At 64.2% G+C, this 56438-nt stretch carries 53 protein-coding genes (1 of these 53 cut by a window edge); 27 read left to right on the top strand and 26 right to left on the bottom strand.

Annotation, left to right across the window (positions count from 1 at the left end):
* Window positions 1–49 precede the first annotated feature (49 nt).
* From AWB75_RS10020 to AWB75_RS09995, 6 genes are all read left to right on the top strand, one after another.
* Entirely contained in the window at window positions 50–1105 is a 1056-nt protein-coding gene (locus tag AWB75_RS10020; RefSeq protein WP_061124059.1) for a threonine aldolase family protein, read from the top strand.
* A gap of 66 nt (window positions 1106–1171) precedes the next feature.
* Window positions 1172–1606 carry an acyl-CoA thioesterase gene (locus AWB75_RS10015; RefSeq protein WP_061123936.1) on the top strand — a complete coding sequence of 145 codons (435 nt, stop codon included), beginning with the start codon at window positions 1172–1174 and terminating at the stop codon, window positions 1604–1606.
* A 13-nt stretch (window positions 1607–1619) separates the two neighbouring features.
* A complete protein-coding gene (locus AWB75_RS10010) occupies window positions 1620–2558 on the top strand; it encodes a branched-chain amino acid ABC transporter permease (RefSeq protein ID WP_061124057.1) in 939 nt (312 codons plus the stop codon).
* Window positions 2551–3627 (top strand): branched-chain amino acid ABC transporter permease, encoded by a 1077-nt coding sequence (locus tag AWB75_RS10005; protein ID WP_061123935.1) that lies wholly within the window; start codon window positions 2551–2553, stop codon window positions 3625–3627. Before AWB75_RS10010 ends, AWB75_RS10005 begins: the two co-directional genes overlap by 8 nt.
* Entirely contained in the window at window positions 3624–4364 is a 741-nt protein-coding gene (locus AWB75_RS10000) for an ABC transporter ATP-binding protein (protein WP_061124058.1), read from the top strand. Before AWB75_RS10005 ends, AWB75_RS10000 begins: the two co-directional genes overlap by 4 nt.
* Window positions 4361–5059, top strand: coding sequence for an ABC transporter ATP-binding protein (locus AWB75_RS09995; protein WP_061123934.1), 699 nt, complete (start codon window positions 4361–4363; stop codon window positions 5057–5059). Before AWB75_RS10000 ends, AWB75_RS09995 begins: the two co-directional genes overlap by 4 nt.
* Here the strand turns inward: AWB75_RS09995 and iolB are convergent.
* From iolB to AWB75_RS09950, 7 genes are all read right to left on the bottom strand, one after another.
* Window positions 5056–5868: a 5-deoxy-glucuronate isomerase gene (iolB, locus tag AWB75_RS09990; protein ID WP_061123933.1), complete on the bottom strand. Its 813-nt coding sequence runs from the start codon at window positions 5866–5868 to the stop codon at window positions 5056–5058. The two genes, AWB75_RS09995 and iolB, sit on opposite strands and share 4 nt — an antisense overlap.
* On the bottom strand, window positions 5865–6767 hold the full coding sequence (iolE, locus tag AWB75_RS09985; protein WP_061123932.1) for a myo-inosose-2 dehydratase: 903 nt from the start codon (window positions 6765–6767) through the stop codon (window positions 5865–5867). The genes iolB and iolE overlap by 4 nt, the downstream gene beginning before the upstream one ends.
* Before the next feature lie 697 nt (window positions 6768–7464).
* The gene (gene iolD, locus AWB75_RS09970; RefSeq protein ID WP_061123931.1) at window positions 7465–9348 is read right to left on the bottom strand and encodes a 3D-(3,5/4)-trihydroxycyclohexane-1,2-dione acylhydrolase (decyclizing); all 1884 of its coding nucleotides are present in this window, start codon (window positions 9346–9348) and stop codon (window positions 7465–7467) included.
* A complete protein-coding gene (locus AWB75_RS09965; protein ID WP_061123930.1) occupies window positions 9345–11327 on the bottom strand; it encodes a bifunctional 5-dehydro-2-deoxygluconokinase/5-dehydro-2-deoxyphosphogluconate aldolase in 1983 nt (660 codons plus the stop codon). Before AWB75_RS09965 ends, iolD begins: the two co-directional genes overlap by 4 nt.
* 12 nt (window positions 11328–11339) lie before the next feature.
* On the bottom strand, window positions 11340–12125 hold the full coding sequence (locus AWB75_RS09960) for an ATP-binding cassette domain-containing protein (protein ID WP_061123929.1): 786 nt from the start codon (window positions 12123–12125) through the stop codon (window positions 11340–11342).
* Between the two features lie 14 nt (window positions 12126–12139).
* Complete coding sequence (locus AWB75_RS09955) at window positions 12140–13306, bottom strand: ABC transporter permease (RefSeq protein WP_061123928.1); 1167 nt, start codon at window positions 13304–13306, stop codon at window positions 12140–12142.
* Between the two features lie 143 nt (window positions 13307–13449).
* On the bottom strand, window positions 13450–14502 hold the full coding sequence (locus tag AWB75_RS09950; RefSeq protein WP_061123927.1) for a sugar ABC transporter substrate-binding protein: 1053 nt from the start codon (window positions 14500–14502) through the stop codon (window positions 13450–13452).
* Window positions 14503–14703: 201 nt separating this feature from the next.
* On the opposite strand from AWB75_RS09950, the gene AWB75_RS09945 reads away from it, so the two are divergent.
* The 4 genes from AWB75_RS09945 to AWB75_RS09930 all read left to right on the top strand — a co-directional run bounded on the left by AWB75_RS09945 (window position 14704) and on the right by AWB75_RS09930 (window position 17879).
* Complete coding sequence (locus AWB75_RS09945; RefSeq protein ID WP_061123926.1) at window positions 14704–15579, top strand: MurR/RpiR family transcriptional regulator; 876 nt, start codon at window positions 14704–14706, stop codon at window positions 15577–15579.
* Window positions 15569–16573 (top strand): inositol 2-dehydrogenase, encoded by a 1005-nt coding sequence (gene iolG, locus AWB75_RS09940; protein ID WP_087086560.1) that lies wholly within the window; start codon window positions 15569–15571, stop codon window positions 16571–16573. Before AWB75_RS09945 ends, iolG begins: the two co-directional genes overlap by 11 nt.
* Complete coding sequence (locus AWB75_RS09935) at window positions 16570–17586, top strand: Gfo/Idh/MocA family oxidoreductase (RefSeq protein WP_061123924.1); 1017 nt, start codon at window positions 16570–16572, stop codon at window positions 17584–17586. Before iolG ends, AWB75_RS09935 begins: the two co-directional genes overlap by 4 nt.
* 65 nt (window positions 17587–17651) lie before the next feature.
* Window positions 17652–17879, top strand: a complete 228-nt coding sequence (locus AWB75_RS09930; RefSeq protein ID WP_061123923.1) for a sulfurtransferase TusA family protein — start codon at window positions 17652–17654, stop codon at window positions 17877–17879.
* Between the two features lie 77 nt (window positions 17880–17956).
* Here the strand turns inward: AWB75_RS09930 and galU are convergent, their stop codons facing one another.
* Both galU and AWB75_RS09920 read right to left on the bottom strand, forming a co-directional pair.
* Window positions 17957–18838: a UTP--glucose-1-phosphate uridylyltransferase GalU gene (gene galU / locus AWB75_RS09925; RefSeq protein WP_061123922.1), complete on the bottom strand. Its 882-nt coding sequence runs from the start codon at window positions 18836–18838 to the stop codon at window positions 17957–17959.
* A gap of 74 nt (window positions 18839–18912) precedes the next feature.
* A complete protein-coding gene (locus tag AWB75_RS09920; protein WP_061123921.1) occupies window positions 18913–21780 on the bottom strand; it encodes a valine--tRNA ligase in 2868 nt (955 codons plus the stop codon).
* Window positions 21781–21964: 184 nt separating this feature from the next.
* On the opposite strand from AWB75_RS09920, the gene AWB75_RS09915 reads away from it, so the two are divergent.
* The 5 genes from AWB75_RS09915 (at window position 21965) to AWB75_RS09895 (ending at window position 27907) form a co-directional block, all read left to right on the top strand.
* Window positions 21965–24337, top strand: coding sequence for a UvrD-helicase domain-containing protein (locus tag AWB75_RS09915; protein WP_061123920.1), 2373 nt, complete (start codon window positions 21965–21967; stop codon window positions 24335–24337).
* On the top strand, window positions 24334–25086 hold the full coding sequence (locus AWB75_RS09910) for a 5'-methylthioadenosine/adenosylhomocysteine nucleosidase (protein WP_061123919.1): 753 nt from the start codon (window positions 24334–24336) through the stop codon (window positions 25084–25086). Before AWB75_RS09915 ends, AWB75_RS09910 begins: the two co-directional genes overlap by 4 nt.
* A 112-nt stretch (window positions 25087–25198) precedes the next feature.
* Window positions 25199–25441: a hypothetical protein gene (locus tag AWB75_RS09905; RefSeq protein WP_061123918.1), complete on the top strand. Its 243-nt coding sequence runs from the start codon at window positions 25199–25201 to the stop codon at window positions 25439–25441.
* Window positions 25438–25914, top strand: a complete 477-nt coding sequence (locus tag AWB75_RS09900; protein WP_061123917.1) for a hypothetical protein — start codon at window positions 25438–25440, stop codon at window positions 25912–25914. The genes AWB75_RS09905 and AWB75_RS09900 overlap by 4 nt, the downstream gene beginning before the upstream one ends.
* Before the next feature lie 100 nt (window positions 25915–26014).
* Window positions 26015–27907 (top strand): propionate--CoA ligase, encoded by a 1893-nt coding sequence (locus AWB75_RS09895; protein WP_061123916.1) that lies wholly within the window; start codon window positions 26015–26017, stop codon window positions 27905–27907.
* A 73-nt stretch (window positions 27908–27980) separates the two neighbouring features.
* Here AWB75_RS09895 and AWB75_RS09890 read toward each other — a convergent pair whose 3' ends face one another.
* Window positions 27981–29240, bottom strand: a complete 1260-nt coding sequence (locus AWB75_RS09890; protein ID WP_061123915.1) for an MFS transporter — start codon at window positions 29238–29240, stop codon at window positions 27981–27983.
* A 342-nt stretch (window positions 29241–29582) separates the two neighbouring features.
* Here AWB75_RS09890 and AWB75_RS09885 point away from each other — a divergent pair, with 342 nt between their 5' ends.
* Together AWB75_RS09885 and AWB75_RS09880 are read left to right on the top strand one after the other, a co-directional pair.
* A complete protein-coding gene (locus AWB75_RS09885; protein ID WP_061123914.1) occupies window positions 29583–31256 on the top strand; it encodes a methyl-accepting chemotaxis protein in 1674 nt (557 codons plus the stop codon).
* 158 nt (window positions 31257–31414) lie between these two features.
* On the top strand, window positions 31415–31867 hold the full coding sequence (locus AWB75_RS09880; protein ID WP_061123913.1) for a hypothetical protein: 453 nt from the start codon (window positions 31415–31417) through the stop codon (window positions 31865–31867).
* A gap of 27 nt (window positions 31868–31894) precedes the next feature.
* On the opposite strand, the gene AWB75_RS09875 is transcribed toward AWB75_RS09880, so the two are convergent.
* From AWB75_RS09875 to AWB75_RS37670, 3 genes are all read right to left on the bottom strand, one after another.
* The gene (locus AWB75_RS09875; protein ID WP_061123912.1) at window positions 31895–33367 is read right to left on the bottom strand and encodes an HDOD domain-containing protein; all 1473 of its coding nucleotides are present in this window, start codon (window positions 33365–33367) and stop codon (window positions 31895–31897) included.
* Window positions 33368–33510: 143 nt separating this feature from the next.
* Window positions 33511–35397 (bottom strand): putative bifunctional diguanylate cyclase/phosphodiesterase, encoded by a 1887-nt coding sequence (locus AWB75_RS09870; protein WP_061123911.1) that lies wholly within the window; start codon window positions 35395–35397, stop codon window positions 33511–33513.
* Between the two features lie 143 nt (window positions 35398–35540).
* Entirely contained in the window at window positions 35541–35711 is a 171-nt protein-coding gene (locus AWB75_RS37670) for a hypothetical protein (RefSeq protein ID WP_159462776.1), read from the bottom strand.
* Between the two features lie 139 nt (window positions 35712–35850).
* Between AWB75_RS37670 and AWB75_RS09865 the strand changes: the two genes are divergently transcribed.
* Genes AWB75_RS09865 through AWB75_RS09855 form a run of 3 tightly spaced genes read left to right on the top strand, consistent with a single transcriptional unit; the run spans window position 35851 to window position 38248 of the window.
* Window positions 35851–37149 (top strand): EAL and HDOD domain-containing protein, encoded by a 1299-nt coding sequence (locus tag AWB75_RS09865; protein ID WP_061123910.1) that lies wholly within the window; start codon window positions 35851–35853, stop codon window positions 37147–37149.
* A 25-nt stretch (window positions 37150–37174) separates the two neighbouring features.
* A complete protein-coding gene (locus AWB75_RS09860; protein WP_061123909.1) occupies window positions 37175–37735 on the top strand; it encodes a peroxiredoxin in 561 nt (186 codons plus the stop codon).
* 39 nt (window positions 37736–37774) lie between these two features.
* The gene (locus AWB75_RS09855) at window positions 37775–38248 is read left to right on the top strand and encodes a hypothetical protein (RefSeq protein WP_061123908.1); all 474 of its coding nucleotides are present in this window, start codon (window positions 37775–37777) and stop codon (window positions 38246–38248) included.
* 2 nt (window positions 38249–38250) lie between these two features.
* Here AWB75_RS09855 and cydB read toward each other — a convergent pair whose 3' ends face one another.
* The gene (gene cydB / locus AWB75_RS09850; protein ID WP_061123907.1) at window positions 38251–39258 is read right to left on the bottom strand and encodes a cytochrome d ubiquinol oxidase subunit II; all 1008 of its coding nucleotides are present in this window, start codon (window positions 39256–39258) and stop codon (window positions 38251–38253) included.
* Window positions 39259–39279: 21 nt separating this feature from the next.
* Window positions 39280–40737, bottom strand: a complete 1458-nt coding sequence (locus AWB75_RS09845; RefSeq protein WP_061123906.1) for a cytochrome ubiquinol oxidase subunit I — start codon at window positions 40735–40737, stop codon at window positions 39280–39282.
* A 241-nt stretch (window positions 40738–40978) separates the two neighbouring features.
* Between AWB75_RS09845 and sugE the strand changes: the two genes are divergently transcribed.
* The 6 genes from sugE to AWB75_RS09815 all read left to right on the top strand — a co-directional run bounded on the left by sugE (window position 40979) and on the right by AWB75_RS09815 (window position 46615).
* Complete coding sequence (sugE, locus tag AWB75_RS09840) at window positions 40979–41299, top strand: quaternary ammonium compound efflux SMR transporter SugE (RefSeq protein WP_061123905.1); 321 nt, start codon at window positions 40979–40981, stop codon at window positions 41297–41299.
* 269 nt (window positions 41300–41568) lie between these two features.
* Window positions 41569–42195 carry a DUF4126 domain-containing protein gene (locus AWB75_RS09835; RefSeq protein WP_061123904.1) on the top strand — a complete coding sequence of 209 codons (627 nt, stop codon included), beginning with the start codon at window positions 41569–41571 and terminating at the stop codon, window positions 42193–42195.
* 98 nt (window positions 42196–42293) lie between these two features.
* Window positions 42294–44783: an ABC transporter permease gene (locus AWB75_RS09830; protein ID WP_235012057.1), complete on the top strand. Its 2490-nt coding sequence runs from the start codon at window positions 42294–42296 to the stop codon at window positions 44781–44783.
* Between the two features lie 15 nt (window positions 44784–44798).
* A complete protein-coding gene (locus AWB75_RS09825) occupies window positions 44799–45206 on the top strand; it encodes a group II truncated hemoglobin (protein WP_061123902.1) in 408 nt (135 codons plus the stop codon).
* A gap of 93 nt (window positions 45207–45299) precedes the next feature.
* Entirely contained in the window at window positions 45300–46031 is a 732-nt protein-coding gene (locus AWB75_RS09820; protein ID WP_061123901.1) for an alanyl-tRNA editing protein, read from the top strand.
* A gap of 5 nt (window positions 46032–46036) precedes the next feature.
* Window positions 46037–46615 (top strand): DUF924 family protein, encoded by a 579-nt coding sequence (locus AWB75_RS09815; RefSeq protein ID WP_087086571.1) that lies wholly within the window; start codon window positions 46037–46039, stop codon window positions 46613–46615.
* A gap of 86 nt (window positions 46616–46701) precedes the next feature.
* Here AWB75_RS09815 and AWB75_RS09810 read toward each other — a convergent pair whose 3' ends face one another.
* From AWB75_RS09810 to AWB75_RS09760, 11 genes are all read right to left on the bottom strand, one after another.
* Window positions 46702–46956, bottom strand: coding sequence for a hypothetical protein (locus AWB75_RS09810; protein WP_143746417.1), 255 nt, complete (start codon window positions 46954–46956; stop codon window positions 46702–46704).
* A 119-nt stretch (window positions 46957–47075) separates the two neighbouring features.
* On the bottom strand, window positions 47076–47822 hold the full coding sequence (locus AWB75_RS09805) for an SDR family oxidoreductase (RefSeq protein WP_061123898.1): 747 nt from the start codon (window positions 47820–47822) through the stop codon (window positions 47076–47078).
* Window positions 47823–47835: 13 nt separating this feature from the next.
* A complete protein-coding gene (locus AWB75_RS09800; RefSeq protein WP_061123897.1) occupies window positions 47836–48420 on the bottom strand; it encodes an LOG family protein in 585 nt (194 codons plus the stop codon).
* Between the two features lie 2 nt (window positions 48421–48422).
* Window positions 48423–49142: a TetR/AcrR family transcriptional regulator gene (locus AWB75_RS09795; protein WP_061123896.1), complete on the bottom strand. Its 720-nt coding sequence runs from the start codon at window positions 49140–49142 to the stop codon at window positions 48423–48425.
* Window positions 49143–49286: 144 nt separating this feature from the next.
* Entirely contained in the window at window positions 49287–49838 is a 552-nt protein-coding gene (locus AWB75_RS09790) for a diacylglycerol kinase (RefSeq protein WP_087086559.1), read from the bottom strand.
* A complete protein-coding gene (locus AWB75_RS09785) occupies window positions 49835–50863 on the bottom strand; it encodes a glycosyltransferase family 4 protein (protein ID WP_061123895.1) in 1029 nt (342 codons plus the stop codon). Before AWB75_RS09785 ends, AWB75_RS09790 begins: the two co-directional genes overlap by 4 nt.
* Window positions 50864–50912: 49 nt before the next feature.
* A complete protein-coding gene (locus AWB75_RS09780) occupies window positions 50913–51908 on the bottom strand; it encodes a UDP-2,3-diacylglucosamine diphosphatase (protein ID WP_235012052.1) in 996 nt (331 codons plus the stop codon).
* 70 nt (window positions 51909–51978) lie between these two features.
* Window positions 51979–52464 carry an RDD family protein gene (locus AWB75_RS09775; RefSeq protein WP_061124054.1) on the bottom strand — a complete coding sequence of 162 codons (486 nt, stop codon included), beginning with the start codon at window positions 52462–52464 and terminating at the stop codon, window positions 51979–51981.
* A 32-nt stretch (window positions 52465–52496) separates the two neighbouring features.
* Window positions 52497–53264, bottom strand: a complete 768-nt coding sequence (locus tag AWB75_RS09770; protein ID WP_061123894.1) for a DUF3106 domain-containing protein — start codon at window positions 53262–53264, stop codon at window positions 52497–52499.
* A 60-nt stretch (window positions 53265–53324) separates the two neighbouring features.
* Window positions 53325–53777, bottom strand: a complete 453-nt coding sequence (locus AWB75_RS09765; protein ID WP_061123893.1) for a DUF3619 family protein — start codon at window positions 53775–53777, stop codon at window positions 53325–53327.
* The gene (locus AWB75_RS09760) at window positions 53774–54337 is read right to left on the bottom strand and encodes an RNA polymerase sigma factor (RefSeq protein WP_061123892.1); all 564 of its coding nucleotides are present in this window, start codon (window positions 54335–54337) and stop codon (window positions 53774–53776) included. Before AWB75_RS09760 ends, AWB75_RS09765 begins: the two co-directional genes overlap by 4 nt.
* A 426-nt stretch (window positions 54338–54763) precedes the next feature.
* On the opposite strand from AWB75_RS09760, the gene AWB75_RS09755 reads away from it, so the two are divergent.
* Window positions 54764–56438: the 5' portion of an acetolactate synthase 3 catalytic subunit gene (locus AWB75_RS09755; protein WP_061123891.1), read on the top strand. Its footprint extends 89 nt past the window's final position; 1675 of the gene's 1764 nt are visible here — the first part of the coding sequence; its start codon is at window positions 54764–54766; the stop codon falls past the right edge of the window.

Below are 56438 nucleotides of genomic sequence, written 5' to 3'. Positions count from 1 at the left end.
GCTTTCCGCTCGCGCGCGCCGCATTCAAATCCGCCATCCAAGCGATCTCATGACAGCGCCCACGGACCCGACCCAACACTTCGCCTCCGACAACTACGCAGGTATCTGCCCCGAAGCGCTCCAGGCGCTGATCCAGGCCAACACGAGCGGCCACGAACCCGCCTACGGCGACGATTCGTGGACAGCCCAGGTCTGCGACCGCATCCGCGATCTCTTCCAGACCGACTGCGAAGTCTTCTTCGTGTTCAACGGCACGGCGGCGAATTCGCTCGCGCTCGCTTCGCTGTGCCAGTCGTATCACTCGGTCATTTGCCACGAGCTCGCCCATATCGAAACCGATGAATGCGGCGGGCCCGAGTTCTTCTCCGGCGGCTCGAAACTGCTCACGGCGAAGGGCGAGAACGGCAAGCTCACGCCCGATGCGATCGAGGAACTCGTCACGAAGCGCGCGGACATCCACTATCCGAAGCCGAAGGTCGTCGCGCTCACGCAGGCGACGGAAATCGGCACCGTCTATACCGTCGAGGAGATTCGCGCGATCGCGGCCATCGCCAAGCGCCGGCATCTGAAAGTGCATATGGACGGCGCGCGTTTCGCGAATGCGGTCGCGACGCTCGGCGTGCATCCGTCGGAGATCACGTGGCGCGCGGGCGTCGATGTGCTGTGCTTCGGCGGCACCAAGAACGGCTTGCCGGTCGGCGAGGCGGTCGTGTTCTTCGACAAGGCGCTCGCCGCCGATTTCGCATATCGGCTCAAGCAGGCGGGCCAGCTCGCGTCGAAGATGCGCTTCATCTCCGCGCCGTGGCTAGGTTTGCTCGATGACGACGTCTGGCTGCGCAACGCCCGCCATGCCAATGCGATGGCGCAACTGATGGCCGAGCGCCTCGTCGATATTCCCGGCGTCAGTCTGCTCTTCAAGCCCGAATCGAACGCGGTGTTCGCGGAATTGCCGGCGCAGGTCGCATCGAAGCTGCGCGCGAAGGGCTGGCGTTTCTATCAGTTCATCGGCTCGGGCGGCTGCCGTCTGATGTGTGCGTGGGACACGAAACGCGAGACGGTCGAGCGCTTCGCCGATGACGTGCGGGCGTTGTCCGCGTCGATCTAACCCGAATTGACACGCGCGCCACGCCGCTCCAACATGCCCGCACATCCGTTACCGGCGCTCTGACCGATGACCAAGCCGACGCCCACCACGCGCGCGGACTACGCGCATTTTCTGTCGATCAGCACGCGCTGGTCGGACAACGACGTCTACGGGCACATCAACAACGTCGTCTATTACAGCTACTTCGATACCGTCGTGAACGAGTATCTGCTGCGCGCGGGCGTGCTCGATTTCAGCGAGGGCGAGACCATCGGCCTCGTCGTCGAGACGCGCTGCAATTTCTTCGCGCCCGTCGTGTTTCCTGAAACGGTCGAGGCGGGCTTGCGTGTCGAGACGCTCGGCAACACGAGCGTGCGTTACGAAGTGGGCATCTTCACGCAAGCCTCCGACGAAGCGGCCGCGCAAGGGCATTTCGTGCACGTCTACGTGGATCGCGTGACGCGCAGGCCCGTGCCGCTTCCCGCGCCGCTCGTCGCCGCGCTGAAGCCGCTCGTCAACTGAGGGCCGGGTCTTGGTGCAGTGGTTCAGCGTGAGTCTGCTCAACGGCGTGAGCGTGGGATTGCTGCTCTTCATGCTGTCCGCCGGCCTTACGCTGATTTTCTCGATGCTCGGCGTGCTCAACTTCGCGCACGCGAGCTTCTACATGCTCGGCGCATACGTCGGGCAGACGCTCGCCGCGTATGGCGGATTCTGGTTCGCGCTGATCGTCGCGCCGATCCTCGTCGGCGTGGCGGGCGCGTTGTTCGAGCGGCTCTTGCTGCGACGCGTCCATGCGCGCGGCGCGCTCGCGGAAATGCTGCTGACGTTCGGCGCGTCCATCGTGATCGGCGAGTGCGTGAAGCTCGTGTGGGGACTCGGTCCTTTGCCCGCGACAATTCCGCGCCTGCTAGACGGACCGCTCTTCACGCTCTTCGGCGCGTCGTTCGCGCGCTATCGCGTGTTCATGATGGCGATGGCCATTCTGATGCTCGGCGCGCTCTGGCTCGTGTTGCGCACCTCGAAGACGGGCCTCGTCGTGCGCGCGGCGCTCACGCATCCGGCGACGGTCGAAACGCTCGGCCACGATGTGCCGCGCATATTCACGATGGTCTTCGCCGTGGGCACCGCGCTCGCCGCGCTCGGCGGCGTGATCGGCGCGCCGCTCGCCGTCATCGAGCCCGCGATGGCCGATGCGATGGGCCCGATCGTGTTCGTCGTCGTCGTGATCGGCGGACTGGGTTCGCTGGGCGGCGCGCTCGCGGCGTCGCTGCTGGTCGGCTGCGTGCAGACTTTCGCGGTGGGCGCGAGCGCATCGGCGGGGAGCATCGCAGCGTCGTTCGGCGTGACGTTGCCGGATGCGTGGGCCGCGTTGACCGTCGCGCAACTCGCACCGGTGCTGCCGTATCTGCTGCTCGTCGCGATGCTGGCGGCGCGCCCGCGCGGACTCTTCGGCGAGCGCACGCGCGATGCTTAAGTTCGTCCTGCTCGTCGTCGCGCTGGCGCTGCCTCCCTTCATCTTCGAACAATCGTGGCTGCTCGCGTATCTGGCGCAGACCGCGACGTTGATCGTCTTCGCGCTCTCGTACAACCTGCTGCTGGGCGAGACGGGCCTGCTTTCGTTTGGGCACGCGGTGTATTCGGGCCTTGGCGCATTCGCCGCCGCTCAAGTGTTCAACCGCTTCGGCGTGCCGTTGCCGCTCTTGCCGGTCATCGGCGGATTGGCGGCGACGCTCGTCGCCATCGTTTTCGGCGCGATATCGACGCAACGCGCGGGCACGCCGTTCGCGATGATCACGCTCGGCATCGGCGAGCTCGTCGCGGCGTGCGTGTGGCTCGCGCCGGGCTGGTTCGGCGGCGAGGGCGGCGTGACGATCGATCGCGCGAGCGGGCCGTCGCTGTTCGCGTGGACGTTCGGGCCGATGCGCGAGGCGTATGCGCTGATCGCGTGCTGGTGCCTTATATCGGCGCTCGCGATGTTCGCGTTCTCCCGCACGCCGATGTGCCGTCTCGCCAACGCCGTGCGCGACAACCCCGCGCGCGCCGCGGCGATCGGTTTCGCGCCGGCGCGCGTGCGTTCCTCGATGCTCGTCGTGTCGGCGTTCTTCGCGGGCATCGCGGGCGTGCTGGCGTTGATCAACGTCGAACTGGTGTCGGCGGAAAGCGTCGGACTCGCGCGGTCGACGAGTGCGCTCGTCGCGACCGTGATCGGCGGCGCGGGCACGTTCTTCGGGCCGGTCGTCGGCGCGGTGCTGCTCACGTTCTTCAGCGTCGCCGTGGCGAGCGTCAGCGCCGCGTGGCCGATGTATCTCGGGCTCTTCTTCGTGTGGGTGGTCGTCGCGGCGCCGGAGGGTGTTGCCGGATTTTTGAGGCGCGACGCGCGTTTCATGTGCTTCGGCTCGTTGAGCGCGATGGCCTGGGGCGTCGCGTCGGTAATTGTCGTCGAGGCGCTTTACGCGCATCGGCAGGATTCGATGTGGCTCATCGCGTTGCCATGCGCCGTGCTCGGCGTCTGGCTCGCCCGACGCACGAGGTCCGCGCGATGAACGGCGCGCTCGATGTGCATGGCATCGTCAAACGCTTCGGCGCGACGCGCGTGCTGCGCGGCGTCGATCTGCACGTCGCGACGGGCGAGCGGCATGCGCTGATCGGGCCGAACGGCGCGGGCAAATCCACGCTCTTCGATCTGATCTCGGGGCGCGCGCGGCCGGACGAAGGGCGCATCGTCGCGGGCGGAATCGATATTACTGATAAATCGCCGCAGCGCGTCTCGCGCTCGCTTGCGCGCAGCTTCCAGACGACGAGCGTGTTCGGCGCGATGTCCGTGCTCGACAACCTGCGTTGCGCGGCGCTCGGCGCGGCGTCCGCGCGTTTCATCGAAAAATGGCTGCCATCGGGAAATATCGATGAACGCGCGCGCGCGATGCTCGATGCGATCGGACTTGCCGCACGCGCCGATGAACGCGCGGCGCGTCTCACCTATGCGGAGCAGCGCGCGCTCGATCTGGGCATCGCGCTCGCGACCGACGCGCCCATCATCTTGCTCGATGAACCCACCGCCGGCATGAATCGCGCGGAAGCGACGCGTGCGCTCGCTCTGATCCGGACGACGACGCAAGGGCGCACCTTGCTCGTGATCGAGCACGACATGGACGTTGCGTTTGGACTTGCGGATCGCATCTCGGTGCTCGTGCAAGGGCGCGTCATCGCCACCGATACGCCCGCCGCGATACGCGCGAATCGTGACGTGCGGGACGCTTATCTCGGCGGGCTTGCGCTATGAACGGGCCATTGCGTATCGAGGATTTGCGTGCGTGGTATGGCGCGGCGCAAGTGCTGCACGGCGTGAATCTGATCATCGATGAAGGCGAGGCGGTCGCGCTCGTCGGACGCAACGGCTCGGGACGCTCGACGCTCGCGAAGGCCATCATGGGCCTGGTGCGCTGCGAAGGCGAGATGCGTTATCGCGATGTGCGGCTCGTCGGCCTGCGGCCGTATCGGATTGCGAGGCTGGGCATTGGCTATGTGCCTGAAACGCGCGATGTGTTCCCCGCGCTGACGGTGCGTGAAAACCTCTTGCTTGGCGAGAGGAAAGGCACGCGCTTCACGCAGGATGAAGCGTATCGATTGTTTCCGGTGCTTGCGGAGCGTGCATCGGTGAGGGCGGGCGCGTTATCGGGCGGCGAACAGCAGATGCTTGCGCTCGCGCGCACGCTGGCCGGTGATCCGTCGCTCGTGGTCATCGACGAACCCGGCGAAGGGCTCGCGCCGCAAGTGCTCGCGCAGGTGGCCGCGTGCCTGAAGACGCTGCGCGAACGCGGTGTCGCGATGCTGCTCATCGAAGAACGGATGACGATCGCGCGCATGCTCGATGCGCGCGTCGCCGTGATGGGGCATGGGGCGATCCGGTTCGATGGTCCATACGCTTCGCTTGCGCGAGAAGAGCAAGTCACGCGCGAATGGCTTTCTGTAGGCTAGCCCGACGCCTTGCTATCGCGCTCCACGATCCATTCGTGCTTTGGATCGTTCTTGAAGTGCCATGTGCGCTTCTCACCCGCCATCACGTTCAGATAGTAATTGTCGTAGCCATAAGGCACGACGACCGGATGATATCCACGCGGCACCATCACGACATCGTGATCTTCGACGGCCATGGTTTCATCGAGATCGCGCTCGTCGGTATAGACGCGCTGAAACGCGAAGCCTTGCGGCGGATTCAATCGATGGTAGTACGTTTCCTCCAGCGCACTCTCGACGGGCACGTTGTCGCGATCGTGCTTGTGCGGCGGATAGCTCGATGCGTGTCCGCCCGGCGTGCGCACTTCCACCACGAGCAGCGACTCGGCGTTTTCCGTTTGCGGAAGAATGTCGCAGACGTAGCGCGTATTCGCGTTCCTGCCGCGCGTCGAGCGCTTCATCTGCGCAGGCTCGATGAGACGCGGCGGATAGTCGCCCTTGGCGGGCGCGCTCGCCACGGCGATTTCCGCATCGCGTTCCGCGCGTACGATCGCGGCGAGCTTCGGCGGCACGTAGACCGCGTAGGGCGCGGCGTCTTCGAACACGCTGTCGCGCGTGCCGATCGATTGCCAGTGCTCATCGCCGGCTTCCACGCTGACCGTGCCCGTCAACACGACGATGCAGCTTTCGCGATCCGTGTCGTACACATGCACGACATCGTCCGCACTCATGCGATACGCCGCGAAGCCGACATGCTTCCAGCCTGCGGAATCGGGTGTGACGCGCGCGATGGTCTGCTCTTCGCGCGATGCTTTCACTAACAGGCTCATGCTGTCTCCTTGTAGGTCTCGTCGACGAGCGCGCGCAACGTGCGATAGCCCTTGTCGGCATAGGCGTAGCTCGGCGCGATCACCGGATCCTGTTCCGCTTCCACGACGAGCCAGCCCTCGTAGCCGTGCTTCGCGAGACACGCGATGATGCCCGCATAGTCGAGGGCGCCATCGCCTGGCACGGTGAAAGCGCCATTGATGACTGCATCGAGAAAACTCCAGTTGCGATTGCGCGCGAGCTTCACGATCTCCGGGCGCACGTCCTTGCAGTGCACGTGACACACGCGGGCGATGTGCTTCTCTAGCACGGTCGATGCGTCGCCGCCCGCGAACGTGATGTGGCCCGCGTCGAACAGCAGGCCCACTGCATCGTTCGTGAGAGACATCAGCCGATCGACGTCGGCGGGCGTTTCGACATACGCGCCCATGTGATGATGATAGGCCACGCGCACGCCGCGCGAGAGCGTAAATTCGGCGAAGCGGTTCAGGCGTTCGGCGTAGGTCGTCCATTGCGCTTCGGAGACAAAGCGGGGGCGTTGGTAGAGGGGCTTCGGCGCACCTTGGATCGAGTTGGCCACTTCGCCGTAGACCATTACTTTTGCGCCGTTCTTTTCCAGAAGCTCCAGATGCGGGGCGACCGCTTCGATTTCCTGTTCTGCGCTGCGTTCGGCGAGTCTTCCCGAATACCAGCCCGATACGAGGGCGAGATCGTAGTCCTTGAGAAGCGTCTTCAGCGCTTCGGGTTCGCGGGGGAACTTGTTGCCGAGCTCGAAGCCTTCATAGCCAATTTGCTTCCCTTCGGTTAGCGCGGTAGACAGGTCTGTCTCCCCGCCCAAGGAGGGGAGGTCGTCGTTCATCCACGACAGGGGGTTGATGCCTATGCGGACTTTCAATGACATTTTTTGCGGTCCTTTTTTGCTTCGGGTTTTTCTGCGTTTCTTTTCGTGAAATCCTGTATTCGTGTCGGTCTATTAGCTTTGCCCCTGTGCGGGGCGGCAGTCACTTTCTTTGCAGCTGCAAAGAAAGTAACCAAAGAAACAGCTATCCCCAGCCTAAGCACCTCACGCCGGCCGCGGCACAGGCGATTGGCTGAATGGCCCCCGGAGTAGCGAGTGCCCTCGAAGGTCTAACCGGGCGCGGATCGCGCACGGTCTGACTCGTCGCACTACATAACTTACTGGTGCAGCACCAGATAGCTCCGGCCCGCTTCGCGGCCGACCGGTCAATCGGGTCTGCACGCGCTTCTTCATTATTTACTATCCTCTCTCTCTCACTGCATTGGCGGTTCGTTGGTTTCCATTGCATACCCAGCGGCAGCGCGTAGCGCTGTGCCGGAGCTATTTCGTGCTGAACCGGCACGCTTAACGTTATCGGGTGGCAGACCGTGCGCGGTCCACGTCCGATGAGACCTATGAGAACACTCGCTACTCTGGGGGCCATTCCGCCAATCGCCTGTGCCGCGGCCGGCGTGAAGTGCTTAGGCTGGGAAAAGCTGCTTTCTTTGGTGACTTTCTTTGCAGCAGCAAAGAAAGTTACCCCCGCCCCGGGGAGGGGCAATGCTAATAGACCCACACGAAAGCAGGATTCCATAGAAGCCTAATAACCCCGAGCCTTAACGGCGTGCTCATACGCATCACGAGCTACCACCACAGCGGCCCGCTCAGAAACCTCAGGAACGGCAACTTCCCACCACCATCCACCTTCCTCGGTAGGCCGAGCCGGATCGGTATCGAGAGAAATCAGATAACTTCGATCCGCCGCCCGAGCACGCTTCATCGCAGCCTGCAACTCATCGACATTGGAAACATGCTCAGCAAGCGCCCCGAGCGCCCGCGCATGCAAAGCAAAGTCAATCTCCGGCGCCCCAAGCGCGCCCCGCTTGCAATCATCGATGAGATTGTTGAACGGCGCCCCACCGCAAGCCTGCTGCAACCGATTGATGCAGCCAAACCCGCGGTTATCGAGCAACACGACGATCAATTTCGCGCCCAACATCACCGACGTCGCCAGCTCGCTATTCATCATCAGATAGCTGCCGTCGCCGACGATCACGATCACCTCGCGCTCCGGCCGCGCCAGCTTCACGCCGAGTCCGCCCGCGATTTCATAACCCATGCACGAATAGCCGTATTCGACGTGATATCCGCCCGGCTTGCCCGCGCGCCACAGCTTCTGCAAATCAGCAGGCAAAGTGCCAGCCGCACACACGACGATATCTTCGATAGCCGATGAAGCAGAAGATCGCTGCACCGCACCGATCACGTCGGCTTCGCGCGGCAAGACACCATCGGCCACAGGCGTATTCGTCACGCGCTCGACGGTCTCTCGCCATTCGTTCGCAAGCCGATGCGCGCGCGTCGTCCATTGCGGCGATGCGTGCCAGTCACCGAGCGCCTCCGATAACGCTTCGAGCGCCACGCGCACATCCGCCTGCACCGCGATGGCATTCTGCTTCAGCGCGTCGAACGGATTGGCGTTGATCGCGACGAGCCGCGCCTGCGTGAAGAGCGTATTCGAACCCGTCGTGAAGTCCTGCAAACGCGTGCCGAGGGCGAGCACGCAATCGCTCGCATGCGCGAGTTCGTTCGCCGCCGATGAACCCGTTACGCCGATGCCGCCGAGATTCAACGCGTCGTCCCATGCAAGCGCGCCTTTGCCCGCCTGCGTTTCCGCAACGGGAACACCGTGCTTGTGCGTGAACTTGCGCAACGCATCGGCCGCAAGGCTATACAGCACACCGCCACCGGACACGATCAAAGGCTCGCGCGCTTCACGCAGCACCGCGGCAGCGCGTTCGATCTCGCGCGGAATCGGCGCGGGCGCATGAATCTCGACGACGCGCGGTTCGAAAAACGAAGCAGGGAAGTCGTGCGCCATCGCCTGCACGTCCTGCGGCAGCGCGAGCGTGACAGGGCCGCACAACGCGGCATCGGTCAGCACGCGAATCGCGCGCGGCAATGCACTCAGCAATTGCGCGGGATGCACGATGCGATCGAAGTAACGCGATACGGCCTTCAACGCATCGTTCGCGGATACACCGCCATCGTGGCCATCCTCGACTTGCTGCAACACCGGATCGGGCGCGCGCGACACGAAGATATCGCCGGGCAGCAACAGCACCGGCAAGCGGTTCACATGCGCGAGCGCCGCGGCCGTGACGAGATTGGTCGCGCCCGGACCGATGGACGTGGTCACCGCCATCATGCGGCGCCGCATGTGCGCCTTCGCATACGCGATCGCACTATGCGCCATCGCCTGCTCGTTGTGCGCGCGATACGTCGGCAATTCATCGCGATGCCGATACAGCGCCTCGCCGATGCCCGCGACATTGCCGTGCCCGAAGATCGCGAACACGCCGCCGAAAAGCGCTTCGCCGTGTTCGGTGCGTTGCGCCGCGAGATAGCGCACGAGCGCCTGCGCAGCGGTCAGGCGAAGTGTCGAATGCACGGCGGTTTCCGTTTGCGTTGCGCGCTGATTCATGCGGCTTGCTCCTGTTTGACATGCGCTTCATCCGATGACGAACGCGCCTCGCGCCATGCACCGATCAATGCCTCGAACGTGCGGCGCACGCGTGCGATGAGCTCGTCATCGTCGATCTCGTTCGCGAGCCACGCATGGCTCGGCTCATGAAAGATCGTGCGCCCGACAGTGAAGCCCTTGCACATCTTCGAAGACGCCGCAGCCATGAAGCCATCGCGCAACTGCTCGACGCCTGCGGAGAGGCCCAACAGCACCACGCCGCGGCAATACGGATCGCGCGCTTCGATGAGCGCATCGACGGCTTGCCATTGCTGCGCGCTCATCGGTTCGAGCTTCCACCATTCCGGATAGATGCCGAGGTTGTAGAGACGCTTCAACGCGCGATACACCGTGTCGTCTTCAACAGGCGGACCGTTCTTCGGCACGATCACTTCGAGCAGCAATTCATGGCCGCTTTCCTGCACGGCATCGTAAAGCGCGCGCAACTGCGCTTCCTGTTCCAGCCGCACGTCATGCGGATGATCGGGGTGATACTGCACGAGACATTTCACGATCTGCTCGCGTGGCCATTGCACGAGCGTCGTGCCGATGGAGCGGCCATGATCGAACACGAGCGGCAACGAGCCCGGCAATTCGACCGGACGTCCTATCCACCAGCCGCGTCCCGTCGCCGCATTCAACGCATCCTGGCCGTATCGGTCATCGATCAGTGCGCCGATACGTCCTTCGAGCGCGAGCGCTTTCTCAGTCTGAGCGACGGCTTCGACGAACAGGTTCTTGAGCGTGGCGATGCGCGTCTCGCTCGCGCCCGTCCGCTGCGCGAGCTCGAAGAACTGGTTGCGATGATCGAACGCGAAGCCGAGCACCTCGTTCCATTGCCTGCGCTTCGGGCTCACGCGATGCAGCCGCGCGAGCGTCGTGTCCTTGTCGGGACGGCGCATGCGAATCGGGTCTTGTTTGGCGGCCTCCAGAAAGTAATCGAGCTCGGCGGGCGTCGGCATCGCAGGCGCGCAGCCGTGACGCGAAACGACGAGCGCTCCGCATGCGTTGGCCGCGCGCGCGCAGGCTTCGAGCGGCTCGTCGCGCAGCCAGCCGGATAGAAAGCCCGATGCGAACGCGTCGCCTGCGCCGAGCACGTTGAGCACTTCCACTTCGACGCCGCCGTGTATTGGCGCGTCGTCGATCGAGGCGGGCACAACGCCCTCGATGATCGAGCAGCCGAGCGGCCCGCGCTTCACGATCAGCGTCGCGCTCGTGACCTTGCGGACCATCGCGAGCGCATCGACGAGCGGATCCTTGCCCCCCGCGATGCGAAACTCTTCTTCCGTGCCGATCACGAGATCCATCAGCGGAAGAATGCGCTGCAAATGCGCGCTCACGCCTTCATTCGCGACGAAGCGCGTCTCGCCATCGGCCTTGCCGGTGAGACCCCACAACACCGGACGATAGTCGATGTCGAGAATCGTGCGCACGTCGTTGCGCCGCGCATAGTCCAGCGCGCGCCGGCTCGTGCGGTTCACCTGCTCCGTCGAAAAATGCGTCCCGGTGATGAGCAACGCCTTCGATGACGCGATATACGCTTCGTCGAAGTCGCTTTCGTCGACGGCCATGTCCGCGCAGTTCTCGCGATAGAACACGAGCGGAAACGTGTCGCGATCTTCGAGGCCGAGCAAAACGAGCCCGGTGAGCCGCTCACGATCGATGCGCAGATGGCTGGTATCGCAGCCTTCGCGTTCGAGCGTCTCGGTGAGAAAGCGTCCCATGTGATCGTTGCCGACGCGCGCGAGCATCGACGCATTCAGTCCGAGCCGCGCGCATCCGAACGCGATGTTCGCCGACGAGCCGCCGAGATACTTCGCGAACGTCGATACATCTTCGAGCCGCGCGCCGACCTGCTGCGCATACAGATCGACGGCGATGCGTCCCAGGCAGATGATGTCGCGTTCACGATCCGGGGCAAAACGAGAAGTTATTGGCATGCTTTAAAGTCCTCAGATCGTCGCGCCTTCGAGTTCGCTCATCATCTGCTGCATTTCGGCACCGCCCGCCATCATGTCGAGCACTTCGTTCTTGCTGATGGTGTCCTTCGTGAACGTGCCCATCGAGCGGCCGCGATTGAGCAGCGTGAACGAATCGCCAATGGGATACGCGTGATGCACGTTGTGCGTGATGAAGATCACCGAGATGCCTTTCTCGCGCGCCTTGTGGATCAACTTCAGCACGTTGAAGCTCTGCTTCACGCCGAGCGCGGCGGTTGGTTCATCGAGAATCAGCACGCGCGCGCCGAAGTGAATCGCGCGTGCAATCGCGAGACATTGCTTCTCGCCGCCGGACATCGTGCCGATCGGCTGATGCGGATCGCGCACGTTGATGCCCATTTCCGCGAGCTTCGCACGCGACGTTTCAGCGGCGAGATCGAGGTCCATCACGCTGATGCCGAAGCGCATCTTCTGCGGCTCGCGGCCCATGAAGAAGTTGCGCGCGACGGACAGCAACGGCACGAGCGCGAGATCCTGGTACACGGTTGCGATGCCCAGGTCGAGCGCTTCCTTCGGCGAATCGAAATGCACGGGCGCGCCATCGACGAGATAGTCGCCGGAAGAGGGCGGATGCACGCCCGCCAGCGTCTTGATGAGCGTGGACTTGCCCGCGCCGTTATCGCCGAGCAGGCAGTGCACTTCGCCGCGTTTGAGGCGCAACGTGACGCCATTCAGGGCGATCACTTTGCCGAAAAACTTGCTGACGTTTTCGAGGGCGAGGATGTTGTCGTCTTGCATGATCGTTTCTCCTCTTATTGCGCCTGTGAAACGCGGCGGCGCACGTAATGATTGAAGAGCACGGCGATCAGCAGCATCACGCCGAGGAACACGCGGAACCAGTCGGAGCTCACGTTCGTATAGGTGATGCCGATCTGCACGACACCGAAGATCAATGCTCCGAAGCATGCGCCGATCACCGATCCATAACCGCCCGTCAGCAACGTGCCGCCGATCACGGCCGCGATGATCGCTTCGAATTCCTTCTGCAAGCCGCGGTCGGCCGCAGCCGAGCCGATGTCGCACACTTGCAGCACCGCGAAGAGGCACGAGCAGAACGCGGTGAGCACGAAGAGCGAAATCTTCACGCGCTTCACGGGCACGCCGACATTCTTCGCGGCATTCGCATCGCCGCCGACGGCGAGAATCCAGTTGCCGTAACGCGTCTTCGCGAGCACGAATGCGCAGATAGCGGCGAGCACGAGCCACCAGATGATGACCTTCGGAATGCCCGGCACGAGCGGCTGGCCGTTGTCGAGCAACTGGCCGACGCCCATATGCGCGAGCCACGTAAAGAGGCCATGCAGCGCGACGCCATGAAAGAGCGTGTCGGCGACCGGATCGGCCTGCGCGAGCGCGCCGACGCCGGAAATGATCGTGCGGTCGGCGAACATGATCGACAGCGCGAGCGTGAGGCCGCGAAGAATGAAGAGGAACGCGAGTGTGACGATGAACGACGGCAGGCGCGTTCGCATCACGAGATAGCCGTTCAGTGCGCCGAGCAGCATCGACATGACGAACGCGAAGAGAATCGATACGGATATCGGCCAGTGAAAATACACCGATGGCAGCGCGACCATCATGCCCGCGAAGCCGATCATCGAGCCGATGGACAAGTCGAACTCGCCCGCGATCATCAGGAGACACGCGCCGACCGCGAGCAGGCCGAGATAGGAGGCCACTTGCGACCAGTTCATCACGCCGTCGAGATTGAACATGCCCGACGAACCGGCGGCAAAGCCGAACACGAGGAACACGAGCACGGTCCCGGAAATCGCCGCGAATTCCGGGCGATTCAGCAAATGGCCGAACCACGATTGCCGCCGCACGCGCTCATCCGATGGCCTGGCCGCATCGGGTGCGTCGGCATCGTCCTGCTGTGGGTTCACGTGCGGAGGGTAATGCTTGCCGGCTACGCCCATGATGGCTCCTTGTGATTCCGTTCCGATGCAGCACCGATGCGCGCGCCCCCGCCGCGTCCGCGGACGGACGCAGCAAGCGCATCGAACATCGCGATAAAAGCGGGCGGCGCTAAGGATGCCGCCCAAAGAAGGTCAGGCGGCGGTCAACGATATTGACCCGCGTACTTCACGACCTTGTCGAGATTTTCCTTGGTGATGAAGCCCGGGCCCGAGCGGATGTTCTTCGGCCCGTACGACGGCTGCAATCCATAGGTTTCTAGGCGCGCCTTGAATTTCGGATTCGCTTCGAGAATCTGACGGATCTTCGCCGGATCGGTGGTGTGCTCCTTCTTCACGATCGCGAGCACGGCCACCGGGATATAGCCTTGCAGATACGGCTGCTGATCGATGGCGAACTTGATCGTGCCGTCCTTGATCGCCTTCGCGATGTCGTCGGAGAAGTCGAAGGTCACGAAATAGACCTTGTTTTGCAGGCCCATTTGCGCAACTGCCTTGAGCGTCGCCGACGCGGGCGTCGGTCCGAGCGTGAGAATTGCTTGGGTGTCCGGGTGATTGCGCAGATACGCCGAGACCTTCGACTGAATCTCGGTCGGGTCCTGTCCCGAGTCGAGCGTCGACGCCTTGTAGTCGATGCCGAGCGCATCGGCGAAGCCCTTGCATCGATCGAACGAAACGGTGTTCGTCGCGATGTGGTTCACGCATAGAAACGACTTCACGCCGGCCGCTTTCGCCTTTTCGCCGGCGGCCTTGCCCGCGACATATTCCGGCTGCCCGACGTGCATGATCGCGCCGAGCTGCGCGCTCTGTTCCTCGGTGCCGGAGTTGATGGTCACGAGCGGAATCTTCTTCGCGGTGACCTTGCCGATCGCGCTCTTCAGCACGTCGAAGTCGGCGATGGTGGTGATGACGCCGTCGTAATTGCGCGCGGCCGCCTGCTCGATCAACCGCGACATGTCCGCTATATCGCCGTTCGGCGGATTGCGGTAGTCGGTTTGCACGTTGAAGTCTTCGTCGGCCTGCTTGATCGCGTTCTTGATGGTGTTCCACCACGAATCCGAGTCCGGCGCGTGGCTGATCAGCACGAACTTCGCGTCGGGCGCCGCCTGTGCGGGGCTCGCCGCCATCATCGCCGTGCCGCATAACGCAGCAGCAGCCACCAGCGCGCGCAGCGCGGCCCGACCGTTGCAAAGGGTCATTGTCTCCACCTATCTCGGTTGTTGTTTGGTGTGATGTTTTCGCGAGCCGAAGCTCTGCACTTCGCGCTCAGGACCAAGAGTAGGTCAGTTTTCCACGCTCTGCAATGGAAATTTCACGTGTGCGGCGAATGGAAAATACATTCCAATTTGCTTGCCGCCTTCCTATAATCGGTTGCACGAGGAACACCGAAAGGGCCTGTGATGGACGACACCACCGACGTGCAGAGCGTCGACGAACTGATGCAGCGGATCACCGATGCCTACGATTCGTTGCCGCGCCAGTTGAAGAGCGTGGCGACCTACATCGAGCAGCATCGCCAGAGCGTCATGATGGACCGCACGAGCGATATCGCGAGCGCGTGCGGCGTGCATGCGTCCGCTGTCGTGCGCTTTGCGCAGCGCTTCGGGTTCTCCGGCTTCTCCGATTTGCAGGCCGTGTTCCGCCAGGCCTACGCGGGCGGCAGCGGCTCGCAGCAGAGTTATCAGCAGCGCATTCGCAGGCTCATCGACGAAAAGGCGGGCGAGGCGTCGGGCGTGTCGGTCGCGCGCGAGTTCATCGCGGCGAGCCGCACGGGACTCGACGAGCTCGAAGCCGGTCTCGACGATGCGCAGTTCGAAGCCGCCATCGAGATGCTTTCGCAGGCGGAAAACATCTACGTGATCGGCGTGCGCCGTTCGTTCGCGGTGGCGAGTTACATCGTGTATGCCTTGCAGCACACGAAGAAGCGCGTGCATCTGATTTCGGGCTTCGGCGGCATGTTCCGCGAGCAGGTCCGCAGCGTGAAGAAGGGCGACGTGGTGATCGCGATCAGCTTCGCGCCCTACGGCAAGGAAACGCAATACTGCGTGCGCGCGGCGCAGCATCACGGCGCGGCGACGCTCGTCATCACCGATAGCCAGCTTTCGCCGCTCGCGCGCCATGCGAGCGCGAGCCTGCTCGTGAAGGAAGGCAGCGCGTTCGCGTTCCGTTCGCTCACGAGCACCATTTGCCTGTGCCAGGCGTTGTTCATCGCGCTCGCGTACCGGCTCGAATTGAATGTCGAGGAATCCAGGGAGACAGGTGGCTATGACGATTGATGTGGCGGTGTTCGGAGCGGGGCGCATCGGCAAGATTCACGCGGCCAATCTCGCGCGGCAGCCGGGCGTGCGTTTGAAGTACGTCGTCGATGTGAATCGCGACGCGGCTTTCGTGCTGGCTGCTCTATACGGCGCACAAGTAACCGATGTCGATGGCGCGATGGGCGATGCGTCCATTGGCGCGACGGTCGTGTGTTCGAGCACGGATACGCATGCTGAGCTGATTCAGGCATCCGCGGCGCAGGGCAAGCACGTGTTTTGCGAGAAGCCCGTGGATCTCGCGATCGGGCGCGCCCGCGCATGCGCCGATGCGGTCGCGAAGGCGGGCGTCGTCTGCATGATCGGCTTTCAGCGGCGCTTCGATCCGACGTTCGCCGCGTTGAAGGCGCGCATCGAGGCGGGCGAGATCGGCGATCCGGAAATGCTGATCGTGACGAGCCGCGATCCCGGCGCGCCGCCCGTCGACTACATCAGGCATTCGGGCGGCATCTTCAAGGACATGCTGATCCACGACTTCGACATCTTCCGCTGGATTCTCGACGACGAGGCCGAGACGCTGCACGCGACCGGCAGTTGCCTGACCGACCCGGCGATTGCCGAAGCGGGCGATATCGACTCTACCGCCGTGACGATCCGCACGAAGCGCGGGCGTCTGTGCCAGATCAACACGGCGCGGCGCGCGGCGTATGGCTACGATCAGCGCTTCGAGCTGCTCGGCAGTCGCGGCATGCTGCAGGCGGGCAACGTGCGGCCGACGGAGGTCACCTCGTACACGAAGACGGCGGTGTCGAGCGACGTGCCCGAGGCGTTCTTTCTCGAGCGCTATCGCGCGGCGTATGCGGCGGAGATCGCCCATTTCTTCGATGCGGTGAGCAACGGCAAGCCCGTGCGCACCACGGTCGCCGATGGCCTGAAGGCGCTCGAACTCGCCGAAGCCGCGACGCTGTCGTGGCGCGAAAAGCGCATCGTGAACCTCGCGGAGCATGTCGCATGAATCCGGTGCGCGTGGGCATCGTCGGATTGGGCCGGCTCGGGCGTCGGCATGCGGAGAATCTTGCCTGGCATGTGCCGGGCGCGAAGCTCGCCGCGGCGTGCAGCCCGGTTCGGGAAGAGCGCGAGTGGGCGGCGTCGGGCGTGCCCGAGCTCGCGCTTTACGCGGACTACGATGAACTGCTCGCCGACGCATCGATCGATGCGGTGTGGCTCGTCACGCCGACGTCCCTTCACGCGCGCCAGATCATCGCCGCGTTGCGCGCGGGCAAGCACGTTTTCTGCGAGAAACCGCTGTCGCTCGATCTCGCCGAATGCGATGCCGTGATCGAAGCGCACGCGCGTCATCCGCATCTGCAGGTGATGATCGGCTTCGTGCGGCGTTTCGATGCGAGCTATCGCGATGCGTTCGATGGCATCGCGAAGGGCGTCATCGGCAGGCCGTTCATGGTGCGCTCGCAGACCTGCGACAAGAACGATCCCGACGGTTTCTTCGTGCGGTTCGCGCCGACATCGGGCGGGCTTTTTCTCGATTGCAGCGTGCACGACATCGATCTCGCGCGCTGGCTGCTCGGCAATCCCAGGCCGAAGCGCGTGGTTGCGAGCGGGACGATCGCGATTCACGAAGGCCTGCGCGAGTGCGGCGATATCGATAACGGCGTGGGCACCATCGAGTTCGACGACGGGCGGCTGGCCGTGCTCTACGCTTCACGCACGATGGCGCACGGTCACGACACGCAGACGGAAGTGATCGGCACGGCGGGGGCGTTGTCGGTGGGGCGCAATCCGCGGGCGAATCGCGTCGAGATCGCCGATGCGCAGGGCATGCGCAACACGTGCACGCCGACGTTCTTCGAGCGTTTCGAAGATGCGTTCTTGCGCGAGGCACAGGCGTTCGTGGTTTCGCTGACGCATGGCACGCCGACCGGACTGACGCTCGACGATGCGCGGGAAGCGACGCGCATCGGCATCGCGATGCGGGAGGCCTATGAGAGAGGGCGGGCGGTGGAGTTGTGAGTGGTGCGTTAAAATCGAACCTCACCGAGCGCTCATCCCACAGGCAAAGGAAAGGTTCAATCGCGATGGAAGTTCACAAGGAAGTCGATGCGCGCGGGCTCGCTTGCCCGTTGCCGATTCTGCGGGCCAAGAAGGCGCTCGCCGACATGACGAGCGGCCAGATTCTGAAAGTGCTCGCGACCGACCCGGGATCGCAGCGCGATTTCGCGGCGTTCGCCAGGCAGACCGGCAATGAGATCGTCGAAGCGACGGCGCAGGACAAGACGTTCATCTTCCTGATGCGGCGGCGCTGATGTCCGCAAGCAGGCGCCCAAAAGCAAAATGCCCGTCACGCAGGTGACGGGCATTTTTTTGGGCTGTAACGCTGATATCAGCCTTCGAGAATCGGCGCGCGATTACGCAGATATTCCTCGAATTCCTGCTTCACTTCCGGATGGCGCAGCGCGAACTCCACCGTCGCCTTCAGATAGCCCAGCTTGCTGCCGCAGTCGAAGCGCGTGCCGTGATATTTGTACGCGAGCACTTGCTCGTCCGACAGCAGCGACTGGATCGCGTCCGTCAGTTGCAGTTCGCCGCCCGCGCCCGGCTTGAGCGCCCGGATGTGGTCGAAGACGCGCGGCTTCAGCACATAGCGACCGACGACGCCCAGGTTCGACGGCGCCACCGCCGGCTCCGGCTTCTCGACGATGCCCGACAGCTTGAAGATATTGTCTTCCCATTCCTTGCCGTCGATCACGCCGTACGACTTCGAATCCTGCGGCGGGATTTCTTCGACGCCGATGACCGAGCTGTGATAGTGGTCGAAGACTTCGATCATCTGCGACATCACGGGCGGCCTGCCGTACAGCAGATCGTCCGCGAGGATCACGGCGAACGGGTTGTCGCCGACGAGCTTCTCCGCGCACAGCACGGCGTGGCCCAGACCGAGCGCTTCGGCCTGACGCACGTAAAAGCAGTCGACGTGGCTCGGCTTGATGCTGCGCACGAGTTCGAGCAGCTTGTCCTTGCCGCGCGCTTCGAGCTCCGCTTCGATTTCATAGGACTTGTCGAAATGGTCTTCAATGGCGCGCTTGCTGCGGCCCGTGACGAAGATCATCTCGGTAATGCCGGCCGCCATCGCTTCTTCGACCGCGTACTGAATCAGCGGCTTGTCCACGACTGGCAGCATTTCCTTCGGGCTGGCCTTGGTCGCGGGAAGAAACCGCGTACCCAGACCCGCGACGGGGAAAACCGCTTTGGTAACTTTTAGCATGTGACCCTGATCCTCTTAAAACATTTAGAACGTCGAGATAACCGCTGGATCGACTCGTGCTTCGAATTCCCGATTCAGACAGGCAAACGCAACAATTGCGCCTGGAGCTTCTCGATAGTGGTTCCGTATTCTGCCAGCCTTTTGCGCTCCTGTTCAACGACAGCGGCCGGCGCTTTTGAAACAAAGCTTTCATTGCCGAGCTTCGCGTTACATTTTTCGACCTCGGCGTTCAGACGCTCGACTTCCTTCGTCAGACGCTCGCGTTCCGCAGCGACATCGATCTCGACTTTCAGAACCAGCTTGCTGCTGCCGACGATCGCCACCGGCGCACCGTGAGCTTCCCTGTCGAGCGCGGCTTCGTCGTCGATGATCGTCACTTCGGAAAGACGCGCGAGCGCCGCGACATACGGCGCGAACGCGGAAAGGCGCGCCGCGTCGCCGTGCGCGAGCAACGGCACCTTCACCGCGGGCGACAGATTCATTTCGCCGCGCAGATTACGACATGCATCGATGACAGTCTTCAGTTCGGCGGCCCACTGTTCTGCGGACTCGTCGATTTTTTTCTGCTCCACGCGCGGATACGGCTGCGTCATGATCGACGCTTCGCCCTCCTGCGCGCCCTGCGGATACGCATCGGTCAATGGCGCGACCTTCTGCCACAACGCTTCCGTGATGAACGGAATGATCGGATGCGCGAGGCGCAGCACCGTTTCGAGCACGCGCAAAAGCGTGCGCCGCGTCGCGGTCTGCTGTTCCGGCGTGCCGGTCTGGATCTGCACCTTCGCGAGTTCGAGATACCAGTCGCAGTACTCGTCCCACACGAACTTGTAGATCGCGCTCGCGACGTTGTCGAAGCGATAATCCGCGAAGCCTTTCTCGACTTCGCTTGCCGTGCGCTGCAGAAGCGACACGATCCAGCGGTCGGCCTGCGAGAAGTCCGTGTAGCCGCCGGGGCCGCAATCGCCAGGCTTGCACGCGCCGGGATTCGCGAAGCCGCAATCGTGGCCTTCGCAATTCATCAGCACGAAACGCGTGGCGTTCCAGAGCTTGTTGCAGAAATTGCGATAACCCTCGCAGCGCGCGAGATCGAAGTTGACGTTGCGGCCGAGCGTGGCCATCGACGCCATCGTGAAGCGCAGCGCGTCCGTGCCGAACGACGGAATGCCCTCGGGAAATTCCTTGCGCGTCTTTTTTTCGATCTGCGCGGCGGCCTTCGGATTCATGAGGCCGGCCGTGCGCTTCGCGACGAGCGATTCGAGGTCGATGCCATCGACGATATCGATCGGATCGAGCGTGTTGCCCTTGCTCTTCGACATCTTCTGGCCTTCGGCATCGCGCACGAGGCCGTGCACATAAACGGTGTCGAAGGGCACCTTGCCGGTGAAATGCGTGGTCATCATCACCATTCTGGCGACCCAGAAGAAGATGATGTCGAAGCCCGTCACGAGCACCGACGACGGCAGGAACGCCTTCAGCTCCTTCGTTTCGTTCGGCCAGCCGAGCGACGAGAAGGGCACGAGCGCGGACGAGAACCACGTGTCGAGCACGTCTTCATCGCGCTTCAATGCGCCTTTGTAGCCTTGCGCGTCGGCTTCGGCGCGGGCTTCGTCTTCCGTCTTCGCGACGAAGATCTCGCCGTTCTCGCCGTACCATGCCGGAATCTGATGACCCCACCAGAGCTGACGCGAGATGCACCAGTCCTGGATGTTTTCGAGCCATTGATAGTAGGTCGTGGTCCAGTTCTCCGGCACGAACCTGATCTGGCCGCTGCGCACGACATCGAGCGATGTTTCCGTGATCGACTTGCCGGGATTGAACGTGCCTTCCGGCGCGGGCTTGGTCATCGCGACGAACCACTGGTCCGTGAGCATCGGCTCGATGACGACCTGCGTGCGGTCGCCGCGCGGCACCATCAGCTTGTGCGGCTTCACGGATTCGAGCAGGCCGAGCGCTTCGAGATCCTTCACGACGGCCTTGCGCGCATCGAAACGATCCATGCCGCGATACTTCTCCGGCGCGTTGTCGTTGATCTTCGCGTCGAGCGTGAGAATTTCGATCTGCGGCAGCTTGTGACGCTGGCCGACGGCGTAGTCGTTGAAGTCGTGCGCGGGCGTGACTTTCACGACGCCCGTGCCGAATTCGCGATCGACGTATTCGTCGGCGATGACCGGGATTTCGCGATCGCACAGCGGCAACGTCACTGTCTTGCCGATGAGATGCTGATAGCGCTCGTCTTCCGGATGCACCATCACGGCGACGTCGCCGAGCATGGTTTCCGGGCGGGTGGTCGCCACCGTCAGATGGCCCGAGCCGTCCGGAAGCGGATACTGGATATGCCACAGGCTGCCGTTCTCTTCCTCGCTCACCACTTCGAGGTCCGACACCGCCGTGCCGAGCACCGGGTCCCAGTTGACGAGCCGCTTGCCGCGATAGATGAGCCCTTGCTTATAGAGCGTGACGAAGACATCGCGCACGGCGGCCGACATCTTGTCGTCCATCGTGAAATATTCGCGCGACCAGTCGATCGACGCACCCAGGCGCCGCATCTGATTCGTGATGGTCGAGCCGGACTGCTGCTTCCAGGCCCACACGCGCTTGACGAATTCCTCGCGGCCGAGGTCGTGGCGCGAGATGCCTTGCGCATCGAGCTGACGCTCCACGACGATCTGCGTCGCGATGCCGGCGTGGTCCGTGCCGGGCACCCACAGCGTGTTCTCGCCGAGCATGCGGTGATAGCGCGTCAGGCCGTCCATGATGGTCTGATTGAACGCGTGCCCCATGTGCAGCGTGCCGGTGACGTTCGGCGGCGGCAACTGGATGGAGAAGTTCTTCGCGCCGTCCCGGAACGTGGGCGCGGACAGCCCGCGTTTTTCCCATTCCGGGCCCCATTGGGACTCGATGTTTTGAGGCTCGAAGCTCTTGGCAAGCGTGTTGTCGCTCATTGTGGAATCTGCCGAAAAAAAGCGTGAAAAAATGCGGGGGAATCCCCAATTATAAGGTTCTCCAAGTCTGGGCCGACGTTTTCGGCCCCTCGGCCGAATGGCTTAAGCCGAAACGCCGCCATCGGCGCGGTCTTATAATGGTCGGCCCGCCGTTTGCGCCGTTTCTCCGCCGTCTGACTTTTCCATGCCCGACCTGCTCGCGAATCTGAACCCCGAACAACTCGCCGCCGTGACGCTGCCGAACGAGCCCGCGCTCATTCTCGCGGGCGCCGGCAGCGGCAAGACGCGCGTGCTCATCACGCGCATCGCGTGGCTGATCCGGCAGGGCTACGCGTCGCCGCCGACCGTGCTCGCCGTCACCTTCACGAACAAGGCCGCGCGCGAGATGATGGCGCGCCTTTCAGCGCTGTTGCCCATCGATACGCGCGGCATGTGGATCGGCACCTTTCACGGGCTGTGCAACCGGATGCTGCGCGCGCATTACCGCGACGCCGGCCTGCCGCAGACCTTCCAGATTCTCGACACCGCCGACCAGCTTTCCGCCATCAAGCGGCTGATGAAGGGCCTGAACGTCGACGACGAAAAGTATCCGGCGAAGAACCTCCAGTACTTCATCAACAACGCGAAGGAGCAGGGCCTGCGTCCGAAGGACGTCGACGCCACCGACGCGTTCAACCGCAAGTTCGTCGAGCTTTACGAAGCCTACGATCAGCAATGCCAGCGCGAAGGTGTCGTCGATTTTCCTGAACTGCTGCTGCGCTGCTATGAACTGCTCGCGCACAATCCGCCGCTGCGCGCGCATTATCAGGCGCGTTTTCGCAACATTCTCGTCGACGAGTTTCAGGACACGAACAAGCTGCAATACGCGTGGCTGAAGCTGCTCGCGGGCGAGCACAACGCAATCTTCGCGGTCGGCGACGACGATCAGTCCATCTATGCGTTTCGCGGCGCGAACGTCGGCAACATGCACGATTTCGAGCGCGAATTCCGCGTGCGCAATCTCATCAAGCTGGAGCAGAACTACCGCTCGCACGGCCATATTCTCGATACGGCGAACTTTCTCATCGCGAATAATTCGCGGCGGCTCGGCAAGAATCTGCGCACCGACGCGGGCCACGGCGAGCCGGTGCGCGTCTACGAAGCCGCGACGGATTCGCAGGAAGCGGGCTGGATCGTCGAGGAGATCAAGGCGCTCATCAATACGGGCACGTCGCGCGGCGAGGTCGCGGTGCTTTATCGCAGCAACGCGCAGTCGCGCACGATCGAGCACACGCTCGTGAACGCGGGCATTCCGTATCGCGTCTATGGCGGCCTGCGCTTCTTCGAGCGTCAGGAAGTGAAACATGCGCTCGCGTATCTGCGTCTGATCGACAATCCGAACGACGACACCGCGTTCGCGCGCGTCGTCAATTTCCCGACGCGGGGCATCGGCGCGCGTTCCATCGAGCAAGTGGCCGACGCCGCGCGCCTCTACAACTGTTCGATGGCCGCGGCCGTGCCGTATGTCACCGGCAAGGCGGGGTCGAGCCTCGGCGCGTTCGCGACGCTCATCGCGAAGATGCGCGCCGAGACGCAGCAGATGAGCCTGCCCGAGACGGTCGAGTATGTCGTGCGCGCGAGCGGCCTTGCCGCGTTCTACGAGACCGAGCGCGAAGGGCAGGATCGGCTGGAGAACTTGCAGGAACTGGTGAACGCTGCGGCGGCGTTCGTCAGCGAGGAAGGTTACGGCCTCGACACGCCCGCGCGTTCGATTCCGCTGCGTCCGGGCGCGTCGTCGGCGCCGGAGATCGCGGCGGTGAGCGAGGACGGCGAGATCGAAGTGCTCGATGCGCCCGGTATCACCGATCCCGCGCAGAATCCCGACACGATGACGCCGCTCGCGGGATTCCTGTCGCATGCATCGCTCGAGGCGGGCGACAATCAGGCGCAAGCCGGCCAGGATGCCGTGCAACTGATGACCGTGCACGCGGCGAAGGGTCTCGAATTCACGGCGGTGTTCATCACCGGGCTGGAAGAGGGCTTGTTCCCGCACGAGAACAGCGCGCAGGAATCGGACGGACTCGAAGAGGAACGTCGTCTCGCATATGTGGCGATCACGCGCGCGAAAGAGCGGCTTTATCTGTCGTTCGCGCAGAGCCGCATGCTGCATGGGCAGACGCGCTACAACATCCGCTCGCGGTTCTTCGATGAACTGCCCGAAGGCTCGCTCAAATGGCTCACGCCGAAGGTCGAGCCGGGCGCGCGCTGGGGCGGACGCGCCGACAACGCCGGCTGGGGCCGCGACTGGTTCGCGCGCCCTGGACACGAGCGCGGCGGCTCCGCAGGCTTTGCGCGCGATCAGGCCACGAGCGCGGCATTGCCTTCGTTCGCGAACGAGCAGCGCGCGGCCGAAGGCGGCTTCAAGGTCGGCCAGGCCGTGTTCCACACGAAGTTCGGCGAAGGCACCGTAACCGCGCTCGAAGGTTCCGGCGGCGACGCCCGCGCGCAGGTGCGCTTCAAGCGCCACGGCGAGAAGTGGCTCGCGCTCGCGGTCGCGAAGCTGCAGGCCGTCGAATGAAGCGGCTCGGCATCATGGCGGCGCTGCCGCAGGAACTGGGCGATCTGATCGCGCAGATGCGCTCGGCGGGCGAGGTTCGCACCGTGACGCTCGGGCGGCGCGATTACTATGTCGGCGATGTGCACGGCCTGGCCGTCGTGGTCACGCTCGCGCGCATCGGCAAGGTGGCGGCGGCCGCGACCGCGAGCGCGCTGATCCACGTTTTCGAGGCCGATGCGATCGTCTTCACCGGCGTCGCGGGCGGCGTTCGCGCGGACGTGCAGGTGGGCGATGTCGTCATCGCGGATGCGTTGATGCAGCACGATCTCGACGCCTCTCCGCTCTTTCCCCGCTTCGAGGTGCCGCTGCTCGACCGCGCGCATTTCCACGCCGACCGCGCCTTTGCCGATGCGCTCACCGCCGCCGCCGATGCGTTCATCGCCGAGGAAGGCGGCGCGTTGTCGGAGCGTTTCGCCGTGACCGCGCCGCGCGTGCATCGCGGGCTCGTCGTAAGCGGCGATCGCTTCATCGCAAGCCACGAGGCGCTCTTCGCCCTGCGCGACGCCTTGCCGGACGCGCTCGCGGTCGAAATGGAAGGCGCGGCCATCGCGCAGGTCTGCTACGAACACGACGTGCCGTGCGCAGTCGTGCGCACCATCTCCGATACGGCGGACGCCGCCGCGCCTGCATCTTTCGCCGACTTCCTCGCATCGATCGCCGCGACGTATTCGTCGGGCATTTTGTCGCGCTTTCTGCGCGCCGGGTTTTGACGGCCTTCAAGTCCCCGTGCTGACGACGTCCCAGTAATTCGAGCCCTTCGACGCGCCTCTTGTAAGTGAGAATGATTCTCAATACAATGAGCGACACGAAAGGAGGGCCGACATGACCACCGAATCCACCGCGCGCACGATCGGCACGCGCGGCGAAACGCGCTCACTCACTGAGAACGCCGCGAAGGTGCTCGAGACCACGCGCCGCGCCTGGAGCGACGCCCGGACGCACGCGCCCGGGCAAGCGAAGCGCAGTCCGCCGCGCGCGTTGCCGAAAAAGCGCGTCGTGCCGCGACGATCACGTTGGCCGAGTCTCATTGCCGCGCTCAACTACTGGAGCCCAAAACCGCTTTGAACGACGTAAATGCCGCCGACCTTTTTCCGGAATCGACTTCCGCGCCCGCGCTCGACGCGCGTCTCTTCGACCTAAGCCGCTTCCCGCTCGTGCGCGTGCGCCCTCGCGCCGTGAAGCCCGGCTACGCGTTCGTGTGGGGCGCGCAGATGCGCCGCCTCGTGAAGCTCGCGACGCCTTTCGTGCTGGTGGCCGAGCACGATGAACACGAATCCGCCGACGACGCGCGCCTGTGCGCCGCGTGGATGCGTACACATCGCGCGATGCTCGCCGCCTGCTGCCGGGGGATGATCGTCATCGAACCGCGCATCGAAGCGCGTGCGACGACGCGCGAAACCCTGCGCGCGCTTACCGAAGGCAGCGGCGTGCGCACGGTCGTCGTGTCGAGCATGCGGGTGGCGGGCGAGCTTGCGCCCGTCCTGCTGAAGCACACGGCCGCCGATGCCCGTTCCGCCGCGCGCACGCAGGCACTCTGAACGGTCGAACTGATCGCACCGATCAGGGCGCGCCCTCTCTAGCCGGGTTCGGTGGCCTGCTCTATGCTTGGAGGCCAACGCCGTTTTGCAGAGGACGCGCATGCCGACTTACCGAGAAGCGTATCGCCGCTCGATCGAAGAGCCTGAAGCGTTCTGGGCCGAACAGGCCCGCCGCATCCATTGGCAGACGCCGTTCGATCAGGTGCTCGATGCAAGCAATCCGCCGTTCGCGCGCTGGTTCGTCGGCGGCAAGACCAATCTCTGTCACAACGCCGTCGATCGTCATCTCGCATCGCGCGCGCAGCAGGATGCGCTCGTGTATGTATCGACGGAAACGGGCATCGAGCGCCGCTACACCTATGCCGAGCTGCATGCGGAAGTAAACCGCATGGCGGCCGTCATGCGGTCGTTGCACGTTCACCGCGGCGACCGCGTGCTGATCTATCTGCCGATGATCCCCGAGGCGCTTTTCGCGATGCTCGCGTGCGCGCGCATCGGCGCGATCCATTCGGTCGTGTTCGGCGGCTTCGCGGCGCCGAATCTCGCGGCGCGCATCGACGATGCCGAGCCCGCGCTCATCGTCACCGCCGACGCCGGCGCGCGCGCGGGCAAGGTGATCGACTACACGCCGCTCGTCGACGAAGCGCTATCGCGCGCCGAGTTCAAGGTGCCGCAAGTGCTGCTGATCGACCGGCAGCTCGCGCCCGAGCGTTTGCAGGCGAGTTATCTCGTCGCGTACGAGCCGCTGCGCGAACAGTTCTTCGATGCCCACGTGCCCTGCGAATGGCTCGAATCGAACGAGCCTTCGTACATTCTCTACACGTCCGGCACCACCGGCAGGCCGAAGGGCGTGCAGCGCGATGTCGGCGGTTATGCGGTGGCGCTCGCCGCATCGATGGAGCATATCTTTCAGGGTGCGCCGGGCGACACGATGTTCACCGCATCGGATGTCGGCTGGGTCGTGGGACATAGCTACATCATCTATGCGCCGCTGATCGCGGGTTTGACGACCGTGATGTACGAAGGCACGCCGATCCGTCCCGATGGCGGCATCTGGTGGCGGCTAGTCGAGCAGCACAAGATCAACCTGATGTTCACTGCGCCGACCGCGATCCGCGTGCTGAAGAAGCAGGACCCGGCGTTGATGGAGAAGTACGATCTGTCGAGCCTGCGCACGCTCTTTCTTGCGGGCGAGCCGCTCGACGAGCCGACCGCGCAGTGGATCCAGAGCGCGCTGAAGAAGCCTGTCATCGACAATTACTGGCAGACGGAAACCGGCTGGCCGATGATCGCGATACCGCGCGGCATCGAGGAGTTGCCGTCGAAGCTCGGCTCGCCGGGCGTGCCGTCGATGGGCTTCGATCTCCGGCTGCGCAACGAGGCGACCGGCGATGAATGCGCGCCGGGCGAGAAGGGCGTCGTCACGCTCGGCTATCCGTTGCCGCCGGGCTGCATGCAGACCGTGTGGCGCGACGACAAGCGCTTCGCCGGCACGTACTGGAACAGCGTGCCGAACCACACCGTTTATTCGACGTTCGACTGGGGCGTGCAGGACGAAGACGGCTACGTGTCGATTCTCGGCCGCACCGATGACGTGATCAACGTCGCGGGGCATCGGCTCGGCACGCGCGAGATCGAGGAGGCGCTGTCGGCGCATCCTGCAGTGGCGGAGGTGGCGGTCGTCGGCATCGCCGATCCCGTGAAGGGGCAGGCCGCGGCGGCATTCGTGGTGCTGCGCGACGCGGATCGCATCAACGCGCCGGGTGCGCGCGAGGGCATGGAGGCGGAGCTTTGTCATGCGGTGGATTCGCAGCTCGGCGCGATCGCGCGGCCGGCGCGCGTGCATTTCGTGACGATGCTGCCGAAGACACGCTCGGGAAAGCTCTTGCGACGCGCGATCGCGGCGCTGGCGGAAGGACGCGATCCGGGCGAGCTGCCGACGATCGAGGATCCGGGCGCGTTGATGCAGGTGAGGGAGGCGTTGGGAAACTAGGCACCGAAAACGCGACGGGCGCGCGGTCCATTCAAGGACCGGCGCGCCCGTCGGGATGAATCAGGCGTTGCGATCACCCCTTCGCCGTCGCCTCATGCGTCTTCGGCAACACGATTGCCAACACCCCGAGCAACGGCAGGAACGAGCAAACCTTGTACACGTAATCAATACTCGTCGCGTCGGCAAGATGCCCGAGCACCGCCGCTCCGACCCCGCCCATCCCGAACGCGAATCCGAAGAAGAGGCCCGCCACCATGCCGACCTTGCCCGGAATCAGCTCTTGCGCGTAGACGAGAATCGCCGAGAACGCCGAAGCCAGCACCAGCCCGATGATCACCGACAACACGCTCGTCCAGAACAGATTCGCATAAGGCATCAGGAGCGTGAACGGCGTGACGCCGAGAATCGATACCCAGATCACGGCCTTGCGTCCCACCTTGTCGCCGACCGGCCCGCCGATGATCGTGCCCGCCGCCACCGCTGCGAGGAACACGAACAGATGGATCTGCGCGGCCTGCACCGACATGCCGAACTTGCTGATCAGATAGAACGTGAAGTAACTCGTGATGCTCGCGAGATAGAAGTACTTCGAGAACACCAGCAGCACGAGCACGCTCATCGCCATGATGACCTTGTTGCGCGGCAGCGTCGCGTGCGCAACCTGCTTGCGGCCTTTCTTCGTCGCAGGATGACGCTTGTACCAGCGGCCGATATTCGCCAGCACGACAATCGCGACGAGCGCCGCCGCCGAGAACCACGCGATGCTCTTCTGCCCGTGCGGGATCACGATCAGCGCGGCGAGCAGCGGCCCGAGCGACGAGCCCGCGTTGCCGCCGACCTGAAACAGCGATTGCGCGAGACCATGCTTGCCGCCCGACGCCATGCGCGCGACCCGCGACGATTCAGGATGAAACACCGACGACCCGCAGCCCACGAGCGCCGCCGCGATGAGCAGCGTGCCGAAGTTGCCCGCAATCGACATCAGCAGCAGACCCGACAGCGTGAAGCCCATGCCGACCGGAAGCGAATAAGGCTTGGGATGCTTGTCCGTATAAAGCCCGACGAGCGGCTGCAGCAGCGAAGCCGTGATCTGGTACGTCAGCGTGATGAGGCCGATCTGCCCGAACGAGAGCGCGAACTCGCTCTTGAACATGGGGTAGATCGCCAGAATCAGCGACTGGATCATGTCGTTCAGCAGGTGCGAAAAGCTGATCGCGCCCAGCACGGAATAAACGGTGCGTTGTTGCGCGCCCGTGCTCGCGGATGCCGCGGCGGAAGCGCCGGCCGTTGCGCCGGAAGGCGACAAAGCGCCCTTGTCGATGCTCGTTTGCATATTGAATGGCTGATAAAAAGCGGAAATCGTCTCGGTTATTGTTGTTCTCCAGGCCCGCGATTTATGCGTGGACTGAATTCCTGACAAGTCTAGGCTGTCCTCGGTGCATTGTCATGCCAAGCTTTGTCGCGAATCGGACAGTATGATCGCTGGCGACGATCATGCATTTCTTCAGATACACCGATTTTTGGTCGGCTATAACGAATCGCAGTCAGCGAACGTCTGTTCGCTTTCGAAAAAACGGCTCAAGAAAACCGCAAAACGTGCCGTACTACCGGCGGGACCAGACCACGGACGCACTGCACGACGGCGCAGTCCGCAGATCAAATCGGGGAAAGATCGATGAAACTGTTTTCGCTTCGCGGCGCAAAAGACGCGGGCTTCCTGGCGCAGGCCGAAGCCGCGCCTGCGCGACCAGACACACACACGAACGCGCACACGACGGGCAAACGCGCGCTGTCCGTCAAGGCATCGCTGAGGCTCGCGTTCGGGCTCGTGCTCGCGGGCACGCTTGCCATCGGCGCGATATCGCTCACGCAGATCAGCCGTCTGAACGGCGCGACGGAATCGATCTACACGCAGGGCTATGTCGCGAGCCGCGCGGCGGAAGAAACGCGCGGTTATCTGCTGCGCGCGAGCCGTTCGCAAAAAATGCTGCTCACCGCGAGCACCGCCAAGGAACGCGACGACCTCGGTGCGCAGATCGAGCAGGCGCTCAATGACATCGGCCGCGCGCAGACGCAACTCGCGCAGTACATCGATCACGCGGACCAGGACGCGCTTGCGCAACAGAAGCGCTTCTCCACCGCGCTCGCGACGTGGAGCAACAACCTGCGCACCTTCGTCAAGCTCGTGAAGGAGCAACCGCTCGATCTCTCGCAGATGAACTGGCAAGTCGGCACGCAGGACGTGTCGCTGCTCGTCGAAACCGGCAAGCTCGAAAAGACGGTCGATGAACTCGTCGCGCGCCGCGGGGCCGCAGCCAAGGCGACGATTGATTCCGCGTCGTTCATCTTCAATTCGTCGTTCGTGATGGTGTCGGCGTTGACGCTCGCGCTTTTTGCGCTCGCGATCGTCGTCTCCGAATGGGTCGTGCGGCGTCTCGCCGGACAGCTCGGCGGCGAGCCCGGTTACGCGAAGGACATCGCGCGGCGCATCGCAGCGGGCGATCTCGCGAATCACATCACGCTCAAGCGCCGCGACGACGCCAGCATGCTGCACGCGCTCTCGGAAATGCAGGCGGGCCTGTCGTCCACCGTCGGCGATATCGCGGCGAGCGCCGAGGCCATCGCATCGGCATCGAGCGAAATTTCCACCGGCAATATAGACCTGTCGCGCCGCACCGAAGAGCAGGCGGTCGCGCTCGAGAAAACCGCGGCCAGCATGGAGCAGCTCACCTCGACCGTGCGTCAGAACGCCGACAACGCGAAGCAGGCGAGCACGCTGGCCGCCAGCGCATCGGAGATCGCGGAGAAGGGCGGCGCGGTCGTCGGTCGCGTCGTCGAGACCATGCACCGTATCGACGCGAGCGCGAGGAGCATCGGCGACATCATTGGCGTGATCGAGGGCATCGCGTTCCAGACCAATATCCTCGCGTTGAACGCAGCGGTCGAAGCGGCGCGCGCCGGCGAGCAGGGGCGCGGCTTCGCGGTGGTCGCGGGCGAGGTGCGCGGTCTCGCGCAGCGCTCGTCTTCGGCGGCGAAGGAGATCAAGGCGCTGATCGATACGTCCGTGTCGCGCGTGTCCGACGGCTCGACCTACGCGCAGGAAGCCGGCGCGACGATGGAAGAAGTGGTGAAGGCCGTGCGCCGCGTGACCGACATCATGGGCGAAATTTCGGCGGCTTCGGCGGAGCAGCAGACGGGCATCGAGTCGATCGGCGACGCCGTCACGAAGATGGACGCCAACACGCAGCAGAACGCCGCGCTGGTCGAAGAAGCGGCGGCGGCCGCGCAATCGCTGGACGATCAGGCGCGCGCGCTGAAGTCGCTCGTCGGAAAATTCCAGTTGGCCTGACGCAAAACATCGGGATAGAATCGCGGACGGGCGCGGCAGGGCGCCCGGTCTCGCGAAAGTCTTACGCACCTGCCATGCTGTATATCAATTCTGGATCGAACCGCAACGTCGAACCTTTTCAGCCGCAGCGAGAACGGCGCACATAAAGGAACAACGTCATGTGGTCTATATCCTGTCCGATCTCTTCTTCCGTTTCTTCTGTCTCCAATAGCGACTATCTGCGCGAACACGCGCGGCGTCTGCTTCGTCACGTTCGTGATGGCGATACCAGCGCCGCGATGCCCGTGCTGCGCCGCCTGCTTGCCGCCAAGGTCACGCGCGCGGAGCGTCTCGCGGACCTGCACGCGATCCGCGGCGAACTGCGGCTCAAGCACCTTCTTTCGATGCTCGCCGCCGAACTCGGCTACCTGAACTGGGATGCCTGCAAGCTCGATATCGACGGGCAACCGGGCGCGGTCATCGACCGCTATCGGCTCGACGCCGGCGTGTTCAACGACTTCGAGAAAAACTGGTTTGCGAACGAGCGGGAGGCGCGCGACTGGCAGCGCGATCACGGCGGCTATATCGTGCGATACGGCGAGCAGGCCGTGGCGATCCTGAACCGGGACTGAGGAAGCGAGGCGGGAAGCCGAAGCCGGTCAGATCAGCTCGACTTCCTTCCAGTTCGCGCCGAGAAAGAAGCGGCTCAACTCTTTGGTGAGACCGTTCAACGCACTCATTTCGAGCGGCGAGATTTTGCGCACGTGCTGCGGCAAGGTCCAGTCGCCGTAAATGAGCGCGACGGTCGAATCGCCCGATTTCACCGGCAGCAGCACGAACGCCTGCGCTTCGCCGAGCGTGTCCTTGTACCAGCGCGGCAGGCGCGCGTCGATGCGCGCGTCGCGGGCATTTTCGATGAAGATGCCGACCGGATTCGTGATCGCGAGATGAAACACGTCGGGCCGGAACTCGGCGGAGAAGCGCAGTTGCTGCAGCATCGGCTCGACGCCCGCGCCGAGACCGAGCCGCGCGTGGAATTCGTTGTTGGCCTGTCGCACGAACACGACCGTGCGCGACAGATGCAGGCTTCCGAGTATCGATTCCGACGCGAGCGCGAGCGCAGGCGCCAGCGCATTCTTCGACGGCAGCGAGCGCAAGTCCTCGACGCTCGCGCCGATGCGCGCCTCCGCGGAAATCTTCGCGCGCTCCATCGCGTCGGCGTTCGCCTGCAACTCGGAAATCTCGCGGATGACGCCGCCGTTCGCTTCTTCGTTCGCGAGCGCGAGGCTCATCGTCGTGAGCGTTTCCGCGTCGGTGCTGAGCGCGCCGCTGTAGCGGCTGGAGATGTCGAACACCAGCGACCCGCGGCCGTCCGTGGCCATGTTCTGCGCGGTGAGCGCGTCGGCGACTTCGGTCGAGTAGTTGGAGATCGCGCGCAGCCAGCGCACGTGTTTCGGCACGGTTTCGTCGACGGGCGCGTTCGGGTCGGTCGCGCGCATGCCTTCGCGGATCGTTTCGGGCAGACGCCAGCGGTCGGCCGCCTCCAGCCCGATTTCATCGAACGTGACGCCGAGCAGTTCCGCGCACGCGGCGCTGTCCGGAATGTTTTCCGACGCCGCCTTGCGCCGCAATTGATCCCACTCGTGCTCCAGATAGAACGCGACGAGCAGCTTGCCGATTTGCCGCATCAGCGTGCAGACGACCGCTTCCTCGGCGGAACGCAGATCCTTGTGCTCGGTGAGCTGGCGCGCGACCGCGCCCGAGAGCAGTGTGCGGTTGAGTTCGAGCTTTGCGTCGATACGGCGCGGCGCGCTCTGATGAAAGTGATCGACGAGCTTCAGTCCGACGACGAGATGCCCGACCGCGTCCATGCCGAGCACCATCAACGCGCGCGTGACGGTCGTGATATTGCCGCCGAATGCGATGTACATCGCCGAATTGGCGAGGCGCAGCACCTTCTGCGTGAGGCCGACGTCCGACAGCACGACATGCACGAGGGACGTGAAGTCGAGGTCGTTGTCGCTCATCGCGGAGACGGTCGTGCGCAGCGCCTGGGAGAGCATCGGGAAGTCCCCGCGCTCGCTCATGCGCGACCACAACTTGTCCAGTAATTCGGCCTTGGTGCGTGCCATTGCTAAAAATAAGAACCCTGCTTGTTACGCGACGGCTAACCCGAGGCGGTCCAGCAAATCCAACCTGGCGCCCAACAACGAAAGATACACGTTATTAGGGGTTTACGGCGCATTGCTCAATTAGAGCACGAACAATCTCGCGCTCACGATGTCTCGTGCAACACGAGCGAGTGCGACTTGAACGAGCGCGCCAGCTCGTCCGACGGCAACGCGTGGCTGATGAGCCAGCCCTGAATATGATCGCAACCGAGGTCGGCGAGCAAGTCGCGCTGCGCCTCCGTTTCGACCCCTTCGGCGACCAGCTCCAGCCCGAGCGATTGCGCGAGCCCGACCACCGCGCTCACAATCGCGCGGTTGTTGCGGGACGTAATCAGGTTCTCGACAAAGCTGCGGTCGATCTTGAGCTTCGAAAGCGGAAAACGTTGTAAATAGGCGAGGCTCGAATAACCGGTGCCGAAATCGTCGACGGCGAAGCGAATGCCGATCGACCTCAGCGCTTCGAGCAGAAGCGTCGCTTCTTCCGGGTCGTGCATCAGCAGGCTTTCGGTGATCTCGAACACGAGCCGCTCTGCGTCGATGCCGGTGAGCGCGAGCGCTTCCTTCACCGCCGCGGTGAAACGTTTGTCGCGGAACTGCTGCGGCGACACGTTGACCGACACGTAATCGAGCCGGATGCCGATCGCGTCCCACTGCATGATCTGCATGCACGCGGCCTTCAGCACCCAGTTGCCCAGATAGTTGATGAGGCCGATCGACTCCGCGAGCGGAATGAACGTCGACGGCGGCACGAGCCCGTGCACTGGATGATTCCAGCGCATCAGCGCCTCCACGCCGACCACCGCGCCCGTGCGGATCTTGGTGATCGGCTGGAAATAGAGCGAGAACTCGCCGTTGCGCACGGCTTCGTACAGGTCGGCTTCGAGCTTCAGACGTTCGGCGTCGGCGGGGTTGTCGTCGAGCGTGTGGAAGACGAGCGCGTTGCCGCCCGATTCCTTGGCCTGCGCGAGCGCCTGATCGGCCATGCGCAAGAGGCTCGACTGCGCGCCGCTGCGCGCGTTCTTGCCCGGCTGATCCGGATACAGCGCGACGCCCACGCTCGCCGACAAATGCGTGTGCTGCCCGCGATGCCGGTACGGCTGCGCGATAGCGGTGAGCAGGCGCCGCCCGAGACTCTCGGCGAGCTCGGGCGTGGTGCCGGCGGGCAGCAGCACGGCGAACTCGTCGCCGGCCACGCGCGCGACGCGCTCGCCGTGCCCGGCCGTGTGCTGGATGCGGCGGGCGGTCTCGCGCAGCAGCTCGTCGCCGGCGTCGTAACCGAGTGCGCGGTTGATGCGCTGATAGTCGTCGATATCGAGCAGCACGAGTCCGGCGTGCGTGCGCGTAAGCTCGGCCTGCGCCTGTGCCGCGGCGATGGCGTCCTTCAGCGAGACGAGATTGTCGAGGCCCGTGAGCGCATCGTGATTGATCGTATGCAGGAGCGAGGCTTCGCGCTCGCGCCAGTGGGTCACGTCGAAGGCGGCGAGCGCGAATCCGGGCGTGCCGCGCGCGGCGGTCGACACGAGCCGCAGTTCGACGCAGATGGGATAGGTCAGCGACTTCACGACGGTCAGCGTCGCCGATTCGAGCTTGCCGCTCACGCGCGCCCGTGCGACGAGCGCGTGCAGTTCGTCCGCTTCTTCCGACGCGACGAGGTCGTGCAGCGTCAACATGCTCAGATAGTCGCGGTGATATCCGATGAACTCGATGCTCGCATCGGACACATACTGAAAGCGCAGGGCGTCGTCGAGCTGCGCGAGGAAGTCGACCGCGCCAAGCGTAGCTTCGGGCACGCCAGCCAGGACGGTCGCGGCTGCCGTAGCCGTCGTGACGACGTCGGGCGCGCTGGCCGCGGGCGCTTGCACGCCTTCGGGATGCGAGTCGAGCTCGCTGTCCTGCCGCGCGCGCGCGGCGCTCGGCCAGACGCGGGCGAGCGCATCGAGCGCGATGCGCCACGGTGCGCGGCGGGAGACGTTGATCCGATTCGCTTGCATGGTCTCGTAGGGTTCTGGCGGCAGCGCTCGCCGTGCTCAGGCGGCGGCGCGCGGAACACGCGCTTCGCGGTTCCGGCCGGGACGTGCCGATACGGCCGCGGCACGCTCTATCAGGCGAGATATCGGCCCGCCGGACGGAATCTTTAGACGTTGGCCCGATTGACGCCGTTCGACTGCACGTGGGCGGTTGTCCACGAATTGTCGAGTTTCGTATGATGTCGCCTGACGAATTCGGTTACAGTGGCGCGTTTCGAGCGGAACCGTTCCGCGGCCATTGCCTGACCCTGCAAGGCCATGCTCACGCTGTCGTTCATCGGAATCCGCCCGACTCGTTCGCATCATGATCGAATCCATCACATCGCCGGCCTGCGCCGCAGTCCTGGACCCTGAGCCGGCAACCATGCAAAGCCCGCAGACGCCGGGCGCAACTTGCGGAGCCCGGCCGTTCCCGTCATGCCTCATTCACACCTGAAGCGCGCGTCGCTCATGAAGCGCGGACAGAGCGTCTATGTCGGACGCCAGCCGATCCTCGATGCCGACGGCGCGCTCGTCGCCTACGAGCTGCTTTTTCGCGACAGCCCCGACAACCGCGCCCGCGTTCACGACGACGTGCAGGCGACCGCGCATGTCGTCGCGCGCACGGTCGGGGAGATCGGCGTGCCGGCGGTGCTCGGGCCGCATCCGGGTTACGTGAACATGAGCCGCGAGCTGCTGTTCGACGATATCGTCCACATCATGCAGCCCGAGCGTTTCGTGCTGGAACTGCTGGAAAACATCACGTTCGACGAAGCGCTCTTCAAGCGTTGCGCGCAGTTGCGCAACGCGGGCTTTCGCTTCGCCCTCGACGATGTCGTGCGCCTCGACGACGCGCTGCTCGCTGCGCTGCCTTCGGTGGATATCGTCAAGGTCGACTTTCTCGCGGCGGACCGCGGCCATTTGCCGGAACTCGCGGCGGCGCTGAAGCGGCGCGGCAAGCTGCTCGTGGCCGAGAAGGTCGAGACCCCCGACGATTTTGCGCAGGCAAAGCAACTCGGCTTCGACTTCTTTCAGGGGTATTTCTTCGCGCGGCCGCAGGTGCTGTCAGCACGGCGCGCGAGCCCCGCGCGCGGCTCGCTGCTGCGTCTCATGGCCGTGCTCGCCGGCGAGCCGGGCTTGCGCGAGCTCGAAGCCGAGCTGAAGCGCAATCCGGACATCGTCGTGCAACTGATGCGCCTCGCCAATTCGAGCGCGCAGACGCGCGGGCGGCGCGTGTCGTCGCTGCGCGAGGCGATCGCGGGGACCGGCACGCGCCAACTGACGCGCTGGACGCAACTGCTGCTCTACGCGGACGGCCGCGGCCTGCCGTGGCGCTCGGACCCGCTCGTGCAGCTCGTCGGCACGCGTGCGCGCTTCCTGGAACTCGCGGCCGTCCTGCTGCGCCCCGACGACGAAACGTTCTCCGATGCCGCGTTCATGACCGGCATCTTCTCGCTCGTGCATGTCGTGCTCGACATGCAGCCGGTGGAAATTCTCGATAAGCTGCATCTGGCGGGCGAGATCCGCACGGCTATTCTCGCGGGCGACGGGCCGCTCGGCGCGCTGCTCGGCATCGCGCGGGCGGCGGAGCGGGGCGATGCGCCCGCCATCGACGCAAGCCGCCAGGCTCAAGCCGCGTTCGACATGCTCACGCCTGCGGTGCTCGCCAAATTGCAGTTCGAAGCGGCGGCGTGGTTCGCCGAACATCGCATGGAGCAGGCCGCGGACGACGCGTGAACGAGATCATCGAAAGGAGCGTGGCATGAAGAGCAGGATTTTCGGTTTCACGGCGAGTGGCGTTCTGGCGATCGCGGCGGCGTGGCCGCTCACGGCGGGCGCGACGCTCAAGCCCGGCGATGCCGCGCCCGACTTCACCGCGCAAGCCTCGCTCGGCGGCAACGTGTACGATTATTCGCTGGCCGATGCGCTCAAGAAAGGCCCCGTCGTGCTGTACTTCTATCCGGCGGCGTTCACGAAGGGCTGCACGATCGAGGCGCACGAATTCGCGGAAGCGGTCGATCAGTACAAGGCCGAGGGCGCGACGGTCATCGGCGTGTCGCATGACAACATCGACACGTTGAAGAAGTTCTCGGTCAGCGAGTGCCGCAGCAAGTTTCCGGTCGCGGCCGACGAGAACTCGAAGATCATCAAGTCCTACGACACCTCCATGCCGATGAAAAGCACGATGGCCAAGCGCGTGTCCTACGTGATCGCGCCGGATGGCAAGGTCATCTACGAGTACACGAGCCTGTCGCCGGACCAGCATGTCGCGAACACGCTGCAGGCGCTGCGCGACTGGAACGCGAAGCACAAGGCGCAGTGATACGCTTCGGCTTCATCGTTTGAGCGTGCGGGAGACGCCATGCCCATCGTCGTCGGACTGATCGTCTTAGGATTGCTGATTTATGGCGCGATATGGTCGTTCGACGCGCTGCACGCGCATTTCGGTCTGGGTGTGGCCGTGGGCGTCGCGATCGTCGTGCTGCTCGCGATCGCCGCGGGCGTGATGCGCTGGCTCGCGAGCCGGCGCGAAATCGCGCCGAATCTGCGTAAAGGCGAAAGCGGCGACTGGACGCACGAGCTCACGAGCGAATGGGGCGGCGTGCGGATCGCGGCGGGCAAGCGGCTGTGCGACGTGCGCTTGCGCGACGAAACCGGCCGCTATATTTTCGCGGACCTGCGCGGCGCGCGTGCCCAGGAAGCGGGCGGCGCGTGGCAAGTGCTGCTCGACGTTAAGGACGCGAAGCACGGCGCATGGACGCTGCCGATGCGCGATCGCGGCGAGGCGCGCAAATGGGCGCGCATCCTGTCGCTCGCGACCCGGCAAAAGCTGTGAGCCTATTCGGCGTGGTAGCCCATGTCGCCACGCACCTTGCCGCGAAACACCCAGTACGACCAGATCACGTAGATCATGAGCACGGGGAGCAGGAACATCGTGCCGATCAGCAAAAACTGATGCGATAGCGGCGCCGCCGACGCGTCCCACAGCGTAACCGTTGGCGGCGCGATGAACGGCCACAGGCTGATCACGAGCCCCGTGAACGCGAGAAAGAAGAGCCCGATCGAGCACAGGAACGGCACGACCTCTCGACCTCTCACGAGACTCGACCAGAGCGTCCACGCGAGCAGTACCGTAAGCACGGGCACCGGCGCAAAAGCGAGGCTCTCCGGAAAGCCGAACCAGCGCGCCGCGATGCGCGCGTCCTTGAGCGGCGTCCAGATGCTGATGAGCAGAATGAACGCGATCACACCGAGCAGCGCGACATGCGCCATCTTGCGGCTCCACGCCTGCAGCTCGCCTTCGGTTTTGAGCACGAGCCACGTCGTGCCTTGCAGCGCGTAGCCGAAGATCAGCCCCACGCCGACGAGCAGCGGAAACGGCGCGACCCAGTTCCAGCTCGTGCCGACATACACGCGGCCATGAATCGGAAAGCCCTGGATGAACATGCCGAGCACGATGCCCTGCGAGATGGTCGCGACGAGTGAGCCCACGCCGAACGCGCCATCCCACAGCCACTTGCGCGCACCGATCACCTCGCGGAACTCGAACGCGACGCCGCGAAAGATCAGCCCGAGCAGCATGAAGAGAATCGGGAAATAGACCGCCGGCACGATGATCGCGAATGCAAGCGGAAACACCGCGAACAGCCCGCCGCCACCGAGAATCAGCCACGTCTCGTTGAAGTCCCAGACGGGCGCGACGGAGTTGATCATCAGGTTGCGCGATTCGGCATCGCGGCGCAGCAGAAACATCATGCCGACGCCCAGATCGAAGCCGTCGAGCAGCACGTACATGAACACCGCCAGCGCGAGAATGGCGGCCCATAGCGGCACGAGATCGAGCATCGCGTTCTCCGGTTTTCGTCTCTATTTGCGCCCGCGGCCGGGCGGCACGATGTCGTCGTCGCTGACGGGACGCGCTGCGCCGCTCGCACCCGCCGATACCGCCGAAAGCGGACGCGCCGCGCGCGACTTCGCATCGAGTTCGTCCTTTTCGTGCGCGTGGGCGACTTCGGCCGGACCCACGCGCACGAGCCGTCGCAGCAGGAGAAATCCCGCGCCGAAGATGACGAGGTACGCGCACACGTAAAGCAGCCATGAAAGACCGACATCGGCGGCGGTGAGCGACGGCGTCACCGAATCCTTCGTGCGCAGAATGCCGTACACGGTCCACGGCTGGCGGCCGGCTTCGGTCGTCGTCCAGCCGGCGATCACCGCGATAAACCCGAGCGGCATCGCCCAGGTCGCCGCGCGCAGCCAGCGCGTGCTCGTCTCGATCCTGCCGCGCGCGAACAGCACCATGCCCCACAGCACGAGCGCGAACATCAGCAGCGCGACGCCGACCATGATGTGAAACGCGAAGAACACGACCGCGACGGGCGGCCGGTCCTCGCGCGGAAAGTTTTTCAGGCCGCGCACATAGCCGTTCGGATCGTGCGTCAGGTAGATGCTGCCGAGTACCGGAATCGAAATCTCGAAGTGATTGCGCTCTTCGTCCTGATCGGGAATCGAAAAGAGATTGGCGGGCACGCGCGTGCCGGATTCCCACAGCGCTTCCATCGCGGCGAGCTTGGCGGGCTGATGCTTCAGCGTGTTGAGACCGTGCGCGTCGCCGATCACCATCTGGACCGGCACCATGATGACGAGAAAGATCAGCGACATCTTCACCATCACGCGGCTTTCTTCGAGCGCGCGGCGCTGCCGCAGATACATCGCGCCGACGCCGAGAATGACGAAGGCCGCCGTCACCTGAAACGCGCTGACCGTGTGCCCGAGCCGGTACGGAAACGACGGCGTGAAGATCACGTCGAAGAAGCTCACCACTTCGAAGCGGCCGTCCGGCAGCATCCGATGGCCCTGCGGCGTCTGCATCCAGCTATTGACCGCGAGAATCCAGAACGACGAGATCACGGTGCCCGCCGCGACGAAGATCGCCGACATCACGTGCGCCCATTGGGGCACGAGCTTGCGTCCGAACAGCAGCACGCCAAGGAATGCCGATTCGAGAAAGAACGCAGTCAGCACTTCGTAACCCATCAGCGGGCCGACGACGTTCGCGGTGGCGTCGGAGAAGCGGCTCCAGTTGGTGCCGAACTGAAAGGGCATCACGATGCCCGACACCACGCCCATGCCGAACGACACTGCGAAGATCTTGAGCCAGAACGCCGACAGGCGCCGATATACGTCGCGCTTCGTGATCCACCAGTTGAATTCGAGCGTGGCGATATAGCACGACAGGCCGACCGTGAACGCCGGCAGCAGAATGTGAAACGCGACGACCCACGCGAACTGAAAGCGTGAGAGCAGGACCGAATCGACATCCATGAACGCTCCTTTGTTCAGGCTTTTTGCAGCGGATATGTCGAAGGGACGCCTCGCGCGGGCGTTTTTCTCCTTAATACACGGTTTTGATGACCGTATCCACGCACGGCGCGACGAGACGCCGCAGCGGACGGGCGCGGATACACCACTTTGCTACAATCGTCCGTTCGGTCTTATGGCCATGCGGACGACCGCATGCGCATCGTTTCATCGGGGACGGCCCCATTTTTTAGGGAGTCGCTCGATGTCCTGGATTCTTCTTTTCATCGCCGGTGTGCTCGAAGTGGCGTGGGCCGCGGGCCTCAAATCGTCCGAAGGCTTTACGCGGCTGGGGCCGTCGGTTTTCACGCTCATCACCGCGATCGGCAGTTTCGTGCTGCTCGCGATGGCCATGCGGCAGTTGCCGCTCGGCACCGCCTATGCGGTGTGGACGGGCATCGGCGCGGTCGGCGCGTTCGTCTTCGGCATCGTGTTCATGGGCGAGGCGCTGTCGGCGGCGCGTATCGTGAGCGCGCTCCTGATCGTTGCCGGACTGGTCGGACTCAAGCTCTCGTCGGGTCACTGAGGGCGCGTCCGTTGCGCCCGCGCCACCTCACCGTGCGCTGGCGCACCGGGAACGGCAATCGCTTGAACCTTGCTGCACCGCGCGGTTTCGCGTGGATATAATGGTCTGAAGTCATCCGCTTAATCCGATTCCTACGTTCGCGCGCTTTTGTTGTATCGTCGTGGATATAGGAGGCTTCTTTCGGCATCTGACGGAAAGATCGTTATTTCAGCGGGTGAATCGTTCACGAGCAGCGAGCGCCCGCGGCAGGCGGCACCAGGGAGGCGGCAATGCTTGAGTCACTTTCGCTCGCAGCGGGCCTGTCATGGGCGAGCGGGCTGCGCCTGTACCTCACCGTTTTCATCGCCGGCATGTTCCAGCGCATGGGCGTCGTTCATCTGCCGGATTCGCTCGCGGTGCTCGGTTCGCCCTGGGTGATTGGCGTCGCGGCGGTGCTCGCGATCGTCGAATTTCTCGCCGACAAGATTCCCGCCGTCGATTCCTTGTGGGACGCCGTTCACACGTTCATCCGCATTCCCGCGGGCGCGGTCCTCGCGGCCGGTTCGCTCGGTCACGCAGATCCCGCCATGCTCACCATCGCCGCGCTCGCGGGCGGCACGCTCGCCGGCGCATCGCATTTCGCGAAGGCGGGCACGCGCGCGCTCATCAATCTTTCGCCGGAGCCGGTGTCGAACTGGGCGGCGTCGGCCACTGAGGATGTCGGCGCGCTGGCGGGCATCACGCTCGCGCTCTTCGTGCCCTTGCTGTTCCTCGTGCTTCTACTGGCGTTTCTGGTGCTCGCGGGCTGGGCGCTGCCGCGACTCGCGCGCGGTGTGCACGGCGGCGTGTCGCGCATGGCCAAGCACATGCTGCCGAACTCGGAGCGGCTCAACCGGCTGCGGAGCAAGCACGATTGAGCACCGCATTCAGGAACGAGCAGGCTGCACGCAAGGCAGGTAATTCGCATCCGACCATCAAGCTCGGTCTAACGCAGACGGTGCGCCAGGCATGGCGCATGACGGCGCGCGACTGGCGCGCGGGCGAACTCACGATGCTGCTGCTCGCGCTCGTGCTGGCCGTCGCGGCGCTGTCGAGCGTCGGCTTTCTCGCCGATCGCATGCGCCAGGGCCTCGCGCGCGACGGCCGCCAGATGATCGCCGCCGATTTCGTCGTGCGCGCCGATCATCCCGTCGATCCGATCTTCGCGAGCGAGGCCAAAACGCTCGGCCTCGAAACGGCGGGCACGACGATCTTTCCCAGCATGATCAGTTCGACGTCCGCGCAGCCGGCCTCGCGGCTCGCGGCGATCAAGGGCGTGACGCCGGGTTATCCGTTGCGCGGCGCGCTGCGCATCGCGCCGGCGCTCGATGCCGCCGATGCCCCCGCGCTCGGCATTCCCGCGCCCGGCACCGTCTGGGTCGATGCCGCCTTGCTCGATGCGCTGAAAACGAAGGTCGGCGGCACGGTCAAGGTCGGCACGCGCACGTTCACGGTGGCGGGTGTCATCACGCGCGAGCTGGATCGCGGCTTCTCGTTCGTGAATTTTTCGCCGCGCCTCATGATGCGCGCCGACGAGATCGCGGGCACGGGCCTTGTCGGTTATGGGAGCCGCGTCACCTATCGGCTGCTGGTCGCGGGTCCGGACGCCCAGGTCGAGCAGTTCGCCAAGTTCGCGCGCGCGAAGACCGATGGCGGCAAGCTGCGCGGCGTGGCGCTGGAGTCGCTGTCGGAGGGCCAGCCGCAGGTGCGTCAGACGATCGATCGCGCGAGCCATTTCCTGACGCTCGTGTCGCTCTTGACCGCGCTGCTCGCCGCGGTCGCGATCGCGATGGCCGCGCATCGTTTCGCGCGCCGGCATCTCGACGGCTGCGCTGCCATGCGCTGTCTTGGCGTGAGCCAGCGCACGCTGCGCGCGCTCTTTCTGAACGAATTCCTCGCGATAGGACTGATTGGCAGTGTGGCGGGCGTCGTGCTCGGCTTCGGCGGGCACCTGGTGCTGCTGAACTGGCTCGGCTCGCTCGTCGATGTCGAATTGCCGCAGCCGGGCGTCTGGCCCGCGCTGCAGGGCATCGCGATGGGTCTCGTGCTGCTGCTGGGTTTCGCGCTGCCGCCGCTTTTGCCGATCACGCGCGTGCCGCCGGTGCACGTGATCCGGCGCGAGCTCGGCGACGCACAGCGCGTAGCGCATGCGGCTTACGGCGTCGGCGTGCTGCTGTTCGCGGCGTTGTTGATCGTCGCGGCGGGCGAACTGAAGCTGGGCGGCATCGTCGCGGGCGGTTTCGCGGCGGGGTTGCTCGTGTTCGGCGTGATCGCGCGCGCGGCGCTCTGGGCGGCGGCGCGCTTCGTGCGGCGCGAGCGAAGCCGCGCGGGCGTCGGATGGCGTTATGCGCTCGCGTCGCTGGAACGCAGGAGCGGATCGAGCGCGCTGCAGATCACCGCGCTCGGTATCGGGCTGATGTGTCTTCTGCTCATCGGCATGACGCGCAACGATCTCATCAAGGGCTGGCGTGACGCGACGCCGCCCGACGCGCCGAATCAGTTTCTCATCGACATTCAGCCGGACCAGCGGCAGGGCGTGCTCGACTATCTGCACACGCACGGCCAGCCCGACGCCTCGCTTTCGCCGATGGTGCGCGCGCGGCTCGTGTCCATCAACGGCAAGCCGGTGAATCCGGAGGACTACGACAAGGCCGATGCGAAGCGCCTCGTCGACCGCGAGTTCAACCTGTCCTATACGACCGAGCTGCCTGGCGACAACCGCGTGACGCAAGGCGCGTGGTTCGGCAAGGAAACTAAGCCGCAGGTGTCCATCGAAGAGGGCATCGCCAAGACGATCCGCGTGAAAATGGGCGACACGCTGCGGTTCGATGTCGCCGGTCTGCCGGTCGAAGCGCCGGTGACGAGCGTGCGCAAGGTCGACTGGAACTCGTTCAAGGTCAACTTCTTCGTGCTGCTGCCGCCCGAGGCGCTCGCCGATCTTCCCGCGACCTTCATCACGAGCTTTCATCTGCCGATGCAGGAGCAGCGCGTGATCGACGGCCTGGTGGCGCGCTATCCGAACGTCACGGCCATCGACATTGCGCCGATTCTCGCGCAGATTCATCGCACGCTGGCGCAGGTGATCGGCGCGGTGCAGTTCCTGTTCCTTTTCACGCTCGCGGCGGGCGTGCTCGTGCTCTACGCGGCGCTCGCCGGCACGCGCGACGAACGCGTGCGCGAGTCGGCGCTGCTGCGCGCGCTGGGCGCGTCGCATCAGCAGGTCCGTTCGGTGCAGGTCGCCGAGTTCGTCGCCGTCGGCGCGCTCTCGGGCCTGATGGCGGCGATCGGCGCGCAGGCCATCGGTTATGTGCTCGCGGCGCGCGTGTTCGAGTTCCATATTGATTTCAATCCGTGGCTCGTGCCCACGGGCATCGTGGCGGGCGTCGCGTGCGCGGGCGTCGGCGGCTGGCTGAGCCTGCGGCGCGTGCTGGCGCGTCCGGCGTTGCAGTCCTTGCGCGATGCGTAATTTTCCGAAGAAGCAATGACCGAAGAAACTGGACAGGGCCAACAGCCGACCGCTTTCGAACTGATTGGCGGCGAGGCGCGCGTGCGTGCGCTCGTCGACCGCTTTTATGACCTGATGGATCTGGAGCCCGAGTTCGCGGGCATCCGCGCGCTGCATCCGCCGACGCTCGACAATTCCCGCGACAAGACCTTCTGGTTCCTGTGCGGCTGGATGGGCGGGCCGGATCATTACATCGACCGCTTCGGGCATCCGCGTTTGCGCGCGCGCCATCTGCCGTTCTCGATTGCATCGGACGAGCGCGATCAATGGCTGCGCTGCATGGCCTGGGCGATGGAAGACATCGGCGTCGACGAAGCCTTGCGCGAGCGCCTGCTGACCTCGTTCTTCGACACGGCCGACTGGATGCGCAACCGTCCCGGTTGATTCGCGCCGATTTGTACCGGTTCAGGCGCGGCGCGCGTGATGCATCATCGGCTTTTCGCATCACACGAGCATCGAACGCAAGGAAGGACGAACATGAGCACACGCGCACTCTTTCGCGAAGACGCCTATCTGACGCGCTGCGACGCGACGGTCACGGCCATCGACGAGCAGGGCATTCACCTCGATCAAACCGTGTTCTATCCGCTCGGCGGCGGCCAGGCCGGCGACGCCGGCACGCTGACGCTCGCGGACGGCACGGTCATCGGCATCGCCGATACGCGCAAGGCGAAGTTCGAAGGCGCGACGCCGGATGACGCCGTGCACGTGCCCGCGCCGGGTCAGGACGATGCGCTGGCCCGCATCGAGGTCGGCGACACGGTGAAGGCGGAGATCGACTGGACGCGGCGTCATCGGCATATGCGGCTGCATACGGCGAGCCATCTGATCTGCGCGGTGCTGCCGTATCCGGTGGACGGCTGCAGCATCACGAGCGATTACGCGCGTCTCGATCTCGCGACGGTCGAGCCGATCGAGCGCGAAACGGTCGAAGCGAAGCTGAACGCGTTGATCGGCGGCGCGCACGACGTGCACACCGAATGGATCACCGACGATGAAATGGCCGCGCGCCCCGAACTGGTGCGCACGATGAGCGTGAAGCCGCCGATGGGCCTTGGCCGCGTGCGCCTGCTGCGCATCGACAACGTCGATCTGCAGCCGTGCGGCGGCACGCATGTGCGCAATACGGGGGAGATCGGCACGCTGCGCATCGCGAAGCTGGAGAAGAAGAGCGCGCGCACGCGCCGGCTCGTGCTTGAACTCGCGTGACGGCGATCGACCCGCGCGCGCAGGCGGTGCTCGACTTCTGGTTCGACACACCCGGCTCACTGGAATATGGCGTCGAGCGCAAGCTTTGGTGGAAGAAGAAACGCGCCTTCGACGCGATGCTCGCGGAGCGTTTCGGCGCATTGCTCGAAGAAGCGCACGCGGGCGGATTGCGGAAGTGGGAAGAGACGCCGCTTGGGATGCTCGCGCTGATCGTGCTGCTGGATCAGTTCTCGCGCAATTGCTATCGGAACACGCCGCGCGCGTTCGCGGGAGATTCGCGTGCGCTTGAGCTGGCTCGCAGGCTGGTCGAATGTGGCGACGATCTGAGCCTGCCGGGCGCGTATCATCGCGCGTTCGCGTATATGCCGTTCGAGCACGATGAAACGCTCGAAAGCCAGCGTGAGGCGCTTCGATTATTCGGAAACCTGAAGGAAGAGATGGGCGTGTCGAGTTTTTACGAATCGGCAGTGGAACACGCCGAAGTCATCGAACGCTTCGGGCGCTTTCCGCATCGCAACCGGATACTGGGGCGTGCGATCTTGCCCGATGAAGAAGCGTGGCTGGCGAAGCATGGCGGTTTTTGAGAATCCGGATGATCAGGACGACGGATGGATTCTCGACATTCAAAACCGTGCTCAACGGCGGGTTCAGCTTGCGCAGCCGCCGCATGCTACGCGCACTGATCGATCATCCGCAGATCCGGGTCGAGATTCCCCCACCCGATGCGGTGGAGTCCGAGCCCATACGCATGAACTGGTTCCACAATGTTTTGAATGAAGACGTTCAGCTTACCGCTGCGCTGCGGCCCCAACTCGAGGCAGTGGGGCTGAAGTTCGGACCACTCGATCTGTGCGTCCGCTTCGCCTTCGAGGAGGCCGGTGACATTCATACGGGTCTGAATGCCATGAAATTTCTGGGGCTGCACGCGTCCCCCGGTCACTCGGCCCGCAGATCATCGGCGAGTCTGCGATCCTCGCCATGCTGGAACGACGCGGCTATCACATCGAGTTCGCTCCCGAGACGCAATAGCGCGCCGCGCTCGCGTCACCTCCCGCCAGTCACATCCAGAATCGCGCCCGTCACATACGACGACGCATCCGACAGCAGCCACACGATCGACTCGCCCACTTCGTCCGCCGTGCCCGGCCGTCCGATCGGCGTCTGCACGCCGAGCACCTGCGCGCGGTCGGGCTTGCCGCCGCTCGCGTGGATATCGGTTTCGATCAGCCCCGGCCGGATCGCATTCACGCGCACGCCTTCGCGCCCGAGTTCCTTCGCCAGCCCGATGGTCAGCGTGTCGATCGCGCCTTTGGAGCCCGCATAGTCGACATACTCGCCGGGGCCGCCCAGCCGCGCCGCCGCCGACGACACATTCACGAGCGATCCGCCCCTGCCGCCGCGCGAAGTCGACATGCGCCGCGCCGCTTCACGCGCGCACAGATACGCGCCGAGCACGTTGATGTCGAAGATGCGCTTCATGCGCGCGATGTCCATGTCCGCGAGCATCGAGCCGGGCGCGACGATGCCTGCGTTGTTCACGACGCCGTCGATCTTGCCGAACGCGCTTTCGGTCGCGTCGAACATCGCGATGATCGCGGCTTCGTCGGCGACGTCACCGGCAATGGCGATCGCCTTGCCGCCCGCGGCCTGCACGGCGGCGACGGTCGCATCGGCAGCGGCCGCGTTCGACGCATAGTTCACGCCGACGGACCAGCCGCGCGCGCCCGCCAGCACCGCCGCCGAGCGGCCGATGCCGCGGCTGCCGCCCGTAATCAGAATCACCTTGGACATGCGCGCTCGCTCCTCAGACGACGTTGCGGTTCGTTGCCCACTTGTCATTCGCGGGCGGGGTATAAGCCTTCAGCCTGGCGATCATCGCATCGGGTTCGGCCGCGACCTGAATCATGTCGAGCAGCGGCGCGCGCATGAAACCTTCCTCGACCGTGTGACGCAGCATCGCCATGAGCGGATCGAAGTAGCCGTTCACGTCGAGCAGACCGACCGGCTTCTGGTGATAGCCGAGCTGCGCCCACGTGTAGACCTCGAAGAACTCCTCGAACGTGCCGACGCCGCCGGGCATCGCGACGAACGCATCCGAGAGATCGGCCATCATCTTCTTGCGTTCGTGCATGTCGGGCACGACGTGCAGTTCGGTGAGATCGGTATGGCCGACTTCCTTTGCGACCAGCAATTCGGGAATGACGCCGACCGCGCGCCCGCCCGCGGCGAGCACTTCATCGGCGATGAGACCCATCAGACCGACGCGCCCGCCGCCATAGACGAGCGCGAGATTGTTTTCGACCAGCGCGCGGCCGAACGCCTTGGCCGCTTCCGCATAGACGGGACGGGCTCCGGTCGCGGAGCCGCAATAGACACAGACTGCTTTCATGCTCAGGAATCCTTCGATGGTTCTGACTTGTCCTCGCGCGGCGGCAGGAAGTCCGCATATTCGCGCTTGGGCAGCTTACCGGAAACGAGGTCGTCGAAGAGCTGACGCGAGCGCCCGCGCAGATACGGCGCCATGATCGAGATGATATGCAGGCTCGCCTGATGCAGCTCCGTGCGGATCGCTTCCTGATCGTTGTACTTGCGCGGATTCATCACGTACTGATACGAGAGCCAGTAGGTCGCGATCACGCCCATGTTCGTCGCGACCACGTTGATCTCTTCCGGCGTCGCGACCATCTCGCCATCGGCGACGAGCGCCTCGCACAACTGGCTCGCGAAATGCACCTTGTGCGTGATGATCTGCTTGAAGTGCGTTTCCAGCGTGCGGTTGCGCGCGAGCAGGTCGTTCAGGTCGCGATAGAGGAAGCGGTACGTCCAAAGAAAATCCGCCATGTACTGCAGATACGACCACATCTCGTCGATCGTCGGGCGATGATCGTCCGGAAAGCGCAGACGCTTCTGAATCTGTTGCTCGAACTGCGCGAAGATGCTGTTGATGATGTCGTCTTTGTTGCGGAAATGGTAGTACAGGTTGCCTGGACTGATTTCCATCTCTTCGGCGATCGTCGTCGTGGTGACGTTCGGCTCGCCGATATCGTTGAACAACTTCAGCGACAGCTCGAGTATCCGTTCGCGGGTGCGGCGGGGTGGTTTGGCTTCCATGTCGTCCGACCTTGGCATCGGGCCGCGGCGGCTCGGGATGAGCGTTCGCACGGCCGCTTCCGTTGCTATTTTTGAGAATGTCGGGCGATTATAAACCGGTCGTTCGGCGGCACCCACGCTGGCGCAGCGCGATGACGTTCTCCTTTATAAGATACGCGAGAGCCACGCGGATGCAAGCGGCCACAGAATCAGGCCCCATGTGATGACGCAGACGCCGAGCGCGACCATCACCGCGGCGCTGCCGAAATCCTTGGCCCGTTTCGACAGTTCGTGACGTTCGAGCGAGATGCGGTCGATGGCCGCCTCGACGCTCGAGTTCAGCAGCTCGACGATCAGCACGAGCAGCACGGACGTGATCAGCGCGGCTCGCTCCACGGGCGCGACCGGCACGAAGAGACTGATCGGCAGGAGAATCGCGGCGAGCGTCAGTTCCTGGCGAAACGCGCTCTCCTCGCGAATCGCGATGCGAAAGCCGTAGAGCGAGTTCTTCATCGCGTGCCACGCGCGCGTGAAGCCGCGGTTGCCCTTGTACGGATTGAAGGGCAGGTCGTCGGGGCCGAGCGGCTCGGCCGCTTGCACGGGTGTGTCGTCGATGTCTTCGAGATCGTCGTCGAACGGATCGTTCTCGCGCGTGTGGCCCGCTGCCGCGCGCGCGTTGGCTTCGGCCCGTTCCTGCGCCACGGCGCGTCGCGTCATGCGGCGGCCTTCTCGGACGTCGCGCGCGGCCCGAAGCGGCGCAAATGCGACGCGAACTGCTCCGACGCCGCGCGCCACGAGAAGCGCTCGGCCCACGCGCGCGCATCGGCGCGTTCGATCTTCAGCGCTTCGAGACACGCTTCGCGCAGGTCGGCGTCGAGCGCGCCGGGCCCGTCGGTGCCGAGCACGTCGATCGGGCCCGTCACCGGATACGCGGCGACCGGCGTGCCGCAGGCCATCGCTTCTAGCAGCACGAGACCGAAGGTGTCGGTCTTGCTCGGAAACACGAAGACGTCCGCCGCCGCATAAACCTTCGCGAGCTCGGTCTGCGACAAAACGCCGAGATAGTTCACGTTGGTATAGCGCGATTTCAGTTCGGCGAGCGCGGGGCCTTCGCCCGCGACCCACTTCGAGCCGGGCAGATCGAGCTTCAGAAACGCCTCGACGTTCTTCTCGACGGCGACGCGCCCGACGTACAGGAAGATCGGCCGCGCGGTGTTGAGCACCTTCGACTCCATCGGATGGAAGATGTCGAGATCGACGCCGCGCGTCCACAGCACGACGTTGGTGAAGCCGTACTGCTCGAGATCGCTCTTGACCACGGGCGTCGGCGCCATTACCGCTTGCGAGCCTTTGTGGAACCAGTGCAGGAATCGATACGTCAGCGCGAGCGGAATGCCGAAGCGCGCCTTCACGTACTCGGGAAAGCGCGTGTGATACGCGGTCGTGAACGGCAGCTTGTGGCGCAGCGCGTAGGAACGCGCGGCGAGCCCGAGCGGGCCTTCGGTGGCGATGTGCAGCGCGTCCGGTCCGAATGCGTCGATGCGCTCGGCGACGCGCCGGGCCGGCAGCAGCGAAAGACGAATCTCGGGATAGGTCGGGCAGGGGATCGTTCTGAATTCGAGCGGCGTGAGCAACTCCACGCGATGACCGAGCGCGGTGAGTTCCTTCGTCGTCTGCGTGAGCGTACGCACGACGCCGTTGACCTGCGGCTCCCATGCGTCGGTAACGATCATGATTTTCATCGATTCGGCCCAGGTTGGTGTGGCTTGTTATGGTTTGCTGCGGCGGCGTTCAGACGGTGGCGCGTGCGCGTGTCGCGCGTGCCTGCTGCGAGCCCATCACGGTCCAGTAGACGATCTTCAGCTCGCCGTCATAGGTCTCGACGAGCGCGGAGAGGCTCTCGACCCAGTCGCCGTCGTTGCAGTAGAGAATGCCGTCGATGTCGCGGATCTCGGCCTTGTGGATGTGTCCGCACACGACGCCGTCGCAGCCGCGGCGGCGCGCCTCGTCGGTCATCACGCGCTCGAACTGCGAGATGAAGTTCACCGCGTTCTTGACCTGATGCTTCAGGTATTGCGACAGCGACCAGTAGTTGAAGCCGAACTTCGTGCGCACGCGATTGAACCAGCGGTTGAGCAGCAGGATCATCGTGTAGGCGGTGTCGCCGAGATACGCGAGCCATTTGGCGTGCTGGATCACGCCGTCGAAGAGATCGCCGTGCACGATCCACAGGCGCTTGCCCGCGAGCGTCGTGTGGAACGCTTCGCCGCGCACGTGGATGTCGCCGAACGCGAGATCGCAGAACTGGCGCGCGGCTTCGTCGTGATTGCCGGGGATGTACACGACTTGCGTGCCCTTTCTCGCCTTGCGCAGGATTTTCTGCACGACGTCGTTGTGCGCCTGCGGCCAGAACCAGCCTTTGCGAAGCTGCCATCCGTCGATGATGTCGCCGACGAGATACAGATATTCCGACTCGTGGTGCCGCAGGAAATCGAGGAGATACTGCGCCTGGCAGCCGCCCGAGCCCAGGTGGATGTCGGAGAGCCAGATCGTGCGATAGCGCTGCGGTGCGTCGTCGGAATCGCCGTGTTCGTCGTCGTGGACGGGTGCGGCGACGCGCGAATCGGATACGCCGTGCGATCCCGCTGAGGCCGACTCGGACGATTCAGTGGACTCGGATCGCAGTGCGAAGGGACCGGTGCGCAGCTCGCTGTGGCCGAGGCTGAATGGAAGGGGCGGGTCGATTGCCGGGTGAACGGACGAGTTGAAGGCCATTGGCTCGCGCATCGGGTTTCTTCGGTATGCGCATTGCACCGTGCGGCCGTGACCGAGCCGTGACAGTCACGAGAAGTTCTTATTACTTGACAACAGTCTGGGCGGGGATGACGCGTGTGCCGGCGAGGCGGTCATGGAGAAACTGGCGCGCGGGATCGAGCCGGGCGGCTGCTGCCCACAGCGCAACCCACGCCACGAATACGGCGAGCGTCTGCGGCACGGCGAGGGAGAGAAGCGGATGCAGCGCCAGCGGCGGCAGAAACCACAGCCACGCGAGCACAAAACGCGCGAGCGCGCGTCCGGCTTTGATGGGCCGGCCGTGTGCGTCGACGATCTTGAGGCGCCAGGTTTTCATCGGCAGGGTCTGGCCGCCGTGCGTCCAGAAATACACGAAGTACGCGGCGAGCACGATGCCGATCCACGACATCAGCCAGTTGTGATGCGTGAGGCCGTTGCGTTGCTGCGTGAGCGTGCTGAAAAGATAGCCGGCGATGAACACGACGCCGAACAGGATCACGCCTTCGTAGAGCATCGTCGCGAGGCGGCGGCGCAGCGTGGGCGCGCGCATCGGATCGACAGTGACGACGGCCGGCTGCGCGCTCACGAGCCGTTGTACATCGAAGGCGCCTGTTGCGGCGACACGGGAATCGGCGTGGCCGGGACGATGCTCGCGGCGTTCGGTATGGCGGGTTGCGCGGGCGCACCGGAAACGGGCGCGGCCGGCGCGGGCGCCGCAGCGGAGCCGCCTTCGGCATGTCCGGCGTGGCCTTGTTCGCGCGCCGCGACGAGGCGGTTGATGTCCTTTACTTCGGTCTTGCCCGTGGGCGGCGCGGAGACGACCGTCGGACGGCGCGTGCGTTCGCTCGCGGCGAGCTTCTTCTTCTGTTCTTCGGACAGCTTTTGATAGGCGTCCCAAGCCTTTTCGCGCTTTTCGAGCGGAACCGATTTGGAAACCTGATAGTTTTCGCGCGCGACCTTGCGCTGGTCGGGCGTGAGGCGCACCCATTCTTCCATGCGCTGATGCAGATGCTTCTGCGCCTCAGGCGACATCCGATGAAACCGCGATGCGATCTTCAGCCACTTTTGCTTGCGCTCGTCGGAGAACGTGTCCCACTGCGTGGCGAAGGGTTCGAGCGCGAGGTGCTGCGCCTCGGTCAGATGGCTCCAGGACAGCGGCCCTTCGGATGACAGCGCGGCGAGCGGCGAGAGCGCCGTGTCGGCAGGAGCGCTTGCGCCGCCCGGCGACGCGGCGGCGGGCGAGGGTGTGGCGGCGGTAGTGGCATAGAAGCGCGGATAAGTCGCGGCGAACGCAACCAGACCCGCAATCGCGCAACCGAAGACAATCGCGAGACCGCGCTTGTAACTCACCCGAAAATTCCCCCGCTGTATTCAGTGTCTGACGAAGACCGAGATGACCGAGTCGATGGCTTAGTGATTGCGCGTCAGATACGCGTTGAAACCGTGATCCAGATAGGCGTCGATCGGCAGGCTGTCGCTCATCATGGCGGCGTCGATGTCGGCGAGTTCCGCGCGGCGCTCCTGATCTTCCCAATACGCGATGCCCGCCAGCCCGATGACGAGCGCCGCGAGCGGCCACGCGAGGCCGAGACCGCCGAGCCGCGCGAGCCAACCTTTCTGGCGATGGCCGTCGTCGGAATCGCCCGTGGTGAGCGTGCTGCCCGCACCGGCGAACGCCGGCGTGAAGGCGGGCGCGCTCATCGCGACGGCGACTTTCTCCGGCTTCTTGCGCGCGATCGCGGCACGGCGCGCCTCGCGCAGCCGGTCGACGGCGGCAGCCGGAATGTTCGACGTGTTTTCATCCAGCGCCTGTACGACTTTCAGCGCGAACTCGTTTTCCTTCGTTTCAAGTGCGGAACTCATAGCGTGATCCCTTTTGCTTTCAGGGCTTGCGCGAGAGTGTGCGTGGCGCGTGAACAATGTGTCTTCACGCTACCTTCGGAGCACCCCATCGCAGCGGCCGTCTCGGCGACATCCATATCCTCCCAGTAACGCATGAGAAACGCTTCCCGTTGACGCGCGGGCAGTTTCTGGATTTCCGCATCGATCAGGTTCAGCACCTGTTCGCGCTCCAGTTTGTTCTCGCTGCTTTCGCTGCCGGCCGCGCCGTCCTCGGATTCGAAGGTTTCGAGCGGGTCGAATTCGTCGTCGTCCGCGTTGCCGAAGGACGAGAAGAGGCTGACCCAGGTGTTGCGCACCTTCTGGCGACGGAAATAATCGTGCGTCGCGTTCTGGAGGATACGCTGGAATAAAAGCGGAAGCTCGGCCGCCGGACGGTCGCCGTACTTTTCCGCGAGCTTGATCATTGCGTCCTGCACGACGTCGAGCGCCGCGTCGTCGTCGCGAACGGTGTACACGGTCTGCTTGAACGCGCGTCTTTCGACGCCCGCCAGAAAGTCGGCGAGTTCCTTGTCTGATGCCATCCGTTGGGGGCCCGGCGCAACGAATCTGCGTCCGATTTGCGTCGAAAAGGGGATCGTGGAGTTCGAGGAAAACCTGCGAATCCTAGCAAAGTTTCGCCGCATCCGGCGAGAATGCGCGATTTTGTTGCCACTTGGGATACGCGCCCGGTCAAAAGCACATCCGTTCCACAACCTGGGGTCCGCGCGGCGCGTTCGCCGGGAAGCCGCGCGCGTGCAAGCGATACCGCAATGTTCGGAAACTTTTTGCTTGACCCGCCGCGCGGCACACTGTTACATTTTCTGACTCGCATCATCCAGTGAAATGTCTGCTTTGAGGCGAGCCCAAGAAGCACGCCTGTCAATTCAAGACGCGCCGCTTGAACCCGAGCCACAAGCCCGGTAGAGAGCACCCGATCAATTTTTTGCCGAAAATTCGAAAGGTGATGAATGAACATGCCTAGCGCGGAATTCTCCACGTCGGACACCACTCCTCCTCATGAAGCCGATTCCATCGGCGGGACCGTGCTCATGCGCGCGCTCGCGGACGAAGACGTCGAATTCATCTGGGGCTATCCCGGCGGCTCGGTACTTTACATCTACGACGAGCTGTACAAGCAGGACCAGATTCAGCACATTCTCGTGCGCCACGAGCAGGCCGCCGTGCACGCCGCCGACGCGTATTCGCGCTCGACCGGCAAAGTGGGCGTGTGTCTCGTGACCTCCGGCCCAGGCGTCACCAATGCCGTCACCGGCATCGCCACGGCCTACATGGATTCGATTCCGCTCGTCGTCATCAGCGGGCAGGTTCCGACCGCGGCCATCGGGCTCGACGCGTTCCAGGAGTGCGACACCGTCGGCATCACACGGCCTTGCGTGAAGCACAACTTCCTCGTGAAGGATGTGCGCGACCTTGCCGCCACCGTCAAGAAGGCGTTCTACATCGCGCGCACCGGCCGGCCCGGCCCGGTTCTCATCGACATTCCGAAGGACGTGTCGAAGGCGCCGTGCAAGTACGAACCGATCAAGAGCGTGTCGCTGCGTTCGTACAACCCGGTCACGAAAGGCCATTCGGGCCAGATCCGCAAGGCGGTGCAACTGCTGCTTTCCGCGAAGCGCCCGTACATCTACACCGGCGGCGGCATCATTCTGGCGGACGCCTCGCGCGAGCTGAACCAATTCGCCGACCTGCTTGGCTATCCCGTCACCAATACGCTGATGGGCCTCGGCGGCTACCGCGCGTCCGACAAGAAATTCCTCGGCATGCTCGGCATGCACGGCACGTACGAAGCCAACATGGCGATGCAGAACTGCGACGTGCTGATCGCCATCGGCGCGCGCTTCGACGACCGCGTGATCGGCGATCCGAAGCACTTCGCGTCGTCGCCGCGCAAGATCATTCATATCGACGTCGATCCGTCGTCCATTTCCAAGCGCGTGAAGGTCGACATTCCCATCGTCGGCGACGTGAAGGAAGTGCTGAAGGAACTCATCGAGCAGCTTCAGCACGCCGAACACGGCCCGGACACGCAGGCGCTCAAGAGCTGGTGGGACGAGATCGAAGGCTGGCGCTCGAAGGACTGCCTCTCTTACGATCGCAAGAGCGAGATCATCAAGCCGCAGTACGTCGTCGAAAAGCTCTGGGAGCTCACCGACGGCAACGCGTTCGTCTGCTCGGACGTCGGCCAGCATCAGATGTGGGCGGCGCAGTTCTATCCGTTCAACAAGCCGCGCCGCTGGATCAACTCGGGCGGCCTCGGCACGATGGGCTTCGGCCTGCCCGCCGCGATGGGCGTGAAGATGGCGTATCCGGACGACGAAGTGGTCTGCATCACCGGCGAAGGCTCCATCCAGATGTGCATTCAGGAACTCTCGACGTGCAAGCAGTACAACACGCCCGTCAAGATCATTTCGCTGAACAACCGCTATCTGGGCATGGTGCGCCAGTGGCAGCAGATCGAGTACAAGAAGCGCTATTCCAGTTCGTACATGGACGCGCTGCCCGACTTCGTGAAGCTGGCCGAGGCGTATGGCCATGTCGGCATTCGTGTCGAAAAGACCGCGGACGTCGAGCCGGCGCTGAAGGAAGCGCTGCGTCTCAAGGACCGCACCGTATTTCTCGACT

Source organism: Caballeronia catudaia (genome assembly GCF_001544755.2).
GTDB lineage: Bacteria > Pseudomonadota > Gammaproteobacteria > Burkholderiales > Burkholderiaceae > Caballeronia > Caballeronia catudaia.
This window is presented reverse-complemented; position numbering and strand designations above follow the sequence as displayed.

What these genes read in the sequence shown, in the direction of transcription:
- AWB75_RS10020 (WP_061124059.1), top strand. Translation starts at nt 50, where the DNA reads ATGACAGCGCCCACGGACCCGACCCAACACTTCGCCTCCGACAACTAC.
- AWB75_RS10015 (WP_061123936.1), top strand. Translation starts at nt 1,172, where the DNA reads ATGACCAAGCCGACGCCCACCACGCGCGCGGACTACGCGCATTTTCTG.
- AWB75_RS10005 (WP_061123935.1), top strand. Translation starts at nt 2,551, where the DNA reads ATGCTTAAGTTCGTCCTGCTCGTCGTCGCGCTGGCGCTGCCTCCCTTC.
- AWB75_RS10000 (WP_061124058.1), top strand. Translation starts at nt 3,624, where the DNA reads ATGAACGGCGCGCTCGATGTGCATGGCATCGTCAAACGCTTCGGCGCG.
- AWB75_RS09995 (WP_061123934.1), top strand. Translation starts at nt 4,361, where the DNA reads ATGAACGGGCCATTGCGTATCGAGGATTTGCGTGCGTGGTATGGCGCG.
- iolB (WP_061123933.1), bottom strand. Translation starts at nt 5,868, where the DNA reads ATGAGCCTGTTAGTGAAAGCATCGCGCGAAGAGCAGACCATCGCGCGC.
- iolE (WP_061123932.1), bottom strand. Translation starts at nt 6,767, where the DNA reads ATGTCATTGAAAGTCCGCATAGGCATCAACCCCCTGTCGTGGATGAAC.
- iolD (WP_061123931.1), bottom strand. Translation starts at nt 9,348, where the DNA reads ATGAATCAGCGCGCAACGCAAACGGAAACCGCCGTGCATTCGACACTT.
- AWB75_RS09965 (WP_061123930.1), bottom strand. Translation starts at nt 11,327, where the DNA reads ATGCCAATAACTTCTCGTTTTGCCCCGGATCGTGAACGCGACATCATC.
- AWB75_RS09960 (WP_061123929.1), bottom strand. Translation starts at nt 12,125, where the DNA reads ATGCAAGACGACAACATCCTCGCCCTCGAAAACGTCAGCAAGTTTTTC.
- AWB75_RS09955 (WP_061123928.1), bottom strand. Translation starts at nt 13,306, where the DNA reads ATGGGCGTAGCCGGCAAGCATTACCCTCCGCACGTGAACCCACAGCAG.
- AWB75_RS09950 (WP_061123927.1), bottom strand. Translation starts at nt 14,502, where the DNA reads ATGACCCTTTGCAACGGTCGGGCCGCGCTGCGCGCGCTGGTGGCTGCT.
- AWB75_RS09945 (WP_061123926.1), top strand. Translation starts at nt 14,704, where the DNA reads ATGGACGACACCACCGACGTGCAGAGCGTCGACGAACTGATGCAGCGG.
- iolG (WP_087086560.1), top strand. Translation starts at nt 15,569, where the DNA reads ATGACGATTGATGTGGCGGTGTTCGGAGCGGGGCGCATCGGCAAGATT.
- AWB75_RS09935 (WP_061123924.1), top strand. Translation starts at nt 16,570, where the DNA reads ATGAATCCGGTGCGCGTGGGCATCGTCGGATTGGGCCGGCTCGGGCGT.
- AWB75_RS09930 (WP_061123923.1), top strand. Translation starts at nt 17,652, where the DNA reads ATGGAAGTTCACAAGGAAGTCGATGCGCGCGGGCTCGCTTGCCCGTTG.
- galU (WP_061123922.1), bottom strand. Translation starts at nt 18,838, where the DNA reads ATGCTAAAAGTTACCAAAGCGGTTTTCCCCGTCGCGGGTCTGGGTACG.
- AWB75_RS09920 (WP_061123921.1), bottom strand. Translation starts at nt 21,780, where the DNA reads ATGAGCGACAACACGCTTGCCAAGAGCTTCGAGCCTCAAAACATCGAG.
- AWB75_RS09915 (WP_061123920.1), top strand. Translation starts at nt 21,965, where the DNA reads ATGCCCGACCTGCTCGCGAATCTGAACCCCGAACAACTCGCCGCCGTG.
- AWB75_RS09910 (WP_061123919.1), top strand. Translation starts at nt 24,334, where the DNA reads ATGAAGCGGCTCGGCATCATGGCGGCGCTGCCGCAGGAACTGGGCGAT.
- AWB75_RS09905 (WP_061123918.1), top strand. Translation starts at nt 25,199, where the DNA reads ATGACCACCGAATCCACCGCGCGCACGATCGGCACGCGCGGCGAAACG.
- AWB75_RS09895 (WP_061123916.1), top strand. Translation starts at nt 26,015, where the DNA reads ATGCCGACTTACCGAGAAGCGTATCGCCGCTCGATCGAAGAGCCTGAA.
- AWB75_RS09890 (WP_061123915.1), bottom strand. Translation starts at nt 29,240, where the DNA reads ATGCAAACGAGCATCGACAAGGGCGCTTTGTCGCCTTCCGGCGCAACG.
- AWB75_RS09885 (WP_061123914.1), top strand. Translation starts at nt 29,583, where the DNA reads ATGAAACTGTTTTCGCTTCGCGGCGCAAAAGACGCGGGCTTCCTGGCG.
- AWB75_RS09880 (WP_061123913.1), top strand. Translation starts at nt 31,415, where the DNA reads ATGTGGTCTATATCCTGTCCGATCTCTTCTTCCGTTTCTTCTGTCTCC.
- AWB75_RS09875 (WP_061123912.1), bottom strand. Translation starts at nt 33,367, where the DNA reads ATGGCACGCACCAAGGCCGAATTACTGGACAAGTTGTGGTCGCGCATG.
- AWB75_RS09870 (WP_061123911.1), bottom strand. Translation starts at nt 35,397, where the DNA reads ATGCAAGCGAATCGGATCAACGTCTCCCGCCGCGCACCGTGGCGCATC.
- AWB75_RS37670 (WP_159462776.1), bottom strand. Translation starts at nt 35,711, where the DNA reads ATGAACGACAGCGTGAGCATGGCCTTGCAGGGTCAGGCAATGGCCGCG.
- AWB75_RS09865 (WP_061123910.1), top strand. Translation starts at nt 35,851, where the DNA reads ATGCCTCATTCACACCTGAAGCGCGCGTCGCTCATGAAGCGCGGACAG.
- AWB75_RS09860 (WP_061123909.1), top strand. Translation starts at nt 37,175, where the DNA reads ATGAAGAGCAGGATTTTCGGTTTCACGGCGAGTGGCGTTCTGGCGATC.
- AWB75_RS09855 (WP_061123908.1), top strand. Translation starts at nt 37,775, where the DNA reads ATGCCCATCGTCGTCGGACTGATCGTCTTAGGATTGCTGATTTATGGC.
- cydB (WP_061123907.1), bottom strand. Translation starts at nt 39,258, where the DNA reads ATGCTCGATCTCGTGCCGCTATGGGCCGCCATTCTCGCGCTGGCGGTG.
- AWB75_RS09845 (WP_061123906.1), bottom strand. Translation starts at nt 40,737, where the DNA reads ATGGATGTCGATTCGGTCCTGCTCTCACGCTTTCAGTTCGCGTGGGTC.
- sugE (WP_061123905.1), top strand. Translation starts at nt 40,979, where the DNA reads ATGTCCTGGATTCTTCTTTTCATCGCCGGTGTGCTCGAAGTGGCGTGG.
- AWB75_RS09835 (WP_061123904.1), top strand. Translation starts at nt 41,569, where the DNA reads ATGCTTGAGTCACTTTCGCTCGCAGCGGGCCTGTCATGGGCGAGCGGG.
- AWB75_RS09830 (WP_235012057.1), top strand. Translation starts at nt 42,294, where the DNA reads ATGACGGCGCGCGACTGGCGCGCGGGCGAACTCACGATGCTGCTGCTC.
- AWB75_RS09825 (WP_061123902.1), top strand. Translation starts at nt 44,799, where the DNA reads ATGACCGAAGAAACTGGACAGGGCCAACAGCCGACCGCTTTCGAACTG.
- AWB75_RS09820 (WP_061123901.1), top strand. Translation starts at nt 45,300, where the DNA reads ATGAGCACACGCGCACTCTTTCGCGAAGACGCCTATCTGACGCGCTGC.
- AWB75_RS09805 (WP_061123898.1), bottom strand. Translation starts at nt 47,822, where the DNA reads ATGTCCAAGGTGATTCTGATTACGGGCGGCAGCCGCGGCATCGGCCGC.
- AWB75_RS09800 (WP_061123897.1), bottom strand. Translation starts at nt 48,420, where the DNA reads ATGAAAGCAGTCTGTGTCTATTGCGGCTCCGCGACCGGAGCCCGTCCC.
- AWB75_RS09795 (WP_061123896.1), bottom strand. Translation starts at nt 49,142, where the DNA reads ATGGAAGCCAAACCACCCCGCCGCACCCGCGAACGGATACTCGAGCTG.
- AWB75_RS09790 (WP_087086559.1), bottom strand. Translation starts at nt 49,838, where the DNA reads ATGACGCGACGCGCCGTGGCGCAGGAACGGGCCGAAGCCAACGCGCGC.
- AWB75_RS09785 (WP_061123895.1), bottom strand. Translation starts at nt 50,863, where the DNA reads ATGAAAATCATGATCGTTACCGACGCATGGGAGCCGCAGGTCAACGGC.
- AWB75_RS09780 (WP_235012052.1), bottom strand. Translation starts at nt 51,908, where the DNA reads ATGCGCGAGCCAATGGCCTTCAACTCGTCCGTTCACCCGGCAATCGAC.
- AWB75_RS09775 (WP_061124054.1), bottom strand. Translation starts at nt 52,464, where the DNA reads ATGCGCGCGCCCACGCTGCGCCGCCGCCTCGCGACGATGCTCTACGAA.
- AWB75_RS09765 (WP_061123893.1), bottom strand. Translation starts at nt 53,777, where the DNA reads ATGAGTTCCGCACTTGAAACGAAGGAAAACGAGTTCGCGCTGAAAGTC.
- AWB75_RS09760 (WP_061123892.1), bottom strand. Translation starts at nt 54,337, where the DNA reads ATGGCATCAGACAAGGAACTCGCCGACTTTCTGGCGGGCGTCGAAAGA.